Origin of the sequence: Bradyrhizobium sp. CCBAU 21365, assembly GCF_015291305.1 — a bacterium.
In the GTDB taxonomy this organism is placed as follows: Bacteria; Pseudomonadota; Alphaproteobacteria; order Rhizobiales; family Xanthobacteraceae; genus Bradyrhizobium; species Bradyrhizobium elkanii.
This window is the reverse complement of sequence record NZ_CP030036.1, coordinates 4053516-4110005: the sequence shown is the minus strand read 5'-3', so window position 1 is coordinate 4110005 and position 56490 is coordinate 4053516. Positions and strand designations below refer to the sequence as shown.

The 56490-nt window shown below is 62.8% G+C and carries 56 protein-coding genes and 2 pseudogenes (2 of these 58 running past the window's edge); 29 read left to right on the top strand and 29 right to left on the bottom strand.

The window, feature by feature from the left end; all coding sequences use genetic code 11:
• Positions 1-229 carry the 5' end (the start) of a class II 3-deoxy-7-phosphoheptulonate synthase gene (locus XI02_RS18665; RefSeq protein WP_018271072.1) on the bottom strand. 1160 nt of this gene lie to the left of the window's left edge, so the window shows 229 of its 1389 coding nt (coding positions 1-229); it begins with the start codon at positions 227-229; its stop codon lies beyond the left edge, outside the window.
• A 151-nt stretch (positions 230-380) separates the two neighbouring features.
• On the opposite strand from XI02_RS18665, the gene XI02_RS18660 reads away from it, so the two are divergent.
• Entirely contained in the window at positions 381-1307 is a 927-nt protein-coding gene (locus tag XI02_RS18660) for an alpha/beta fold hydrolase (protein ID WP_018271070.1), read from the top strand.
• A gap of 483 nt (positions 1308-1790) precedes the next feature.
• On the opposite strand, the gene XI02_RS18655 is transcribed toward XI02_RS18660, so the two are convergent.
• The 6 genes from XI02_RS18655 to XI02_RS18630 form a co-directional block, all read right to left on the bottom strand.
• Complete coding sequence (locus tag XI02_RS18655) at positions 1791-2144, bottom strand: cupin domain-containing protein (protein WP_018271069.1); 354 nt, start codon at positions 2142-2144, stop codon at positions 1791-1793.
• A 57-nt stretch (positions 2145-2201) separates the two neighbouring features.
• Positions 2202-2411: a DUF2934 domain-containing protein gene (locus XI02_RS18650; protein WP_018271068.1), complete on the bottom strand. Its 210-nt coding sequence runs from the start codon at positions 2409-2411 to the stop codon at positions 2202-2204.
• Positions 2412-2868: 457 nt separating this feature from the next.
• Complete coding sequence (gene gor, locus XI02_RS18645; protein WP_018271067.1) at positions 2869-4254, bottom strand: glutathione-disulfide reductase; 1386 nt, start codon at positions 4252-4254, stop codon at positions 2869-2871.
• A 171-nt stretch (positions 4255-4425) separates the two neighbouring features.
• Positions 4426-4959: a DUF2059 domain-containing protein gene (locus tag XI02_RS18640; RefSeq protein ID WP_016848262.1), complete on the bottom strand. Its 534-nt coding sequence runs from the start codon at positions 4957-4959 to the stop codon at positions 4426-4428.
• A 23-nt stretch (positions 4960-4982) separates the two neighbouring features.
• The gene (gene rpiA / locus XI02_RS18635; protein WP_018271065.1) at positions 4983-5675 is read right to left on the bottom strand and encodes a ribose-5-phosphate isomerase RpiA; all 693 of its coding nucleotides are present in this window, start codon (positions 5673-5675) and stop codon (positions 4983-4985) included.
• 114 nt (positions 5676-5789) lie between these two features.
• Complete coding sequence (locus XI02_RS18630) at positions 5790-6623, bottom strand: SDR family NAD(P)-dependent oxidoreductase (RefSeq protein WP_018271064.1); 834 nt, start codon at positions 6621-6623, stop codon at positions 5790-5792.
• A gap of 76 nt (positions 6624-6699) precedes the next feature.
• On the opposite strand from XI02_RS18630, the gene XI02_RS18625 reads away from it, so the two are divergent.
• From XI02_RS18625 to nhaD, 6 genes are all read left to right on the top strand, one after another.
• Entirely contained in the window at positions 6700-7380 is a 681-nt protein-coding gene (locus tag XI02_RS18625; RefSeq protein ID WP_041482638.1) for an HAD hydrolase-like protein, read from the top strand.
• Positions 7381-7541: 161 nt separating this feature from the next.
• On the top strand, positions 7542-8027 hold the full coding sequence (locus tag XI02_RS18620; RefSeq protein ID WP_018271062.1) for a PEGA domain-containing protein: 486 nt from the start codon (positions 7542-7544) through the stop codon (positions 8025-8027).
• A 255-nt stretch (positions 8028-8282) separates the two neighbouring features.
• Positions 8283-9317: a GTP 3',8-cyclase MoaA gene (moaA, locus tag XI02_RS18615; protein WP_016844402.1), complete on the top strand. Its 1035-nt coding sequence runs from the start codon at positions 8283-8285 to the stop codon at positions 9315-9317.
• Between the two features lie 176 nt (positions 9318-9493).
• The gene (locus XI02_RS18610; RefSeq protein WP_026192626.1) at positions 9494-10075 is read left to right on the top strand and encodes a TRAP transporter small permease subunit; all 582 of its coding nucleotides are present in this window, start codon (positions 9494-9496) and stop codon (positions 10073-10075) included.
• 30 nt (positions 10076-10105) lie between these two features.
• Positions 10106-11761 carry a TRAP transporter large permease subunit gene (locus XI02_RS18605; protein ID WP_026192625.1) on the top strand — a complete coding sequence of 552 codons (1656 nt, stop codon included), beginning with the start codon at positions 10106-10108 and terminating at the stop codon, positions 11759-11761.
• 69 nt (positions 11762-11830) lie between these two features.
• Positions 11831-13108 carry a sodium:proton antiporter NhaD gene (gene nhaD / locus XI02_RS18600; protein WP_026192624.1) on the top strand — a complete coding sequence of 426 codons (1278 nt, stop codon included), beginning with the start codon at positions 11831-11833 and terminating at the stop codon, positions 13106-13108.
• Between the two features lie 75 nt (positions 13109-13183).
• Here nhaD and XI02_RS18595 read toward each other — a convergent pair whose 3' ends face one another.
• The 7 genes from XI02_RS18595 to XI02_RS18565 form a co-directional block, all read right to left on the bottom strand.
• Positions 13184-14515 (bottom strand): cell wall metabolism sensor histidine kinase WalK, encoded by a 1332-nt coding sequence (locus XI02_RS18595; RefSeq protein ID WP_016844389.1) that lies wholly within the window; start codon positions 14513-14515, stop codon positions 13184-13186.
• Positions 14516-14517: 2 nt separating this feature from the next.
• Positions 14518-15192 (bottom strand): response regulator transcription factor, encoded by a 675-nt coding sequence (locus XI02_RS18590; protein WP_018271059.1) that lies wholly within the window; start codon positions 15190-15192, stop codon positions 14518-14520.
• A gap of 192 nt (positions 15193-15384) precedes the next feature.
• Complete coding sequence (locus XI02_RS18585; protein WP_026192623.1) at positions 15385-16473, bottom strand: TRAP transporter substrate-binding protein; 1089 nt, start codon at positions 16471-16473, stop codon at positions 15385-15387.
• Positions 16474-16770: 297 nt separating this feature from the next.
• Positions 16771-17859, bottom strand: a complete 1089-nt coding sequence (locus XI02_RS18580; RefSeq protein ID WP_026192622.1) for a TRAP transporter substrate-binding protein — start codon at positions 17857-17859, stop codon at positions 16771-16773.
• 308 nt (positions 17860-18167) lie between these two features.
• Positions 18168-18404, bottom strand: coding sequence for a hypothetical protein (locus XI02_RS18575; RefSeq protein ID WP_016844383.1), 237 nt, complete (start codon positions 18402-18404; stop codon positions 18168-18170).
• A 224-nt stretch (positions 18405-18628) separates the two neighbouring features.
• On the bottom strand, positions 18629-19759 hold the full coding sequence (locus tag XI02_RS18570; RefSeq protein WP_026192621.1) for an Mrp/NBP35 family ATP-binding protein: 1131 nt from the start codon (positions 19757-19759) through the stop codon (positions 18629-18631).
• 57 nt (positions 19760-19816) lie between these two features.
• Positions 19817-20254, bottom strand: coding sequence for a VOC family protein (locus XI02_RS18565; protein ID WP_016843272.1), 438 nt, complete (start codon positions 20252-20254; stop codon positions 19817-19819).
• 200 nt (positions 20255-20454) lie between these two features.
• On the opposite strand from XI02_RS18565, the gene XI02_RS18560 reads away from it, so the two are divergent.
• From XI02_RS18560 to XI02_RS18545, 4 genes are all read left to right on the top strand, one after another.
• Positions 20455-21327, top strand: a complete 873-nt coding sequence (locus tag XI02_RS18560) for an NAD(P)-dependent oxidoreductase (protein WP_026192620.1) — start codon at positions 20455-20457, stop codon at positions 21325-21327.
• 567 nt (positions 21328-21894) lie between these two features.
• Positions 21895-23502, top strand: a complete 1608-nt coding sequence (locus XI02_RS18555; protein ID WP_026192619.1) for a HAMP domain-containing sensor histidine kinase — start codon at positions 21895-21897, stop codon at positions 23500-23502.
• Between the two features lie 244 nt (positions 23503-23746).
• Positions 23747-23950, top strand: a complete 204-nt coding sequence (locus XI02_RS18550) for a DUF1289 domain-containing protein (protein WP_026192618.1) — start codon at positions 23747-23749, stop codon at positions 23948-23950.
• 25 nt (positions 23951-23975) lie between these two features.
• A complete protein-coding gene (locus XI02_RS18545) occupies positions 23976-24566 on the top strand; it encodes a TIGR02281 family clan AA aspartic protease (protein ID WP_018271055.1) in 591 nt (196 codons plus the stop codon).
• A gap of 21 nt (positions 24567-24587) precedes the next feature.
• Here XI02_RS18545 and catC read toward each other — a convergent pair whose 3' ends face one another.
• Both catC and XI02_RS18535 read right to left on the bottom strand, forming a co-directional pair.
• Positions 24588-24878 carry a muconolactone Delta-isomerase gene (gene catC / locus XI02_RS18540; RefSeq protein ID WP_026192617.1) on the bottom strand — a complete coding sequence of 97 codons (291 nt, stop codon included), beginning with the start codon at positions 24876-24878 and terminating at the stop codon, positions 24588-24590.
• Positions 24879-24976: 98 nt separating this feature from the next.
• Positions 24977-26554: a 4-hydroxyphenylacetate 3-hydroxylase N-terminal domain-containing protein gene (locus tag XI02_RS18535; protein ID WP_026192616.1), complete on the bottom strand. Its 1578-nt coding sequence runs from the start codon at positions 26552-26554 to the stop codon at positions 24977-24979.
• A 272-nt stretch (positions 26555-26826) separates the two neighbouring features.
• On the opposite strand from XI02_RS18535, the gene XI02_RS18530 reads away from it, so the two are divergent.
• The 5 genes from XI02_RS18530 to XI02_RS18510 all read left to right on the top strand — a co-directional run bounded on the left by XI02_RS18530 (position 26827) and on the right by XI02_RS18510 (position 31245).
• Positions 26827-27456, top strand: a complete 630-nt coding sequence (locus tag XI02_RS18530; RefSeq protein ID WP_125459134.1) for an FAD synthetase — start codon at positions 26827-26829, stop codon at positions 27454-27456.
• Positions 27453-27977, top strand: a complete 525-nt coding sequence (locus XI02_RS18525) for a flavin reductase family protein (RefSeq protein WP_018271051.1) — start codon at positions 27453-27455, stop codon at positions 27975-27977. The genes XI02_RS18530 and XI02_RS18525 overlap by 4 nt, the downstream gene beginning before the upstream one ends.
• A gap of 71 nt (positions 27978-28048) precedes the next feature.
• On the top strand, positions 28049-28918 hold the full coding sequence (locus XI02_RS18520) for an intradiol ring-cleavage dioxygenase (protein ID WP_026192615.1): 870 nt from the start codon (positions 28049-28051) through the stop codon (positions 28916-28918).
• A 68-nt stretch (positions 28919-28986) separates the two neighbouring features.
• Positions 28987-30165 (top strand): muconate/chloromuconate family cycloisomerase, encoded by a 1179-nt coding sequence (locus XI02_RS18515; protein WP_018271049.1) that lies wholly within the window; start codon positions 28987-28989, stop codon positions 30163-30165.
• Positions 30166-30327: 162 nt separating this feature from the next.
• A complete protein-coding gene (locus tag XI02_RS18510; protein WP_307724550.1) occupies positions 30328-31245 on the top strand; it encodes a LysR family transcriptional regulator in 918 nt (305 codons plus the stop codon).
• A gap of 71 nt (positions 31246-31316) precedes the next feature.
• On the opposite strand, the gene dusA is transcribed toward XI02_RS18510, so the two are convergent.
• The gene (gene dusA, locus XI02_RS18505) at positions 31317-32276 is read right to left on the bottom strand and encodes a tRNA dihydrouridine(20/20a) synthase DusA (protein ID WP_016840633.1); all 960 of its coding nucleotides are present in this window, start codon (positions 32274-32276) and stop codon (positions 31317-31319) included.
• A 184-nt stretch (positions 32277-32460) separates the two neighbouring features.
• Between dusA and XI02_RS45425 the strand changes: the two are divergent.
• Positions 32461-33423: pseudogene (locus XI02_RS45425) on the top strand (site-specific integrase); the annotation flags it as partial.
• A 528-nt stretch (positions 33424-33951) separates the two neighbouring features.
• On the opposite strand, the gene XI02_RS44885 reads toward XI02_RS45425, so the two are convergent.
• The 4 genes and pseudogenes from XI02_RS44885 to traG form a co-directional block, all read right to left on the bottom strand.
• Positions 33952-34167 carry a hypothetical protein gene (locus XI02_RS44885; protein ID WP_016840636.1) on the bottom strand — a complete coding sequence of 72 codons (216 nt, stop codon included), beginning with the start codon at positions 34165-34167 and terminating at the stop codon, positions 33952-33954.
• A gap of 286 nt (positions 34168-34453) precedes the next feature.
• Positions 34454-34681 carry a DUF2274 domain-containing protein gene (locus tag XI02_RS18495; RefSeq protein ID WP_016840637.1) on the bottom strand — a complete coding sequence of 76 codons (228 nt, stop codon included), beginning with the start codon at positions 34679-34681 and terminating at the stop codon, positions 34454-34456.
• A gap of 3 nt (positions 34682-34684) precedes the next feature.
• Entirely contained in the window at positions 34685-35257 is a 573-nt protein-coding gene (locus XI02_RS18490) for a TrbI/VirB10 family protein (protein WP_016840638.1), read from the bottom strand.
• Between the two features lie 101 nt (positions 35258-35358).
• A pseudogene (traG, locus tag XI02_RS18485) lies at positions 35359-36675 on the bottom strand (IncP-type conjugal transfer protein TraG); the annotation flags it as partial.
• A gap of 471 nt (positions 36676-37146) precedes the next feature.
• Between traG and XI02_RS18480 the strand changes: the two are divergent.
• Together XI02_RS18480 and XI02_RS18475 are read left to right on the top strand one after the other, a co-directional pair.
• Complete coding sequence (locus XI02_RS18480) at positions 37147-37812, top strand: hypothetical protein (protein ID WP_018271046.1); 666 nt, start codon at positions 37147-37149, stop codon at positions 37810-37812.
• Positions 37809-38399, top strand: coding sequence for an RES family NAD+ phosphorylase (locus XI02_RS18475; protein ID WP_016840641.1), 591 nt, complete (start codon positions 37809-37811; stop codon positions 38397-38399). The genes XI02_RS18480 and XI02_RS18475 overlap by 4 nt, the downstream gene beginning before the upstream one ends.
• Positions 38400-38425: 26 nt before the next feature.
• On the opposite strand, the gene XI02_RS18470 is transcribed toward XI02_RS18475, so the two are convergent.
• The 4 genes from XI02_RS18470 to XI02_RS18455 form a co-directional block, all read right to left on the bottom strand.
• Positions 38426-39439: a DUF3363 domain-containing protein gene (locus tag XI02_RS18470; RefSeq protein WP_018271045.1), complete on the bottom strand. Its 1014-nt coding sequence runs from the start codon at positions 39437-39439 to the stop codon at positions 38426-38428.
• Positions 39440-39747: 308 nt separating this feature from the next.
• Positions 39748-39930: a hypothetical protein gene (locus XI02_RS18465; protein ID WP_016840642.1), complete on the bottom strand. Its 183-nt coding sequence runs from the start codon at positions 39928-39930 to the stop codon at positions 39748-39750.
• A 188-nt stretch (positions 39931-40118) separates the two neighbouring features.
• On the bottom strand, positions 40119-40643 hold the full coding sequence (locus XI02_RS18460) for a hypothetical protein (protein ID WP_210290927.1): 525 nt from the start codon (positions 40641-40643) through the stop codon (positions 40119-40121).
• A 78-nt stretch (positions 40644-40721) separates the two neighbouring features.
• Positions 40722-40934, bottom strand: coding sequence for a hypothetical protein (locus XI02_RS18455; protein WP_018271044.1), 213 nt, complete (start codon positions 40932-40934; stop codon positions 40722-40724).
• A gap of 344 nt (positions 40935-41278) precedes the next feature.
• Between XI02_RS18455 and XI02_RS18450 the strand changes: the two genes are divergently transcribed.
• Both XI02_RS18450 and XI02_RS18445 read left to right on the top strand, forming a co-directional pair.
• Positions 41279-42169, top strand: a complete 891-nt coding sequence (locus tag XI02_RS18450) for a 3'-5' exonuclease (RefSeq protein WP_018271043.1) — start codon at positions 41279-41281, stop codon at positions 42167-42169.
• Between the two features lie 171 nt (positions 42170-42340).
• A complete protein-coding gene (locus tag XI02_RS18445; protein WP_125459135.1) occupies positions 42341-42565 on the top strand; it encodes a hypothetical protein in 225 nt (74 codons plus the stop codon).
• A gap of 29 nt (positions 42566-42594) precedes the next feature.
• Here XI02_RS18445 and XI02_RS18440 read toward each other — a convergent pair whose 3' ends face one another.
• Complete coding sequence (locus tag XI02_RS18440) at positions 42595-42927, bottom strand: hypothetical protein (protein WP_016840648.1); 333 nt, start codon at positions 42925-42927, stop codon at positions 42595-42597.
• A 225-nt stretch (positions 42928-43152) separates the two neighbouring features.
• On the opposite strand from XI02_RS18440, the gene XI02_RS18435 reads away from it, so the two are divergent.
• The gene (locus XI02_RS18435; protein ID WP_194483466.1) at positions 43153-43410 is read left to right on the top strand and encodes a hypothetical protein; all 258 of its coding nucleotides are present in this window, start codon (positions 43153-43155) and stop codon (positions 43408-43410) included.
• A gap of 675 nt (positions 43411-44085) precedes the next feature.
• Here the strand turns inward: XI02_RS18435 and XI02_RS18430 are convergent.
• Positions 44086-44991, bottom strand: coding sequence for a recombinase family protein (locus XI02_RS18430; RefSeq protein WP_080650354.1), 906 nt, complete (start codon positions 44989-44991; stop codon positions 44086-44088).
• Between the two features lie 512 nt (positions 44992-45503).
• On the opposite strand from XI02_RS18430, the gene XI02_RS18425 reads away from it, so the two are divergent.
• Positions 45504-46304: a TetR/AcrR family transcriptional regulator gene (locus tag XI02_RS18425; RefSeq protein ID WP_018271040.1), complete on the top strand. Its 801-nt coding sequence runs from the start codon at positions 45504-45506 to the stop codon at positions 46302-46304.
• Between the two features lie 7 nt (positions 46305-46311).
• Here the strand turns inward: XI02_RS18425 and XI02_RS18420 are convergent, their stop codons facing one another.
• The gene (locus XI02_RS18420; RefSeq protein ID WP_018271039.1) at positions 46312-47124 is read right to left on the bottom strand and encodes an enoyl-CoA hydratase/isomerase family protein; all 813 of its coding nucleotides are present in this window, start codon (positions 47122-47124) and stop codon (positions 46312-46314) included.
• A 69-nt stretch (positions 47125-47193) separates the two neighbouring features.
• On the opposite strand from XI02_RS18420, the gene XI02_RS18415 reads away from it, so the two are divergent.
• Complete coding sequence (locus XI02_RS18415) at positions 47194-49140, top strand: AMP-binding protein (RefSeq protein WP_018271038.1); 1947 nt, start codon at positions 47194-47196, stop codon at positions 49138-49140.
• 102 nt (positions 49141-49242) lie between these two features.
• On the opposite strand, the gene XI02_RS18410 is transcribed toward XI02_RS18415, so the two are convergent.
• On the bottom strand, positions 49243-50052 hold the full coding sequence (locus XI02_RS18410) for an enoyl-CoA hydratase/isomerase family protein (protein WP_018271037.1): 810 nt from the start codon (positions 50050-50052) through the stop codon (positions 49243-49245).
• A gap of 132 nt (positions 50053-50184) precedes the next feature.
• Between XI02_RS18410 and XI02_RS18405 the strand changes: the two genes are divergently transcribed.
• The 5 genes from XI02_RS18405 to XI02_RS18385 form a co-directional block, all read left to right on the top strand.
• Positions 50185-51726, top strand: a complete 1542-nt coding sequence (locus XI02_RS18405) for a class I adenylate-forming enzyme family protein (RefSeq protein WP_018271036.1) — start codon at positions 50185-50187, stop codon at positions 51724-51726.
• Positions 51723-52904: a hypothetical protein gene (locus XI02_RS18400; protein WP_018271035.1), complete on the top strand. Its 1182-nt coding sequence runs from the start codon at positions 51723-51725 to the stop codon at positions 52902-52904. The genes XI02_RS18405 and XI02_RS18400 overlap by 4 nt, the downstream gene beginning before the upstream one ends.
• Positions 52904-53320 carry a Zn-ribbon domain-containing OB-fold protein gene (locus XI02_RS18395; protein ID WP_016840658.1) on the top strand — a complete coding sequence of 139 codons (417 nt, stop codon included), beginning with the start codon at positions 52904-52906 and terminating at the stop codon, positions 53318-53320. The genes XI02_RS18400 and XI02_RS18395 overlap by 1 nt, the downstream gene beginning before the upstream one ends.
• 166 nt (positions 53321-53486) lie before the next feature.
• The gene (locus tag XI02_RS18390) at positions 53487-55094 is read left to right on the top strand and encodes a carboxyl transferase domain-containing protein (RefSeq protein ID WP_016840659.1); all 1608 of its coding nucleotides are present in this window, start codon (positions 53487-53489) and stop codon (positions 55092-55094) included.
• Positions 55095-55109: 15 nt separating this feature from the next.
• A protein-coding gene (locus tag XI02_RS18385; protein WP_018271034.1) for a biotin carboxylase N-terminal domain-containing protein crosses the window boundary here: on the top strand, positions 55110-56490 show its 5' portion. It continues 614 nt past the right edge of the window; only the first 1381 of its 1995 coding nucleotides appear in the window; it begins with the start codon at positions 55110-55112; its stop codon lies beyond the right edge, outside the window.

The window sequence follows — 56490 nt, the reverse complement described above, 5'->3', positions numbered from 1 at the left end:
CGTGTTCGGCAAAGCTCTCGGCGCAGTCGCCGCCCTGCAGCAGGAAGGCCTCGCCGGCGGCGACCCGCCCCAGCGCCTTCTTCAGGCTGCGCGCCTCGCCCGCGAACACCAGCGGCGGAAAGGTCGCCAGCTGGGCCTCGACATCGGCCAATGCCTTGGCATCGGGATAATCGGGCACCTGCAGCACCTTCTTGGCGCGCCAGCTATCGGGTGTCCACCGCTCGGACATGAGGTCAACTCCTGAGCAAAAACCGCAACTTAATCACGGCATGAGGAAAGCCCGGCTTATACACAGGGCCCCGCTTTCCCGCTAGAAGGATTCCTGCAATCTGGTCAAGCCCTTGCAGGGAAATCCGAATTCGCATTTGGTAGAGCATAGCATGAATGCCGTGGAAATCGCCGTGGCCTCCGCCGCGCTGGACGACGTTTTTAGCGACGACATCGTCGTGCCGGCCGCGGACGGCTATCCGCTCGCCGCGACGCTGTTCCTGCCGCGCGGCACGCGGCGCCACGCCGTCCTGATCAATTCGGCAACCGCCGTGCCCCGCAAGGTCTATCGCGGCTTTGCCGGCTACCTCGCCCGCCGCGGCGCGGCGGTGCTGACCTACGACTACCGCGGCACCGGCGACAGCCGGCCGATGGCGGCGACCGGCCTTAACAAGCCGAAATCGCTGGCCGGCTTCAAGGCCACGATGGCGGACTGGGCCGCGCTCGACGCCACCGCGGCGGTGAACTGGATGCGCGAGCGCTACCGCAACCTCCCCTTCGCCTATGTCGGACACTCCTTCGGCGGCCAGGCCCTCGGGCTGCTGGCCAACAATGCCGAGATCCCGCGCGCGCTCCTGATCGCCTCGCAGGCGGCCTATTGGAAGCTGATGGCCTCGCCCGAGCGCTACCGCGTCGTCGCCTTCATGAACGGCGTCGGCCTGCCGCTGGCGCGCACGCTCGGCTATCTGCCCGCCTGGGCCGGCCTCGGCATGGACCTGCCGAGGGGCGCGTTCGAGCAATGGCGGAGCTGGCTGATGCGGGAGCGCTATCTGCTCGATGATGCCACGCTGACGGCGCGCGAAAATTTTCCGAAGTTCAAGGGCAGGCTCCGCGCGCTTGTCATGACCGACGACATCTGGGCGACGCGGCCGGCGGTCGAGTTGCTGTGCTCCGCCTTCACGTCGATCACGCCCGAGATCATCTTGATCCGTCCCGCCGATGCCGGCGCGAAAGCGATCGGCCATTTCGGCTTCTTCCGCAGCGAACACCGCGATGCGCTGTGGCGTGGCGCCGCGGAGTGGCTCGAGGCGGAGGGATAAGCGCGGGCTCTCTCCGCCGTCGTCCTGGCGAAAGCCAGGCCCCACAACCACCGCATTTGGATTGTGAATGGGATCGCGGCCCCAACGCCGTGCCGCAATGATCACCTGGGGTAATAGGTCCTGGCCTTCGCCAGGACGACGATGAGGATGGCTTTCGCGCGATGCGATGCACCGCTGCGTAGCTCATCCCGCTGTCATCGCCCGGTTCGCACTTGCTGGCCACATCGGTGTCGTCCCGGCGAAGGCCGGGACCCATGCTCCGCGGCGCTCGTTGTTATCGGGACTCGTCGTTCCACCATCGCGCAACAAATGATCATTCGTGGTTATGGGTCCGGCTTTCGCCGGGGCGACACCGGACGTATTGCGCCGCCGGTGAGACATACTTTCGCATTGTCGCGACATGAATCGCCCGAGCCTTGCTCTTCAACTTGGATCCGCGGTCAAAATGATGGGTATCGCTTCGCTCCACCCCTCCTGCCAGTCTCACACCACCTTGCGCGGCGCCGCCGTCGCCGCATCACCTGTGTTCGGCGTCCCGGTCGGCTCGATCAGCAGCAGATGCACCTCTTCCTTTGCGACCGGCCGGTGCTCGACGCCTTTTGGCACGATGTACATCTGCCCGGGAGTTAGCGTGACGGTGCGATCGCGCAGCTCGATGTCGAGGATGCCTTTCAGGACGAGGAAGAAGTCGTCGGTGTCGTCGTGCTTGTGCCAGACGAACTCGCCCTGCACCTTCACCACCATGACGTCGCAGGCATTGAATTGCGCGACGGTGCGCGGCGACCAGTGATCGGAGAATGTCGACAGTTTCTGCGAAAGATCGATCGCGCCGCTCATGATGCCTCCGGGTCCGGGCCAGCCTGCCGGACTCGTTAGCTCAGCCGTGCGACGCACTCAATGCACGCCCCTTAATCTCTCCGGATAAGCACTCGGCTCATTGTGCCCCTTGATATCGCAAGGCGCTTCTCCGTTGGTGGCTCGCCGCGCCAGCAGTTCCTTTTCGGCCTGATACCAGAGCTGATCCATCTTGCCCGGCGGCTCGCCGGCGTCCTTCCACAATTCGTAGGCGCGGGTCCGGATCTCCTGCTCGGTTGGGCCTCTCATGCGCGGCTCCCTCAATTTGAGACATCAAACTGTTTGAGAGTGGAACGGACAGTATAGCGCAAGGTTCCAGGGTGCGCGAGACGGCCGCGCGCCGAGGGCGCGTCTGCACAAGCGCCGCTGCGCGAAACCGCGTTCGATTTGAGCGCGCGAAGCGGCCCCGGGAAAAGCCGCCGATGGATATGCATGTCAACAAGGGTGCCCTAATTCGCGGGCGCACGAAGCGCGGCCGTCGGCGCCGGTCTTGCGGAGGCGCGCTACCCCTTCTGAGGTATGAAACCTTTTGCCCGCTTCCGCAGACAAAAACTCATCAGGATTTTGTCACGACCTTCCTGGGGCTAGAGACAGCGCCGTCCGCATGTATTTTAAGCGGGCGGCGTTGGGCTGTCAGGCAGAGCTCGTTCCCCGCTCGCGATCGCCAGAGAGCACCTGGACGGCAGCGCCGGCCCGCGGGTTACCGCTACTCCGCCGCCTGGCGCACGTGGCGCGCGGTCGGCGTCCGCATCGTCACCAGCTCTTCGGAGGCGGTCGGATGCAGCGCGATGGTGGCGTCGAAATCGGCCTTGGTCGCCTTCATCTTGACGGCGATCGCGACGGCCTGGGTGATTTCGGCGGCGCCATCACCGACGATATGGCAGCCGAGCACGCGGTCGCTCGCGCCGTCGACCACGAGCTTCATCAGCACGCGGGTGTCGCGGCCGGACATCGTCGCCTTGATCGGGCGGAAATCGGTCTTGTAGATGTCGACGTGGCTGAACTGCGCCCGCGCCTCTTCCTCCGTCAGACCAACGGTGCCGACCTCCGGCTGCGAGAACACCGCGGTCGGGATTGTGGCGTGGTCGACCTGGACCGGGCGCTTGCCGAACACGGTGTCGGCGAAGGCATGGCCCTCACGGATGGCAACCGGGGTCAGATTGGTGCGGTGGGTGACGTCGCCGACCGCGTAGATGTTGTCGACCGAGGTCTTCGACCAGCCGTCGACCTGGATGCCGCCATTGGCGGGATTGATGGCGACGCCCGCGGTCTCCAGTCCGAGACCCCGGACATTGGGATGCCGGCCGATCGCGAACATCACCTGGTCGGAGGCGATGCTCGAACCATCAGACAAATGGGTGGTGAAGTCACGGCCGTGCTTGTCGATCTTCGCCACCGTGCGGCCGGTGATGATGGTGATGCCGCGCTTCTCCATCTCGGCGCGGACATGCTTGCGCACGTCCTCGTCGAAGCCGCGCAGGATGTTGTCGCCGCGATAGATCACCGTGACGTCGGAGCCGAAGCCGGCGAAGATGCCGGCGAACTCCAGCGCGATGTAGCCGCCGCCCTGGATCACGATCCGCTTCGGCAGCTCCTTGAGGTGAAACGCCTCGTTGGAGGAGATCACGTGCTCGATGCCGGGCACGATCGGCCCGTGATTGGGCGCGCCGCCGGTGGCGATCAGGATGTACTTCGCCGTCACCTTCTCGCCGGTGGCGAGTCTGATGGTGTGGGTATCCTCCAGCACCGCGCGGGTCTTCACGATCCGTGCGCCCGACTTCTCGACATTGCTGGTGTAGGCGCCCTCGAGCCGGGCGATCTCCTTGTCCTTGTTGGCGACCAGCGTCGTCCAGTCGAACGAGACCTGCCCGATGCTCCAGCCGAAGCCGACCGCGTCCTCGATCTCGTCGTGGACGTGGCTGCCGATCACGAACAGTTTCTTCGGCACGCAGCCGCGGATCACGCAGGTGCCGCCCATCCGGTACTCTTCGGCGACCATGACCTTCGCGCCGTAGCCGGCGGCGATGCGGGCGGCACGAACGCCGCCCGAACCACCACCGATGACAAACAGGTCGACGTCAAACTCGGCCATTCTTGCACCCAACCTTGGCAACCACGCCGGAAATCGGCTCTTGCAACTGGTTCCCCTGATCCTGAGGAGCCCGCGAAGCGGGCGTCTCGAAGGATGGAGGCCACAGAGGGGCCTCATGGTTCGAGACGCGCTCCGCGCTCCTCACCATGAGGGTCCAATAGCGCCGCGCGCTCAGATATCCTTGCCGCGCTTCTTCATCTCGGCCTTGAACTGGGCGTTGACGATCACGCCAAACTGCTGCGCCCACTGCTGCATATATTGCAGCGAATCGTTGATTGCCTTGGGCTCGGAGGTCAAAAGCTTCTGACCGAGCGGCGTCTTGTAGAAGATCACGAGATCCTTGAGCTCCTGCTCGGTGAACTCGGCGGCGTAGAGCTGCGCCATGCCCTCGCCGATTTCCTTCTCGCTGCCAGCCAGATTCTTGGCGACGACCAGCGCAACCTCGTTGAGATCCTTCTGGTAGTTCAGGTACTGCTGCAGCAGACCGGTCTTGGTCTTCTCGATGATTCCCGGAACGGCGCCTGCATACATCACCGCGACGTTCTTCATCGTCAGGATTTCCTTGGCGTATCCGATCGCCGCGGGGGTCGACTGCTTGACGTCCTTGGGCATGGCGGGCAACTGCGGCTGCTGCGCCATCGCCGGTGCGAGCGCCAGTCCAGCCGCCAGGGCCGCAGCCGACAAAAGTCCCGAAAAACGCTTCATTCCAAGTCTCCTTGCTTGCGGCCTCATGGCCGTTCAACAACCCGAATTCCCTGCGCGCCGGCCAGCACGGCGACGCTGCCAAGCCCAATGAACAGGCCGTGTTCGACCACGCCTGGAATCACGCTGAGCAGACCGGCAAGACGCGGCGGATCGCCGATCCGGCCGAGATGGGCATCGACGATCCAGTGGCCGCCATCGGTGACAAAAACGTGACCGTCCTTGCCCTTCCGGATCAGCATTTCGCCGGACACGCCGGCCTTAGCGAATGCCCGCGCCATCGCGGCCTGCGTTGCAGCCAGCCCGAACGGGATCACCTCGACCGGCAGCGGGAAGCGGCCGAGCACGTCGACCCATTTGCTGTCGTCGGCGATCACGATCATGCGATCACTGGCGGCCGCGACGATTTTCTCGCGCAGCAGCGCACCGCCGCCGCCCTTGATCAGGTTGAGCGCCGGGTCGATCTCGTCGGCGCCGTCGATGGTGAGGTCGAGATGGTCGATCTCGTCCAGCGTGGTCAGCGGAACGCCGCAGCGGATCGCATCCGCGCGGGTCGCTTCCGAGGTCGGCACGCCGATCACCTTCATGCCCGCACGGACCTTCTCGCCGAGCAGCTCGACGAAGTGCTTGGCGGTCGATCCGGTGCCGAGCCCGAGCTTCATGCCGTCGCGCACCTCTTCGAGCGCGCGCGCCGCCGCCTGGCGTTTCAGTGCGTCCATGTCCACGTGCCGACAACCCCTCGGTTGGTCCGTTACGGGCCGCCATCGGGTGGCCCGGCGGGCGCATATCTAGCGTCGTTTTGCAGGCAGGAATAGCGGCAAGCGGACCAGTCTTTAGGCCGAAACGGCGTCCATCGCGGCCAAAATCGCCGAAAAGCGCTCCTCGACCTCAGCCCGCATCCCGGGGTGGGTGAAAATGTACAACTGGTCGTCGCGGATCGCGGCCAGCACCTGCCCCGCAACCGACGCCGGATCGAGACCGGCCTCCAGGCGGCGCGCGATCTCGGCGACGACAGCGGCCATCGGGCTTGCCGGATCGAGCTGACGGGCCGGGCCGTACTGCTCGCCGCGGTTGCGCCCGCTCTCGCCGATCCGGGTCCGCACAAAGCTCGGACAGAGCACGCTGACGCCGATCCCGAGCGGCCTCAGCTGCATGGCGAGCCCTTCGGACAGGCTGACGACGGCGAACTTGGTCGCCGAATACGGGCTCAAGCCAAGCCCGCTTCTTATCCCGGCCATCGATGCCGTGTTGACGATATGACCGCCCTCGCCGTGCTGGCGGATGTGCGGCAGGAAGCTCCTGATGCCGTGCACGACGCCCATCAGATTGACGTCGATCACCCAGCGCCAGTCGTCGATCGAGATCGGGTCAATGCCGCCGCCGGCTGCGACGCCGGCATTGTTGCAGAGGACATGAACCCTGCCGAAGGCGCGGAACGATGCCTCTGCCGCGCGATCGACGCTCAAGGGATCGGCAACGTCGCAGACCACGCCATGGACATCCGCGCCGCCGGCGCGCAGCGCATCGACGGCCTTGTCCAGCGGACCGGTTTCGATGTCGGCGAGCATCACCTTCATGCCCTCGCGGGCGAAGGCGGTTGCCATCGCAAGTCCGATTCCGCTGGCCGCGCCGGTGACAAAAGCGGCTTTTCCAGCAAGTTCCCGCATCTCAGCCTCCCTTGTTTCATGACGTGCCCACATCTACTCTTGCATCGCAGCGCCCGGCCCGATAGCCAAAAGCATCATGTCCGCGTCCTCTCCCCCCATCGTTGTGTTCGATCTCGACGGCACGCTGGTCGACACCGCGCCAGATCTGATCAGCGCGCTGAACTACGTGCTCGACCGGGAGGGCCTGCGGCCGGTGCCGCTCGCCGCCGCCCGCAACATGATCGGCGCCGGCGCGCGCAAGCTGCTCGAACGCGGGCTCGAGGTGGAGGGCCGCGCGGTCAGCTTCGGCGACCTCGACCGCTTGACCAAGGATTTCGTCGACTATTATGCCGAGCACATCGCCGACGGCTCGCGCCCGTTCGACGGGCTCGAAGCCGCGCTCGATCGGCTGGCGGCCAAAGGCCATCTTCTTGCGGTGTGCACCAACAAGCTGGAGTGGCTGTCGAAGCTGCTGCTCGACCGGCTCGGACTGACCCCGCGCTTTGCCGCGATCTGCGGCGCCGACACCTTCGGCATCGCTAAGCCCGATCCGACGTTCCTGCGCGAGACGGTGGTCCGCGCCGGCGGCCGGCTGCCCGGCGCCATCATGGTCGGCGATGCAGGCCCCGATGTCGGGGTGGCACGGCGCGCCCAGGTCCCGGTGATCGGCGTCGATTTTGGCTATACCGACGTCCCGATGACTGAGCTGAAGCCGGACCGGCTGATCAGCCATATGCGCGATCTGCCGGACGCCGTCGGCAGCCTGAGCGCGGCATAGACTTTCCGCAACACACTGATATCGCTTGGCAATACTTAGCCATGCGATTCCGCCATTAACCATCCTTTAACGAGCAGGCCCCCCACTGTTGCGCCTCTGTTCCGACGCACCTATGGTCCGCTCCGGGGATTGTGGCTGATTGCCGCAGTAGAGTGTGGATCATGCGTCGTATCATCGTAATTGCGGCCGCCGGGCTGAGCCTGGCCGGCTGCTCCTCCTTCTCATTGGATTCGTTCAAGTCGGCGCCGCCGCCGATGCCGGTGCAGCTGGATTCGAACCCGCCGGGCGCCGACGCCGTGACCTCGCTCGGACCGGGCTGCAAGACGCCCTGCACCGTGTCGATCCCGGCGCCGGAGACCAACTTCTCCGTCACCTTCAACATGCCGAAGTTCCAGCCGGCGACCGTGCCGGTCACCGTGACCCGCGTTCCCGGCGACTTCACCACGCCGGCCACCACCACGCTGGATCCGAGTCCGGTGTTCGCCGAGTTGCAGCCGGCCGGCCCGCCGCCGCGTGCGGCGAAGAAGCCGGTGCGGAAGAAGAAGCCGAAGCCGGCTGCCGCTGCGGCGCCTGCCGCCGCTCCGGACTCCGCGTTCCCCGCCCCGAGCGCGGCTGCGCCGGCGCCGGCCGCCGCTCCGTCGCGCTAGCGCGGGCGGCTGCACCGGATTTGCACCGCACAAAAGTCCGGTCCAAAGCCGGGTTTTTGTATTTGGCCGAGACACATCCGCGATTGCGATCATGCATCGCGCGATATGCCTCGCCTATCGCTTTGCATGTTGCGGATCATCCATACGATCATCCCTTGGGACGCATTGTGACAACGCGCCAACATGCATAGATTGCGGATGCCGGAGCCGATCACGGCGCGGCAGGCAGGGAACAGATTGCAAGGCCCGAACTGAATGAACGGATCCACGCAAGCGCATTCCGACACGCTGTTTCGTCCGATGACCGATCCGTTCGGCCGGACCATCCGTTATTTGCGCGTCTCCGTCACCGACCGCTGCGACCTGCGCTGCTTCTATTGCATGTCGGAAGACATGACCTTCCTGCCGAAGGCCGATCTCCTGACGCTGGAAGAGCTCGACCGGCTCTGCTCGGCCTTCGTCGCCAAGGGCGTGCGCAAGATCCGCCTCACCGGCGGCGAGCCGCTGGTCCGCCGCAACGTGATGGGCCTGGTCCGCTCGCTGTCGCGCCATCTGACCACGGGCGCACTCGACGAATTGACGCTGACCACCAACGGCTCGCAGCTGGCGCGCTTCGCTCAGGAGCTGGCCGATTGCGGCGTGCGCCGCGTCAACGTCTCGCTCGACACGCTCGACCCCGTAAAATTCCGGGCCATCACCCGCTGGGGCGACATCGACAAGGTGTTGTCGGGCATCGAGGCGGCGCGGTCGGCGGGACTCGCGGTCAAGATCAACGCGGTCGCGCTGAAGAACATGAACGAGGACGAGATTCCCGCGCTGATGGAATGGGCGCACGGCAAGGGCATGGGCCTCACCTTGATCGAGGTGATGCCGATGGGCGATATCGGCGAAGGCCGGATCGATCAGTACGTGCCGCTGTCCTTGATGCGCGCACGGCTCGAGAAGCACTACACGCTGACCGATCTTTCCGACGACACCGGCGGCCCCGCCCGCTACGTCCGGGTCGCCGAGACCGGCGGCAAGCTCGGCTTCATCACGCCGATGACCCATAATTTCTGCGAATCCTGCAACCGGGTGCGGATCACCTGCACAGGGACGCTGCACACCTGCCTCGGCCACGAGGACGCCTCCGACCTGCGCCGGCCGCTGCGCGCCTCCGCCGACAACGACTTGCTGGCGGCGGCCATCGACCGGGCCATCGGACTGAAGCCGAAGGGGCACGATTTCATCATCGACCGCCGCCACAACCGTCCGAGCGTCAGCCGCCACATGAGCGTGACCGGCGGCTAAGCCGCCGCCCGAGCCGCAGGTGCGGCGAAATCCCCTTCAATATCAACAAACTTCCAATTGACGGCGGGATTTCCCGCTGGTTTGGTGCGTCAGCTTCATGCTAGCTCGGCTGGATAAGCCGCTGCGCCTCCCGGGCGCCGTCAAGACTGCTGGGGCCCACGTGGGGAGGACTGACGTTGCAATCGCTCTTGAAATTGAGCCGTGGAATTGACGCGTTCACGCGCTGGACAGGCAAGCGTCTGGCGTGGCTGATCCTGCTCGCCGTGATCATCTCGGCCATCAACGCGATCGTCCGCAAGACCTTCGACGTATCTTCAAATTCCTGGCTCGAGCTGCAGTGGGTGCTTTTCAGCATCGTCTTTCTGCTGTGCTCGCCGTGGACCCTGCTCGACAATGAGCACATCCGGATCGACATCGTGAACAACCTGCTGCCAAAGCGCGTGCGTGACGTGATCGATGTGATCGGACATGCATTCTTTCTGCTCCCGCTGTGCGTCGTCATGATCATCACGGGCGGGCCCTTCTTCTGGCGCTCCTATCAAATCAACGAGCAGTCGGGCAATGCCGGCGGACTGCCGCAATGGCCCGCGAAATCGCTGATCATCATCGCCTTCTCATTTCTTTTCGTTCAAGGCATTTCCGAATTGATCAAGCGCATCGCGGTCATGCGCGGACTCATATCCGATCCGCACGCGTCCCAGGTGACGGCCATCGAAGCCGAGGTCGAGCACCTCGTCGAGGCGATCGAAAAGCACTGATCGTCGGTCGCGATCGCAGGGGGAGACTGGATGACTGCGTTTCTTATTGAGAATATGGCGCCAATCATGTTCGCGTCGCTGGTGGTCATGCTGCTGCTTGGCTATCCCGCGGCGTTTTCGCTCGGCGCCGTCGGCCTGATCTATGCCATCGTCGGCATTCAGCTCGGGGAATTCCGGCCGGACTTCCTGCAAGCGCTGCCGGAACGCGTCTACGGCGTGATGAACAACGATACGCTGCTTGCGATTCCGTTCTTTACATTCATGGGCCTCGTGCTGGAGCGATCCGGCATGGCGGAGGATTTGCTCGACACGATCGGGCAATTGTTCGGAACCATCCGCGGCGGCCTCGCCTATGCGGTCGTTTTCGTTGGCGCGCTGCTGGCGGCGACCACCGGCGTGGTTGCGGCTTCCGTGATCTCGATGGGCCTGATCTCGCTCCCGATCATGCTGCGCTACGGCTACGACCGCCGTATGGCCACCGGTATCATTGCGGCGTCAGGCACGCTGGCGCAGATCATTCCGCCATCGCTGGTGCTGATCGTGATGGCCGACCAGCTCGGCAAGTCGGTCGGCGACATGTATGAGGGAGCGTTCATTCCCGGACTGGTGCTGGCCGGGCTCTATGCCGGCTATGCCTTTCTGGTCACTCTGATCTTTCCGAAGGCGGCCCCGGGGCTGCCGGCTGATGCGATCGGCTTTCGCGAGAAGAGCGGCGGCCGCGGACTTTGGTCGCTGGGCGCCCTGTTCCTTGCAAGCTGCGCGTTCGGCTGGTTCATGATGCGCAATTCCGACACGCACGGCGCCGATTTCGTCGTACTCAGCATGTTCTTCGGCATCCTGTTTGCGTTCTTCGTCGCGGTCGTGAACTGGATCATCGACAGACTCACCGGCTTCCGCTTCCTGTCCGCGATGGCGCAGCAGACCACCTTCGTGATGGTGCCCCCGCTGTTCCTGATCTTCCTCGTGCTCGGCACGATCTTCATCGGCATCGCCACCCCGACCGAGGGCGGCGCGATGGGTGCAGCAGGTGCGCTGATCCTCGGTGCATTCAAGCGCCGGCTGAGCTGGGATTTGGTCCGCCAGGCCGTGGAATCGACCGCGAAACTTTCGGCTTTCGTCGTCTTCATCCTGGTCGGCGCACGCGTCTTCTCGCTGACCTTCTATGGCGTGAACGGCCATGTCTGGGTCGAGCATCTCCTGACCTCGCTGCCCGGCGGACAAGTCGGCTTCCTGATCTTCGTCAACGTCTTCGTGTTCGTGCTGGCCTTCTTCCTCGATTTCTTCGAGCTGGCCTTCATCGTGATCCCGCTGCTCGGGCCGGCTGCGGAAAAGCTCGGCATCGATCTGATATGGTTCGGCGTCATCCTCGGCGTCAACATGCAGACCTCCTTCATGCACCCGCCGTTCGGTTTCGCGCTATTCTATCTTCGCTCGGTGGCGCCAAAGGATTCCTACCTCGATCGCGTGACCGGCAAGCGCATGGAGCCGGTCACGACCGGCCAGATCTATTGGGGCGCAGTGCCGTTTGTCGTGATCCAGGTCATCATGGTCCTGCTTGTCATCCTGTTCCCCGCGATGGTCATGCACTACAAGGGCGCCGCATCCACCATTGATCCGAACTCGGTCAAGATCGAGGTGCCGCAGATCGACCTGCCGCCGCTGGACTTTGGACAGCCGAAGAACTGAGCGGTCGAGCCCGGCCGGTTCTTGACGAGAAACCGGCCGGGCCAACCGCAAGTCCAGGGGAGCTCGATGCTGGTCGCTGCAATCGTCGCAATTTTCGTGATCGCCTACGCCGCGATTGCCCTCGAACATCCGATCGGGATCAACAAGTCGGCGTCGGCACTGCTCGGCGCAGGGCTGATGTGGACTGCTTATGCGGTCTGGAGCGGCGACACTGCCTTGATCGATAGGCAGCTCAGCGAGTCGGTCTCCTCCACCGCGCAGATCGTCTTCTTCCTGATTGGCGCCATGACGATCGTCGAGGTCATCGATGCCCATAATGGGTTCGAGGTCATCACGTCGCTGATCAACACGAGGAAGCAGGCCACCCTGATGTGGCTGGTCGGTTTCGTGACATTCTTTCTCAGCTCCGTGCTGGATAATCTGACGACCACGATCGTCATGATCTCGCTGATGCGGAAGCTGCTCGATCGCCAGGGCGACCGCCTGTTCTTCGCTGCAATGATCGTCATCGCCGCCAATGCGGGCGGAGCCTGGTCGGCAATCGGCGACGTCACGACCACGATGCTGTGGATTGGTGGTCAGATCACCCCGATTGCGATCGTAAAGGGTGTGTTCCTCGCCTCCCTTATCAACCTTGTTGTGCCGCTGCTTGTCGTCAGCGCGTGGCTACGAGGGAAAATCGTGGAGGCACCGCAGAGACAAACCCGGGCCGTCTCAACCAGCGTGTTCGAGCGCAATGTGACCTTCTTTCTCGGCCTCGGCATCCTGATCGCCGTCCCGGCGTTCAAGGCGGTCACCCATCTGCCCCCCTTCATGGGAATCCTGTTTGGTCTCGGCGTGCTCTGGACGGTCGGTGAACTGATCCATCGCCGCAAGGAAGAGGACGAAAAGAAGCGCCTGACGCTGGTTCACGCCCTGACCAGGATCGACATGAGCTCGATCGTCTTCTTTATCGGGATTTTGCTGGCGGTGGCCGCGCTCGAGCACACGCATGTTCTGGAAATGCTGGCTAAATGGCTGGACGCCACCTTCGGCCGTCTCGACGTGATCGTGGTGCTGCTCGGCCTACTCAGTGCAGTCATCGACAACGTTCCGCTGGTGGCCGCTTCGATGGGCATGTACAGCCTGAACCAGTATCCTCCCGACAGCTTCCTGTGGGAGTTCGTTGCCTACTGCGCCGGCACCGGCGGCTCGATTCTGATCATCGGTTCGGCCTCCGGCGTCGCCGCGATGGGCCTCGAGAAGATCGAGTTCTTCTGGTACGTCCGCCGCGTCAGCGGGCTCGCGCTTTTGGGATATTTCGGCGGCGTCGCCGCCTACATTGTTCAATATTGGCTGCTTCACTGATTGGGTCGAGTTTCTCGGCAAAAACCGGGGAACTCCGAAGCGGTAACGGCACGCAAGGCTGCGCGGCCCTGCTCGTCACGCGGACGCCGCCGGCTCTTGCCTCGCGAGGCGGAAGCTCAGCGTGAACTGGGCGCCGCCGGACGGCAGGTTCTCCACCCTCACCGTCGCATCGTGATCCTCGACGACGCCGCGCACGATCGAAAGCCCGAGCCCCGCGCCATCGGTGCGCTGGCGATCGCTGCGCCAGAAGCGCTGGAAGATCAGGCCCTGCTCGGCGGGCGCAATCCCCGGCCCGCAGTCGCGCACCTGCACCGAACCGTTGTCGTGCACCTCGACATCGACCGAGGTCCTCTCGGCGGTGTACTTGATGGCGTTCTCCGCCAGATTGAAGATCGCCCGCTGCAGCATCTCGGCATTGCCCCTGACATACACCGGACGGTCGGTGCCGCGCAGCGCGATATCCTTCTGCTGGGCCAGCGCGTAGGGCGCGATCGAGCCGACCACCTCGGCGCACACCGCGCGCAAATCCGCGGTCTCGCCGGGATCCAGCACCAGCGTGTCGAGCTCGGCGATCTCGAGCAGCTGGCTGACGATGCGGCTCATGCTTTCGATGTCGGCATGCAGCTCCCTGGTCCCCTTGGCCGCATCGAGCGTCTCGATCCGGGTCCTGAGGATCGCAAGCGGCGTGCGCAGCTGATGCGCGGCATCGGCCGTGAACTGGCGCTGTACGTGAAAGCCTTCCTCAAGGCGATCGAACGCCTGGTTGACGGCCGTCACCAGCGGCAGGATCTCGCTCGGAATCCCCTCCGTCGGAAGGCGGATATCGGTCCTTGCCGGCCCGATGCTCCTCGCCTCCTCCGAGGCCCGCAACAGCGGAATCACCGCGCGGCGGAAGATCAGGATGTCGGTGGCAAGCAGGATCAGAAGGATCGGGATGGTAATCCAGCCGACCCGCCGGAAGAAATTGGAGACGATGTCGTCGATGATGACGTCGCGATGCGACAGGTCCTCGGCGACCAGGATGCGCAGCGTCTGGCCGCCGAGCAGCCTGGTGACGCTGGCACCGGAGATCCGGTTGGCCAAGGCCGGCAGTCGCGGCGCCTCGCGATGCGACGAGAACAGCAGATGATCGTCGGCATCGTAGATGTCGTAGCGGTAGCGGCCATAGGCGTCGGAATAGAGTCCCCTCAGGCTGTCCGGCAGGTTGAGCTGCACCTTGCCCGCGGCATCGACCGAGAGGTTCTGGCCGAGATCGGCGGCCTGGTCGCGCATCGCTTCGCGATGCAGCTGATTGATCTCCGAATTCAACAGCCACAGCAGCAGCAGCGGCAGGAAGATCGCCGCGACCGCGACCGCCACGATGTGCAGGAACACGATCCGCGACGTCAGCGACTTGAAGCGGAACACGCCTACTTCTCCTCCGCCATCAGATAACCGACGCCCCGAATGGTGTGGATGATGACCTTGGCGCGGTGCTCGGCGAGCAGCTTGCGCAGCCGCGACACGTAGACCTCGACCGCGTTCGAGGCGACCTCGCCGGACAGGCCGAAGATGTGGTCTTCGACATTCTTCTTCGGCACCACCCGCCCCTGCCGCCGCAGCAGGATCTCCAGCACCGACGTTTCGCGCGCGGAGAACACGTGCGGAGCGCCGTCGACGAACACCTGCTTGCTCTCGGTATCGTAGACCAGATTGGCGAGCTTCAGCGAGGAGCCGAGCAGCTGGCCGGGCCGGCGCAGGATGGCTTCGAGCCGCGCCACCAGTTCTTCCAGCGCGAACGGCTTAGCCAGATAGTCGTCCGCGCCGCTGCGCAGGCCGCTGACCCGATCCTGCACGCCGCCCCGCGCGGTCAGCACCAGAACCGGCAGCGGATCGGTCTTGCGGCGAAGCTCCGACAACACCGACAGGCCATCGCCGTCGGGCAGACCGAGATCGAGGATCATGGCGGCATAGCTGACGCTGCGCAGCGCATCGCGCGCCTCGGCAACACTGTGGACGACATCGGACTCATATCCTGCCGCCATCAGCCCGCTGGCGAGCAGCCGCGAGAGCTCGACATTGTCCTCGACGATCAGAAGGCGCATCGCAGCAATCCTGTCTTTGTTCAATGGTCTTCCGTTTGCACACCCGTCGCGACGTACCAGGCGCGAGGCGCAATCGTGCGGCCGATGCGCCGTGCAAACGATACACAGATCGCTACGAAAACGTGATCACGATATGCAAAAGCCCCGGGATTCGGTCCCGGAGCTTTGCATCTCGAGAGCGGGCTGCGGCGCTCAGATCTGCGCGTGGCGTGCCATGAAATTGTCGTAGCCGACTTCCGCGACCTGGAACCACTGATAGCCGTTGCTGGCGAAGCTGTTGAGCGACTCGTAGACCTTCTTGAAGTCCGCGTTGGTCGCGGAGACCTCGTTGTGCAGTTCCTTTGCCGCCTTGAACGACGCCTCCATCACTGGAGCCGGGAAGGCATGCAGCTTGGCACCTGCTGCAAGCAGCCGCTTGAGAGCCGGCGGATTCGTCTGGTCGTACTTCGCCATCATCCAGTTGTTGGCGTAGTGACCGGCCTGTTCGAGAACGGACTGATAATACTTCGGCAGCGCATTCCATTTGTCGAGATTGACGAACGACAGCAGCATGGGACCGCCCTCCCACCAACCCGGATAGTAATAGTGCGGAGCGACCTTGACGAATCCCAGCCGTTCATCGTCGTAGGGTCCGACCCATTCCGCCGCATCGATGGTGCCCTTCTCGAGCGCCGGATAGATGTCGCCGCCGGCGATCTGCTGCGGCACCGCGCCCAGTTTCTGCATCACGCGCCCGGCAAAGCCGCCAATGCGGAATTTGAGACCCTTCAGGTCGTCGACGCTGGCGATCTCCTTGCGGAACCAGCCGCCCATCTGACACCCGGTGTTGCCTGCAAGCAGAGAAACCACATTGTACTTTTTGTAGAATGTATTGAGCATGTCTCTGCCGCCGCCAAGCATGTACCAGGCTTGGTTGATGCGCATGTTCGGGCCGAACGGCACCGCCGAGCCGAAGGTGAATGTCGGGTCCTTGCCGAAGTAGTAGTACGATGCCGTGTGTCCGATCTCGACGGTGCCGTTCTGTACGGCATCAAGCACTTGTAGTCCGGGGACGATCTCGCCCGCGGCGAAGGTCTGGATCTGGAATTTGTTGTCGGTGGCCTCGCCGACCATCTTGGCCATCACCTCAGCGCCGCCGTACAGCGTATCGAGCGATTTCGGCCAACTCGTGGGCATTCGCCATTTGAGCTCCGGCATCGACTGCGCGATCGCCGGCGCCGCAATCGTCGCCGCGCCGGCGACCCCCAAACCCGTGACTTTGATAAAATCTCTTCGCTTCATTTTTGATTCCTACCCTCTTGTGGTTGTGTTCACCCGAGCGGCGACGTTGTGATCGTCTTTATGCTCCACCTTCTTGCCACGACCCGGTCGTGGATCTTGCCTTCGTTGCGAGGCTTGGTGCGAGCATGGAACATCCGCTTCCCGAACACCAGACGCAAAAAGCCCGGCCTTCTGGCGAAGACCGGGCGACTTAAGTCGAAGCTTTCGGAGGGCTTCGGTCTCAAAACCGAAGCCCTCGATGCTCATGATCAAGCGTTCTCTTCACGCGAACGCTCGCCTGAAGACGTCATGTCTTGATCAGCCGCGGGTGCGCGAGCGGATCATAAAGCTGTCGAAGGTATATTCGGCAACCTGCCACCACAGATATTGGTCGGAGCGATAGGCCTGCATGGCCTCGACGGATTTCTTGAAATCGGCATTCTTGGCCGAGATTTCGCCCCACAGCTCGTTGGTCGCCTTGAGGCAGGCCTCGAGCACTTCGTTGGTGAACGGACGCAGCTGCGTGCCGCCCGCAACCAGCCGCTTCAGAGCCGTCGGGTTCTGCATGTCGTAGCGCGCCTGCATCCAGCTATTGGCGTTGGCACATGCATTGGTCAGGATGGCCTGGTAGCCTTTGGGGAGCGCATTCCACTTCTCGAGATTGGCGAAAGCGTGGACCGTGGGGCCGCCTTCCCAGAAGCCCGGATAGTAATAGTACTTCGCGACCTTGGCGAAGCCGAGCTTCTCGTCGTCATACGGGCCGACCCACTCGGCGGCATCAATAGTGCCCTTCTCGAGCGCCGGATAGATGTCGCCGCCGGCGAGCTGCTGCGGCACCACGCCGACCTTCTGCAGCACCTGGCCGGCAATGCCGCCGATGCGCATCTTCAGGCCCGACATGTCGGCGACGGTCTTGATCTCCTTGCGGAACCAGCCGCCCATCTGGGTGCCGGTGTTGCCGGTCGGGAAACCGATCACGCCGAACTTCTTGAAGAACTCGTTGCCGAGTTCCTGGCCGCCGCCCTGGTACCACCAGGAGTTCTGCATGCGGGCGTTGAGCCCGAACGGCACCGACGCATAGATCGCGAAGGTCGGATCCTTGCCGACATAGTAGTACGAGACCGTGTGGCACATCTCGACAGTACCGTTCGACGTCGCGTCCAAGGCCTGCAAGCCAGGCGCGAGTTCGCCAGCCGCGAACACCTGGATCTGGAACTTGTTGTCGGTCATTTCGGCGACGTACTTCGACACCTGCTCGGCGCCGCCATAGATGGTGTCCAGCGACTTCGGGAAGCTCGAGGTCAGGCGCCACTTGATTTCAGGCGAGGACTGCGCGATCGCCGGCGCAGCAACCGCCGTCGCGGCAGCACCGGCCGCAGAAACTTTCAAAAAATCACGACGCTTCATCGTAAGACTTCTCCTTCAGGGGCGTTTCCCAGTGACCGCAAGCAGTTCTCCGGCAGGCGCGTGAAGGCCTGCCGAGGCGCTCTGGGTCGGCCCTTTAACACGGAAGGCGGCGTCACGGAAACGCGACAATGGCATGACCGCGCCAATTAAACGAAAGTCTGATGAGCCTGGAAATCAGCCGGAAAATGCACCTTCAGGCAGCGACGATGACGCCTGGCAGGTGGCCGCGGAGCCTGCCGCCAACCGCGCGGTAAATCGCCGCGTGCAGGCCGTCCGGTCCGCTCTCGACCACCGGGTTACAGGAACAATCAGCGCCGCGTCGTGTCCCGCGCCTTCTTGGCTTGATCAGCCAAATACCGCCCGCGCCGGATCCAGCTTTGCGCGGTTGTCTTGCTGACGCCGTACGTCTTGGCGATCACCTCGGCAGCCTCGCCGATCGAGTCGGACTTCTTGGCCATGTTGAATGCCAACCGGGAGGCCTCTGCGCGCTTCTCCCGCGTCAGATGTTTGCGGTGCTGCTTGTTTGCTTCGCGTGATGCTGCCATGTCGATGGTCGCCTCACGGCCCCTTCCCGCAGTTTTGGCTTCACCCGTGGCCGCCTTCCACTGATCGAAGGGTGGTACGATTCGGCCACTCCTGCATAAACATACAGGCCGGAACCGATTCAGCAATCGTCCAAAGGCACCAAAGGCCACTGGCCTGTGAAGAAGGCTCGCCGGGCTTCCCGACGCTTCGAGGCCAATCGAGCCAGCGAGACAGCAGCGCAGGCTCAGGCTGCCGCGATGACGCCTTGCAGCTGCTCGCGGACCTTGCCGCCGATCGCGCGGTAGATCGCCGCGTGCGGGCCGTCCGGTTCGCTCTCGACCACCGGGTTGCCGGAATCGGAGGCGGTGCGGATCGCGATGTGCAGGGGGATTTCGCCGAGGAACGGCACCCCCAGCTTCTCGGCCTCGTGGCGGGCGCCGCCATGGCCGAAGATATCCGAGCGGGTGCCGCAATGCGGGCACTGGAAATAGCTCATGTTCTCGACGATGCCGAGCACCGGCACATTGACCTTCTTGAACATCGCAAGCCCGCGCCGGGCGTCGATCAGCGAGAGGTCCTGCGGGGTCGAGATGATGACGGCGCCCTTGAGCGGGACGTTCTGCGCCAGCGTGAGCTGGGCATCGCCGGTGCCGGGCGGCATGTCGACCACGAGCACGTCGAGCGTGCCCCAGGCGACGTCGCGCAGCATCTGGGTGATCGCCGACATCACCATCGGCCCGCGCCAGATCATCGCGGTGTCCTCCTCGACCAGGAAGCCGATCGACATGATCGACAGGCCGAAGCGCTGCAGCGGGACCATCTTCTTGTCGTCATTGAGCTGCGGCTTCTCGCGGATGCCGGTCAGCCGCGGCACCGACGGGCCGTAGATGTCGGCGTCGAGCAGCCCGACGCGCAGGCCGAGGTCGCGCAGGCCGAGCGCGAGGTTGAGCGCCGTGGTCGACTTGCCGACGCCGCCCTTGCCGGACGCAACGGCGATGACGGCGGAGATGCCGGGGATTTCGGCCTGCCGGGCCATCGGCGATTGCCCGCCGGGCGGATGCGCATGGCGATGGGCGGACGCCGGCGGGACGCCGCCGGCCGGCCGTGGCGCCGGCGCCGCACCGCCCGCCTTGCGCTCGGCGGTCAGTGCGATCATCGCGACGCTGACGCCGGGAATGGCGCGCACGGCGTTCTCGGCCTGCGCACGCACGCTCTCCCACGCGCGGGCCTCCGCGGCATCGACGTTGATCGAGAAGAACACCTTGCCGTCGGTGACCGTGATCGCCGACAGCACATTGGCGTTGGTCAAGGCCGTGCCGCGTGGCGACATCACCCTGGCGAGGCAATCGAGAACCTGTTGCTGCGTCACGCTCACCGCGCATCTCCTGGAAAGTTCAAGAGACCGACCCATAGAGCGTTGCAGCGCAAAAGGCTACCTCGCTCCGACGTCGTCCCGCCGCTCGGCCGGCGCAGCCGAGCCGCCTTCCTTGGCGGCCTCGTAGTTCAGCTCGATCATGACCCCGTTGGGGTCGTTGACGAAGATCTGCCAGAGATCGCCGCCGGGAACCTGGCGCGAGTCGAATTCCATGCCCTTGGACTGAAGCCGCTGCCTCATCCCATCGAAGCCCTGGCTGGCAAAGGCGACGTGATGGACGACGCCTGAGTCAGGCTTTTGTGCCTCGTCGGTCGCCGAAATATCGACCAGATGCACGACCGCCTTGCCCTCGCTGTACATCCACGCACCGGGGAACGCGAAGTTCGGCCGCGCGCCCTTTTCCAGGCCCAGAATGTCCTCATAGAACCGCACCGTGGCGGAGAGATTCCGGGTCCGGATATTGAAATGATCGAGCACACCGACGCTCATGCCCATGTGAGACACTCCCTTTTTTGTGAAGTTCGTTGGTGGGCAGATCCTAGCACAAAACCGCCTTCTGCCATCCCACCAAGGCCGTTGCCCTCCGCTGCACAGGGGGTATGGTGCGGCTCCTTCCATGGACGGAATGCCCTGCCCGCCGCGAATTTGCCGGCAGGCGAAGGGCGGTCACCACGGCAAATCACAAGGTAACAGATATGGCTAAAGTCGCTTTTCTCGGTCTCGGCGTGATGGGTTTCCCGATGGCGGGGCACCTCGTGAAAAAAGGCGGCCATGAGGTCACCGTTTACAACCGGACCGCGGCGAAGGCGAAGGAATGGGCCGACAAGTTCGGCGGCAAGACGGCGCCGACCCCGAAGGCCGCCGCCGAGGGCCAGGACTTCGTGATGTGCTGCGTCGGCAATGACAACGACCTGCGTTCGGTCACGATCGGCCCCGACGGCGCCTTCGCCGGGGTCAGGAAGGGCGCGACCTTCGTCGACCACACCACCGCCTCCGCCGAGGTCGCCCGCGAGCTCGATGCTGCCGCGACCAAGGCCGGCTTCAAGTTCGTCGACGGGCCGGTGTCGGGCGGCCAGGCCGGCGCCGAGAACGGCGTGCTGACGGTGATGTGCGGCGGCAGCGAAGACGCCTATGCCGGCGCCGAGCCGATCATCACCGGCGCCTATGCGCGGATGTGCAAATTGCTCGGACCGGCAGGCGCCGGCCAGCTCACCAAGATGGTCAACCAGATCTGCATCGCCGGTCTCGTGCAGGGCCTCTCCGAAGGCATTCACTTCGCCAAGAAGAGCGGCCTCGACGTCGCCGCCGTGATCGAGACCATCTCCAAGGGCGCGGCGCAGTCCTGGCAGATGGAAAACCGCTACAAGACCATGAACGAGGGCAAGTACGATTTCGGCTTCGCGGTCGAATGGATGCGCAAGGACCTCTCGATCGCGCTGGCGGAAGCCCGCCGCAACGGCGCCACCCTGCCCGCCACCGCGCTGGTCGATCAGTTCTATGCCGAGGTCGAGAAGATGGGCGGCAAGCGCTGGGATACGTCGAGCCTGCTGGCCCGTCTGCAGCGCTAACGCTTGCTCGCCTACGGCCATGGTGACCCGCGCCCGCGGGTCACCTGCCATGCAGCGTCGCCTCGCAAAGGAGAATCCCCCTTTGAAGGTCGCGCTGCCAAAATATCAAAAACAACCCCATGCAAAGGAGCTGGCCGGCCGCCGGCATTCGATTTGTCAACTTGACATGTCGGGCAAATCAGGGGCACACTTCCATTATTCCGAAATTGTGTGGACGCCCTCAATTGCGGCGACAGTGCACGCCACTCAAGAGATTCAGTTCTTCAGTTTGTTCATCAGATCGAGCCCTCGATATCTGAAGAATTAGCTGCGTGTCGTCTGGCGCTCTGGCGTTGAAATCTGTCTCCACCCTTAACCTTGTCTCTCCTGGTTACCTCGGAGCCGGAAATGGATTCGGTCGTCGCCGTGGCTCTCCTCGGGCCGACCGCGCAGCGCCCCGCGCAAAAGTTAATTTAACCCCCCGTTAACGCCTTTCTTTAGCTCTTTAAGGTAACGCTTAATGAATTAGCGTCACAGATAGACAATGCAAAAAGCCCGCGCGGTTCGCGGGCAGGATTTGTGTTGTTGATGAGTAATCCCGCAGAAAAGCCTGAAGTTGTAGCGCTTCCGGCAGGACCTCAGGTGACGGTGCCGGTGAACAGCCGGCGCGTCGCCGCGCAGCGGGTGCGCGAGGCGCGGGATCGGTTAACGTCAACCAGTGGAACCCGCCCGGCGTTCGACGCCGAACTGCTCCGCCAATACGCCCAGACCCGGATGTCGGCGTCCTACGTCGTGATGTTGCTCGTGGTGGCAACCGGCGTGCTGTTTGGCCTCTGGATGAAGCCGATCGTGGCCGGCGCCTGGACGGTCGGCATCCTCTGCGTCCATCTCGCCATCATCCGCAGTTGTTCCCGCTTCCTCGCCGAACCCACCTCGGTCGCGGTCACCCGCAAATGGCGGACGCGCTTCGTGCTGCTCGACCTGCTGTACGGCCTGTGCTGGACCGCAATCCTGATCCACCCCGCCGGGCGCGATCTCGCCTCCAACACGCTGATGATGTTCCTGATGCTGCTGGTGATCGCGGTCTCCAGCATGCTGGCCGCGAGCCTGCCGATCGCAGCCCTTGCGGCGACAGTTCCGGTGACGGTCGGGATCGCGCTCGACCTCGTGCTCAACGGCGCATTCGACAATTACGTGCTGGCGCTGCTCGCGCTGGCCGCCGAAGGTTATTTCGCTCTGCTCGCGCACCGCCTGCATTCGACCACGCTGGCGACGCTGGAGGCGCGCGCCGAAAAGGACGCGCTGATCGGCGAACTGGAGCAGGCCAAGGCGATCTCCGACGAGGCGCGCCACCGTGCCGAATCCGCCAACGTCGCCAAGTCGCGCTTCCTGGCCCAGATGAGCCACGAGCTGCGCACGCCGCTCAACGCCATCCTCGGCTTCTCCGAGGTGATGAAGAGCGAGATCTTCGGCGCGCATACCGTGCCGGTCTACAAGGAATATTCCGCCGACATCCATAATTCCGGCGTGCACCTGCTCAATCTCATCAACGAGATCCTCGATCTGTCGCGGATCGAGGCCGGCCGCTACGAGCTGAACGAAGAGGCCGTGGCGCTGGTGCATGTCGTCGCCGATTGCCACCATCTGTTGAAGCTGCGCGCCTCCAGCCGCGGCATCACCATCCACGAGGTGTTCGAGCACGGCATGCCCAGGATCTGGGGCGACGAGCGCGCCATCCGCCAGGTCGTGCTCAACCTGCTCTCCAACGCGATCAAGTTCACCCCGCAGGGCGGCGAGATCTGGCTGAAGGTCGGCTGGACCGCGTCGGGCGGGCAATATCTGAGCGTCAAGGACACCGGCAGCGGCATCGCCGAGGACGAGATCCCGGTCGTGCTGGCCTCCTTCGGCCAGGGCTCCAACTCGATCAAGTCGGCGGAACAGGGCGCGGGCCTTGGCCTGCCGATCGCGAAAAGCCTGATCGACATGCATGGCGGCACCTTCACACTGAAATCGAAGCTGCGCATCGGCACCGAGGTGATCGTCACCTTGCCGCCGGAACGGGTGATGAGCGCGCTGGCGCCGATGACTGAAGAAGCGCCGCCGATGCAGCCGCCGGAGCCCGTCGAGCCCGCGATGGGCGCTGACCGGAAACGCGTGCGCCGCAAATCGATCATGAGTGCCGGCACCGGATTGTAGAGCATGTCGCGGAAGATCGTGACGCGGTTATCGCCAGAGCCCCTTCCGTTCCGATGGATTCGGAACGGGGCTCCAGACTTTGGTTCTTTACGCGAACCGGTCTCCACTTCGCTCGAAAACGCTTTGGCAATAAACCCAAGGCGTTCGCGCCAGGACCATGCTCGCGACAAAAAGCCGAGGCGTGATGCAGCATCCCACGTCAGCCGGCTTGCACCGGCCGCCGAAACCGTTCAACACTTGAACAATGAGCTCAGAGACGCCGTGTATCGCAGTCTGCATGATGGACCCCAGGACGAAGCTCTGCTTCGGCTGTGGCCGCACGCTTCCGGAGATCGCGCGCTGGCACAAGATGGACCGCACGGAGCGGCTGTCGGTGATGGCGACGCTGCCGGCGCGCATGGCCGAGGCCGGGCTCGAGCGCATGGAGCCGCGTCCGAAGCGCGCGTGATCGGCGTTGCGGCGGGAGTTGCGCCGTGACCCGTATCCTCCTCGTCATCGTGCTGCTGATGGCAACCGCCGGCGCCGTCGTCGCCTATGGCGACCCCGAGCAGATCGCCCGCGCCAGGGAAAATCTCACCCAGATCTTCGGCCGCAGCATCACCGCCTCAGCCTCCACCCCCAGCTCCGCCCCTGCGGTGCAGATTGCGCGCGGCCAGGGCGGCGAGTTCGCGTTCCGCGCCAAGATCAACGGCGTCAGCGCCCCGATGGTGATCGACACCGGCGCGACCTCGGTCGTGCTGACCTGGGAAACCGCGAAAGCGATCGGGCTGCCGATCGATATGCTCGAATACAATGTCGACCTCGAGACCGCCGGCGGTCACACCAAGGCGGCGCGGCTGACGCTCGATCGGCTCGCGGTCGGCAAGCTGGTCGAGAAATCGGTGCCGGCGCTGGTGGTGCAGCGCGGGCAGATGAAGACCAACCTGCTCGGCATGAGCTTCCTCGACCGGCTCGAGAGCTGGGGCGTCCGCGCCGACACGCTGAGCCTGACCGGCTACCCCGACGTCACCGGCAGTATCAACACCTCGAGCCGCCATCGGCGTCCGCGCACGGCGGTCGATTAGCGCGACGGCCCCCACCCACCGCTATCGGTCGTCGTCGTGGATCGACGACGGGTGCCGGCACAGCGGCGTGACCTGGATCTCCATGAACGGAAACAGCGGCAGGCTGGACAGGATGTCGTGCAATTCCTGCGCGCCAGACACGTCGAAGATGCTGACATTGGCGTAGCGCCCCGCCACCCGCCACAGGTGGCGCCAGGCCCCCGTGCGCTGCAGCTCCATGGCGCGGACCCGTTCCGCCGCCTTCAGCGCGTCGACCTTCTCGACCGGGAGATCGTGCGGAATCCGCACATCCATTTCGACGTGGAACAGCATGATGACGAACTCTCTCAGCAATGGGGTGAAACGGCGTGGAGCCGCCGCAAGATCGCGGCGGCTCCATTGATCGGTCTATCAGATGCTCAGCCTTGTCGTCAGCCTTGCACCAGACCGCGGCTGACGAGGTTGATGTCGTCGGGGTTGACGAGGTCCTTCGCCGTCCAACCGGAGACGTCGTAGTCGCTCATGCAATTGCGGACGAAATCCTGCATGGCACCGAGGTCGCCGGTGGCGCTCGCGGCCATCAGCGTCTCGACGCGCAGGTTCTCGTAATTGCCCGCATAGTTGCGCTCGTAGAGCTCATGCCGGCCGCCGAACTCCGAGCCGACCGCGTCCCACAGCAGCTTCAGCAGCTTGATCCGGTCGATCGCGGCATAACCGTTGGAGCCGCGCACGAAGCGGTCGAGATAGGGCCGGATGGCCTCGCTTTCCAGATCGGCCGAACTCGACGGCAGATAGATCAGGCCGCTCGCGACATGACGCTCGATCAATTCCTTGATCCGCGGATAGGCCATCGGCGCGAACACGCGATAGGCCAGCCCGTAGTTCAGGTTCGGCAGGTTGTAGCCATCGGTCCCCTGCCAGGCGATCGGCGACTTCACCATCGCGTCGGCAATGCCGTGGAACAGATTGCGCCAGGCAATCACCTCGCCCACCGCCGTCTGCACGCCGCGAAAATCCTTCGACCCGGTCGCCTCGACCGCCATCGAGAACAGGCCGGCGATGAAGTCGAGCTTGACGGCAAGCCGCGTCACGCCGTGCAGCGTGAACCGCGGGATGAAGCCCGACGCCGGAAAGAACTGGTTGATCTTGTCGACGTCGCCATAGATGAAGACGTTCTCCCAGGGCACCAGCACCTTGTCGAACACGAGAATCGAGTCGTTCTCATCGAAGCGGCTGGACAGCGGATAGTCGAACGGCGAGCCGGTCGCGGCCGCGGTGAATTCGTAGGACGAGCGGGCAATCAGCTTGATGCCCTTGGCATCCATCGGCGCCGTGAAGATCAGCGCGAACGACTTGTCCTTGATCGGGATACCGTAATGCGCGATGAAGTTGTAATGCGTCAGCGCCGAGCCGGTTGCGACCACCTTCGCGCCGGACACGATCAGGCCGGCGTCGGTTTCCTTCTCGACATGCATGAAGACGTCGCGCACCTCCTCGATGGCGCGGTCGCGATCGATCGGCGGATTGACGATGGCATGATTCCAGAAGTCCAGACGCTCCTGGGTCCGGGCATACCACTTTTTCGCATTGCCGGCGTAGTCGCCATAGAAGCTCGAATTCGCCCCCAGCGTGCCGAGGAACGACGCCTTGTAGTCCGGCGAGCGGCCCATCCAGCCGAAAGAAACCTTCTGCAATTCGGCGATCGCATCGCGGCCCTTGACGAGGTCGTCGGCCGTTTTCGAGCCGAGGAAGAACGGATGGGTCAGCTGTCCAGAGCCGGTGTCGGTCAGGACGCCGATCTGATCCTTCTTCTCGTGGAAGCGGTCGTACCAGCGCGCCACCATCCGCGCCGAATTGCGAAAGGCGGGATGCTGGGTGACGTTCTTGACGCGCTCGCCGTAGATGTAGATTTCCCGGCCGTCCTGGATGCTGTCCAGGAATTCCGCACCGGTATAGACGCTGGTGGTTGACGCAGGCATGTCGGCCCGCAGGGCTGCCGCAGTAGTCATGGGTTTCTCCTCCGCTGGTGTCGTGGACCGGTGGCGTTGCCACACCGGCCCTAAGACCATCTCGTCACGCTCTTGGACGGCGTGACATCGGAGGAAACGCTACGCGCTCACCCGGAGCGGGCGAAAGGTATCACACCATACCGCGCGGACCGGCCCGGCTCGGGCTATGACTCGATGGCACGGACCGGACGGCAAGGATCGTCCGGCCGACGCGACGCCGCAGCTGACGCAGCCATGCGCAGCACGGCAAGGGAGCGAAACCGGAGCGAGCCATGGCCACGGGTTCAGGCACGGGTTTTGACAGCAGCGCTGTCGCTTTTCATCGCGATGGGGAATTGGCCCTCGACGCCTGCGTCGTGACCATCGGCGCATTTGACGGCGTCCACCGCGGCCATCAGGAACTGCTGCGGCAGACCATCGCGGCAGCGCGGCGCCGCGGCATTCCAGCCCTGGTCTACACCTTCGATCCGCCGCCAAAGGTGTATTTCGGCCAGGCCGAGCCGCTGATTTCGCTTCGCGAAAAGCTCGAGCGCATCGCAACATTCGCGCCCGACCACGTCGTCGTCGCCGATTTCAACCAGATCTACGTCCGGCGCACCGCGCTCGATTTCCTCGCCGAGTTGCATAAGCTGCAACCGCGCGAGGTGATCGTCGGCGAGGATTTCCGCTTCGGGTCTTGCAAGGGCGGCACCGCCCTGCTGCTGCGGCAGCACTTCAACACGCGCATCCTGCCGCCGGTGCGCTGTGGCAATGGCGAGATCGTCTCCAGCAGCCGGATCCGCACCTTGCGGCGATCCGGCCTTGCCGCCGCCGCGGCGACGCTGGAAAACTGGCGGGATATCGTGACCGCGCCACCGGCCGACCGATCCGGTTTGGCCCAACTCGAGGTCGCAAGCCGATGACCGCCATCGATCCGCGAGAGTTGCGCAATGCCTGTGGCCAGTTCGGCACCGGCGTCACCATCATCACGACGCATTGCGAGGGCCGCGATCACGGCATGACGGCCAACGCCTTCATGTCGGTCTCGCTCGATCCGCCGCTGGTCGCGATCTCGATCGCGAAAAGCGCGAAGATGCTCGGCAACATCCAGCAGACCGGCCGCTTTGCGGTCAGTATCCTCGCCGAGGGCATGGAGGATTTCGCCTGGCATTTCGCCGGCAAGCCAAGGCTCGACCTCTGCGACGTCTTCGAACGCCGCAACGACCTGCCTGTGATCGCCGACGCGGCGGCATATTTCGTGACCGATCTCGCCGATGAGATCGTCGCCGGAGACCACACGATCTTTCTCGGCCACGTCCGCGAGATGTCGCTGGAGCCCAGCAAGAAGCCGCTGCTGTTCTTCCGCGGCCGCTTCGGTGGCCTTGCCGACCCGCACCCTGCGCCCACGACGCTGGAGAATGCCGCTTACGAATTTGTCTGGTGAGACCAGCGACCGAGATTCCCGAAAACGGGGATGCAAGTTTGAGCAAACTGCAAGAAAAGGAGGAAACGACCATGCTGAACGTCAACAAGGACACCATCACCGACCACGTGATCGCCGCGCTCTCGAAGGACATTCCGGATCGCAACCGGCAGATCATGACGAGCCTGATCCGCCACATGCACGACTTCTGCAAGGAGGTCGACCTGACCTTCGCCGAGTGGTTCGCCGCGTGCGAATTCCTGCGCCGCGCCGGCGACATCTCGGACGAGAAGCGCAACGAGTTCATCCTGATCGCCGACATTCTCGGCGTCGAGGTGCTGGTCGACATGCTCGACCACCGCGTCACCGACGGCGAGAGCGAGTCGACCGTGCTCGGACCGTTCTATCGGGAGAACCCGCCGGTGCTGCCCAAGGGCGCCTCCATCATCAAGAAGACGTTCGACAACGCGCAGACCGTCAAGGTCAGCGGGCGCATCAGCGACACGGCGGGGCGGCCGATCGAGGGCGTCACCATCGACGTCTGGGAAGACGCGCCGAACGGCCTCTACGACCTGCAGGATCCGGAACAGCCGGCCTACAATCTGCGCGGACGCTTCACGACCGACGCCAACGGCGAATATGCCTTCGTGGCGCTCCGCCCCGAACCCTACCCGATCCCCTATGACGGCGCCGGCGGCGAGCTGCTGAAGTACATGGGCCACCATCCCTGGCGTCCGGGCCACATCCATTTCATGCTTTCGAAGGACGGCTATCAATCGCTGATCTCGCAGATCTACGATTCCGAGACCAAGTATCTCGACAACGACTCGGTGTTCGCCGTGAAGCAGAGCCTGATCGGCAAATTCGCCAAGGCCCCCGCCGGCGCCGACACCGACCTGGTTCTCAACTTCGACTTCAAGCTCAAGAAGGCAGCCGTCGAACGGCTCGTCGCCGCCGAGTAATACCCGTTGCGTCCTGCCAGGCTCCACCAGCCTGGCAGGGCTCATTCAGAACTGACCCGCGAGGACATATGAGTCGTGCCGTGATCGAAATCGCCGAGCCCGTGGAGCGAGTGCAGGCTCACGCAAAGGACACTGCGATCCGCAGCATCCGCGCCACCATCGTGGAGGCGCCGACCCGCCGCCGGCACAAGCTCTCGAACACCGAAGTCACGCATCAGGGTTACGTGCTGGTGCGCGTCCTGCTCGATAACGGCGTGACGGGCATCGGCGAAGCCTCGACGCTCGGCGGGCCGCGCTGGGCCGAGGAGAGCGTGGAGTCGATCAAGGCCGCGGTCACGAATTATCTGGCGCCGGCGCTGCTCGGACAGCCTGCCCTCGCCTTCGAAGCCAATGCCTTGCGCATGAGCAAGGCCGCCACCCGCAATTTCGCCGCCAAGGGCGCGATCGAGTCCGCCCTGCTCGACGCCGCCGGCAAGACGCTGGGCCTGCCCGCCAGCGCGCTGCTCGGCGGCGCGGTGCGCGAGCGCATGGAAGTGATCTGGGCGCTGGCCTCAGGCGACAGCGGCCAGGAGGTGGAAGAAGCGAAAGAGAAGCTGCGGCGCCGCGAGCACCGCCAGTTCAAGATCAAGTTCGGCTTCAACCGGCCGCAGGCCGATCTGAAGCGGCTGCAAGCATTGCGCGCCGGCCTCGGCGACGACGTGCGCCTGATCGTCGATGTCAACCAGGGCTGGACCGAGGCCGAATGCATCCGTTTCATGCCCGCGCTCGAGGAGCTGGATGTTGCCCTGATCGAACAACCGGTGTCGGCGCTGCAACTGGAAGCGATGGCGCGTGTCGCGGCCCGCACCTCGATTCCGTTGCTGGTGGACGAAGCGGCTTTCACCAAGGAGGACATCGCGCGCGCAGGCGCGATGGGTTGCGGCAGCGTCTACTCGCTGAAGCTCGTGAAGAGCGGCGGCCTGTTCGAAATGAAGCGCGCCGCTGCGGTCGCGGCCGCGCACGGGTTCGAGCTCTATGGCGGCTGCCTGTTGGAGAGCAGCATCGGCGCGGCGGCGCATCTCGCCGCCTTCGCCACCCTGCCCAGGCTCGAATGGGGCACCGAACATTTCGGTCCGCGAATCCTCGTGGAGGATCTGGTCGTCAACCCGATCAGATTCGACGAGTTCGAGATCTGCGCCCCTGATGGCCCCGGTCTCGGCGTAGAGGTCGACGAGGACAAGATCCGCGCCTTCGCCCGGAAGGACTAGCCGGATGACGCCGTTCCCGCGGACAATTGACAATCCGGGGACCCACGCCCAGTCTTCGCGCTGGAACCATCTCGATCATGCGCTGATGACCACGCGATATCGAACCCGGCAGGATTTTTCCACGGCTTCCCCGGAAGCGCGCGAGCAGGCGTTCGGCTAGCCGTGACCGATCGTGACGATGTCATGGATCTCAGGCGACTGGTCTATTTCGTCGCCGTCGCCGAGGAATTGCATTTCGGCCGTGCCGCATCGCGGCTTGCGATCGCGCAGCCGCCGCTCAGCCGGCAGATCGCGCAACTCGAGAGCGATCTCGGCGTCATGCTGATCGACCGGAGCCGCAGCCAGATCCGGCTGACCCAGGCCGGCAGCGTTCTGCTGGAGCGGGCGCGCGACGTGCTGGAGCGGCTCGACCGGACGCACCGCGAGATCAAGCGGATCGGCGAAGGCTTTTCCGGTCACCTGCGCGTCGCCTTCGTCGGATCGGCGACCTATGGCGTGCTGCCGAGCGTGATCCAGGCGTTTCGTTCGGCCTATCCCGACGTCGAGCTCGCGCTGTCGGCGATGAACAATGCCGAGCAGAAACGCGCTGTGATCCAGCGCGAGATCGATATCGCCATCGCCCGGCCCTCGCTCGACGACGAGGAGCTGAAGTCGGAGCCGCTGCTGCACGAGCCGCTGATCCTCGCGCTGTCAGACACTTCGTCCCTGCTCGAGCAGCAGGTCCCGCGACTGGCGGCGCTGAAGGCCGAGACGTTCATCCTCTACCCGCGCAAGCCGCGCCCGAGCTTCGCCGACCACATCCTCAACATCTGCCTCGAAGAGGGTTTCATTCCGAAATCGCAGGTGCTGGCCCAGGACTACCAGACCGCGATCAGCCTGGTGTCGGTCGGCGTCGGCATCGCGCTGGTGCCGAAATCGGTCTCGGAGGCGGAGCGGCCCGGCGTCGCCTATCGCGCCTATGAGGGACACAATCCGGGCACTGCGCTGTCGCTGAACTATCGGCGCGACAACCGGATGCCGCATCTGTTCAATTTCCTGAAGGTCGCACAGGACGTCACGCGGCGTCAGCGCAAACCGTAGAGCGTTTTCGAGCGAAGTGGATACCGGTTCGCGTGAAGAAAACGCGTTAAAATAAAGAATCTAGAGCGCGCTCAGGCCGCGACCGCCGCCGGCGCGCGATCGTCAACGCGTGCGATCGCCTCGCGCAGCACGTCGATGTCAGCCCCCGGCCGAACGCCGTTCTCCGCGAGATACCTGCGGAACGCACGCGCGCCGGGGACGCCATGGAAGGCGCCGACGAAATGCCGCGTGATCGAATGCAGCCGGGTGCCCTCGGCAAGCTGCCGCTCGATATAGGGCAGCATCGCCGCGAACACGTCCTTCATCGTGGCGTGCGGCGGAGTCTCGCCGAACAGCTCGGAATCGACGGTAAGCAGCCGCCATGGCTCCTGATAGGCCGCCCGCCCCAGCATCACGCCATCGACATGCGCCAGATGCCGTTTCGCCTCGGCAAGACCGGTGATGCCGCCGTTGATGATGATGGGCACGTCCGGCAATGCCGCCTTGAGGCGATAGACCCGATCGTAGTCGAGCGGCGGGATGTCGCGGTTCTCCTTCGGCGACAATCCGTTGAGCCAGGCCTTGCGCGCGTGCACGACCAGCGCATCCGCGCCCGCGGCAATCACACTGCGGGCCAGCGTGTCGAGCGCGACTTCCGGATCCTGGTCGTCGATGCCGATCCGGCATTTCACCGTCACGGGAATCCGCACCGCACGCTTCATCGCCGCAACGCCTTCGGCGACCAGCGCGGGCTCCGCCATCAGGCAGGCGCCGAAGCGGCCATCCTTCACCCGATCGGAGGGACATCCGACATTGAGGTTGATCTCGTCGTAGCCGAAATCCTCGCCGATCTGCGCGGCGGTCGCGAGATCGCGCGGATCGGAGCCGCCGAGCTGCAGCGCCACCGGATGCTCGCTGACGTCGAAGCCGAGCAGCCGCGCCCGATCGCCATGGATGATGGCGCCGGTCGTCAGCATCTCCGTATAAAGCCGCGCTCGCCGCGACATCAGCCGATGGAAGACCCGGCAATGCCGGTCGGTCCAGTCCATCATGGGCGCCACAGAAAAGCGATAGTCTTGATATTTCAACAACTTATCCTATTGTTTCAACGGACTAGACCGGGAACAAGTGCACTCGTGTGCACTCCAAACTAGCCAAAATTGCACACGCTTGTACCGCATTTGATCTCGCGGTGCACACGTAGCGCACACGAAATCGCAGTGGAGTGCACACGCCATGCCGACCTTTACAAAGCTGAAATCGGGAAGCTGGCGCGTTCAGGTCAGAAGGAAAAATGAGTACGTCGCGAACACCTTCATCCGGCGGCGTGACGCCGAAGAGTGGGCCATTGACGTTGAGCGTTCAATCGATCGGGGCACTCCAATTCGACGCTCCCGGTCCCACGAGCAACCACGCATCTTTTTCGATTTGATCGCGTTGCATCTCGATGATCTTGCCCAGGTCGGTAAGCCAGTCAGACGCTCGAAGTTCATGGTGTTGAAAGCACTCAAGACTTCTCTCGGGCGAGTGAACATCAAGGACATTACTCGCGAGAAGCTGATCGACTTTGGAAAGAAACGAGCTGCGCAGGGCGCCGGGCCAGCAACCCTTGCGATCGATTTTTCGTTCATCCGAGCCGTGCTCCTGCACGCCGCCGCAGTTCACGGCATTACTGTATCCGTCGAAAACGTTCAGTTGGCCCGTGCGGCGCTTAAACACCTCGATCTCGTTGGAAAGTCTAACGAGCGCGACCGTCGCCCCACTCAAGACGAACTCAATCGACTGATCGAATACACTGAATCCAACCCGCTACAATTTATCCCGCTCGGTAGAATTATTCGCTTCGCGGTAGCGACCGCAATGCGCCAGGCGGAGATTTGCCGAATAGAATGGTCTGATGTCGACATGACGAAACGAACGGTCACCATACGCGATCGCAAGGACCCCCGGCGGAAAGATGGAAATCATCAAATAGTCCCCCTCCTAAATTCGACGGGCTATGACGCATGGCAACTGGTTTTGGAGCAACGGGTCGTCACGCGCGGAATTGGGCGGGTGTTTCCCCATCATTCGAAATCGATCGGAGCTACGTTCCGCAGATCGTGCAAGAACATCGATCTCGACGATCTATGTTTTCACGATTTGCGACATGAAGGCACGAGTCGCCTGTTCGAAGCAGGCTATTCGATCCAACAAGTTGCGATGGTAACGGGCCACAAGGATTGGCGAATGCTGCGGCGGTATACAAACCTGAAACCCGAGGATCTGCACAAGGTGCAAGAAGGCCGAGCAACCGTCCGTGGAGCAATTCATGGCAATGCTCGCCGTGCGCTAGAATGTATACTGATTAATCCTGAGCACGACGCGTCCGCCACTGAAAGCAGACAGCGGCCAAAAAGTCGGTATGTCCGCTATGGGCTATGTCGTGCTGTGGTGGTCGCCCACCCATCTAGGCCTTTTTTGGCGAAGAGCGCGCTATGCAACCCTAGGCTTTTCGGCTCTAGTGAAGCTGAGCGCAGGGGGTGTACCGCGCCTTGGGCTCATCAGCGGCCTCAGCAGCCTGAGCTAGGGCCGCACCTCATTTCGATGAGCCGGGGCCCGACAAGCCACCCGTATTCATCTGGAATGAAGTTCGCCTCGAACCGCAGCATATGCGCAGCGTTCATCGTGTTCTTATTGCGTCTCGCCCGACCGTCTCTAAGGGCGGCCGGGCTTTGCGAGCGGGCGTCACGCCCGTTGATCGGCTGTGCAGTTCTTCTTGAAATCGCTCAACTTGCGCACGTAGTAGCCTTCGCTTTGGACCGCCTGCCTGATCTCGTCGCTTATCCTAACGACCCTCTTCTTACTCTTGCGCCATTTGCCCTGAGCGCTAATAGCCGGCACCGGAAATCCCTTTCTCACGACGAGCAAATCGCGCCTGACGTTCAAATATACCTCGACCATGTCGTCTCCAAAAATGCTTGAAAATACTGTTCAAGAACAGAACGAGGCTCACAGAAATGCAACCGCGTCTTTGAAAGCTGCTGGTGAACATCGGGGAAAAGGCCCTGTTCGGGTGCCAATCGCCGACTCCGGCGGTGTGCTAATGCCACAGTCCCGGACGGTGACCGGCACTATGGCCGTCCCCCCTTCCGTCGTCCCGAAATGAAGCTGCAAGAGAAGCGGCAAAGGAGACCGCCAGCGCTGAGCTGCTTTGAACGAAAGCCGCAACGAGCTGAGAGGTAGACATCTAGGATGCGGTGGCACCCAAAGACGCCGCCCTTCTCGCCTTACGAAAATCTGCATCGCTGTCGAGAAATGCCTCCAGCATGAACGGTATCAGTTCGGTCACCTCTTCCTTGTCGCCATAGGTTTCTGCGTAGAAGACAGCGTATTCGCGCAGCCGCTGCAGGAGGCTCGGGGAGAGCACGATGGTCATCTTGACCGGCGTACGCTCCGGTAGCTTTGCCAGCTTCATCCCTCACCTGCTCTTCGCTACGACTTGAGCGTCCTGGTACGGCTTCAGCACCAGATCCTTCGAAACGATCACCCGCAGTGGCCATCCCGGCCGCACGGCGATCGTCGGTTGCACGTCGAGCTCACGCTCCACCAGGCGCTGGCCCGCACGATTGGTTGTCAGCTGCGTGCTTTCCCGCAGCGCCTTCACGAGATCGCTTTCGTCATTGCCGATTGACAGCTGGGTCCCTACACCGATCAGGGTCGCCAAGGCCACACCCTTGAGCAACTGCCAGGTATGGAAGTCCACCTCATCCTCTAGCCCGGCGTAACCCGCAACATCAGTAGCTGGAAGGTTCTCGATCACGATGGAATTGCCATTCGGTAGGATGAGACGCGTCCAGACGACAAGCGCACGCTTCTGGCCAAAAGCTACCACGCTGTCGTACTTGCCCAGCAGCCGAGTTCCCTGCGGGACAAGCAGATGTTCACCTGACACCGTATCGAAAATGTTCTCTGTAACCTGAGCGATCGTGGCACCGGGCAAATCCGAATTCAGCCCCGTAACCAAGCTCGCCGGAATAATCGTCCCTGCCATAACAGCATAGCTGGAAGGGGGCGGCGTCAACGCGTGCGGGTTGGTAGTCTCAGTGTCCGCTTTCGCTCCCACAAAGGCGAGCTTTCGCGCCTGCGACGAGGGTAGGCGCGGATGCCGTAGCCGGCCATGAAGGCGAGCGCGCTCTCAAAGAAATCAAGCCGGCCGAGCGCAGGAAATTCATCCAGCATCAGGAGCAGCTGGCGATGCTTTGCATCGCCAGCCCTGACGTTCAAGGACTCGGTCAATCGGCGGCCGATCTGGTTGAGGATCAGCCGGATCAACGGCTTGGTGCGGCTGATGTCTGACGGCGGGACGACCAGGTAGAGCGTGACCGGCCTGTCCGCACCGACGAGGTCCGCGATGCGCCAATCGCAGCTCTCGGTATTCCGGCTGACGACCGGATCGCGATAGAGGCCAAGGAAACTCACGGCGGTGGACAGCACGCCGGAACGTTCATTTTCAGACTTGTTTAGCAACTCCCGCGCGGTCGCGGCGACGACGGGATGGACCTTCGGCTCGGCTTCTGTTCCGAGATGGTTGGTAGCCAGCATGATCCGCAGCGTCTTCTCGAAGGACTGCGCCGGGTCAGCCAGGATCTCGGTGACCCGTGTCAGCGTCTTCTGTTGCTCTGCATAGAGGACGTGGAGGATGACGCCGACGAGCAGCGAGTGGCTGGTCTTCTCCCAGTGGCTTCGACGCTCCAATGCCCCTTCCGGGTCAACCAGGATGTCGGCAATGTTCTGAACATCGCGAACTTCGGCCGCGCCCTTGCGGACCTCGAGCAGCGGATTGTAGCGCGCGCTTGCTGAATCGGTCGGATTGAACAGCAGACAATGCGAGAAGGTCGAGCGCCAGCCGGACGTCAGCTCCCAGTTCTCGCCCTTGATGTCATGCACGACCGCCGATGAAGTCCAGGACAGCAGTGTCGGAAGCACCAGCCCCACGCCCTTGCCCGACCGCGTCGGTGCAAAACACATGACGTGCTCGGGTCCATCGTGACGCAGGTAGTAATTTTCAAATCGCCCGAGGAACACACCCCTGCCCGCGAGCAGGCCGGCAGCGCGGATCTCCTTCACATTGGCCCAACGCGCGGAGCCGTAGGTCGTGACCAGCTGGTTTTGCCGCGCCCGCCACACCGAATTGACGATTGCAAACAGCGCGCCCGCAATGCCGCCAGCCGCAGCGATAGCCCCGCCCTCCTCAAATATCTCGGGCGCATAGGGCTCATAGGCGAACCACCATTCGAACAATCGCCAGGGCAGATAGACCGGATAGCCGCTAACGGCGAACCACGGCGCGCCAAGCCGCCCCTGAAATCCGAGCGCCGCCGCCGTCCATTGCGTCGCTCCCCATGTCGACGCGATGACGATGCCGAAGACAACCGTGATCTGACCGACGTAGATTTTTGCCGGAAACATTGTCCGCCCCACTCGACGCTCGCAACGAGCGCGGCGAGATGAAAAGCGGGATGACGGCTCGCATTCAACCTGAATAAAAATCGTCGTCGGCAACGAGATCCGGCTCGATCAAACTCATCGAAGCAAGATCATTGTCGCGGCAGTCTCGGCGTGGGTGAGGAAGCTCCTCAATTGAAGGTGAATGGCATGATCAAACTGGAACACTGGTTCGACCTTGCCCAGGATTGGTGATCGCGCATGCGCACACCCAGCGAATGAACGAATCGAACGAAGGCCGCTTGTGCCTTCAACGTCGATGGTCGCATCGACCGTCAGCCTGAAAAAGGGCGCACGGGGACGAAAGCACTATCGCCGCGCGACGGCATCGATCCCTTACATGGAATCAATTATACTACCATAATACCTCTGTTGTGATTTGTCAAAGTTGACAAAGTTGCATTCGATACCGATATTGAAAGCGGAGTTCAGCTCATGTCCAAGGCACAGTCAAAGCCCTCCGGTACCGAGGATCTGTCCGTCCACGAGGACGGTGTGATGATGGTACTTAAGCAGAAACCCGCGGCCCTGAAGAGCCTCGCGCTCCCTGCCGACGCGCAGGTCGCCATCGTTTCCAAAAGCGTGACCGCACTGCAGAAGGTGCGTGAGCAGAACAAGCAACTAACGGGGCAAGCCTTCCGGTTCTTCTCCGAGGCGGCGAAGAAAACCGCTGTCGTCAACAAGGACGCATTCGCGCCCGATGCCCGCGCGCTCGCCGTCCTTGAGGGCGTCCGCATTGCGCAGGAGGATCTTCGGCGATCCGGCGGCGCGTATGATCTGGACCAGGTCAGAACGCTCCTGCGGGGAATCTCCCGACAGGCCGTCGACAAGCGCGTGCAGGAAGGCAGCCTCCTTGCGGTACCGGGTCCCAGCAACCACCGAAGCTTTCCGACGCTTCAGTTCAACGTCGACGGCGCCGTCGTCGAAGGTCTCAAGTCCGTCCAGGAGGCGCTGCCGACCAACAACCCCTGGACGGTTTTGAACTTCCTCGCCCAGCCTGACGACCGGTTGGGTGGCCGCAAGCCGATCGACCTGCTGAGGGAAGGCAAGGTTGAACTTGTGGTCGAGGCCGCCCGGCGCATGGCTCAGCAAGGCGCGTGACCGCTCCGCTGCCGCCGGACGATCTCGATCGCCGCCGTCCCCGCCAGGTCCGGCTGCGGGCGGGTACGATCATTCACCGGTTCTACACCGCCGGGTACGATCCGATCTTCTTCGACACTTCGCGTCTCGGCCGGCTGAATGCGCCCGACGGGAGCTATGGCGTGCTCTATGCCGCGCGGGAGCCTTTTGGCGCCTTCGCAGAGACGTTCCTCCGCGTGCCGGGACGGACGCTGCTCGATCCCAGCCTGCTCCGTCGCAAGGCCTATGCTCGCCTCAAGATCACGGCAGATCTTTCGCTGGTCAGACTGGCCGGCCCCTCCCTCGCCATTCTCGGCGCGACCGCCGAGGTGGTGCATGGCGGACTGCCTTACGACGTGCCGCAGGCCTGGTCGAAGGCGCTTTTCAGCCATCCGCTCAATCCCGACGGCATCGCCTATTACGCCCGCCACGACGACGAAGGTCTTTGTTATGCGCTGTTCGATCGCGCACGCAGCTCGGTCAGAGAAATCGATCGACAGGCCAACCTCGATCAGGACTGGTTCTGGCGTCTTGCGCAGCGGTACAGGGTCGGGCTTGCACCCGGCTAGCCCCGTCGAAGTCGGGAGGCTCTGAACTAGCGTCCGATGCCGCGCCTCATTCCGATCGACCAGGAAATGCCCTCTCCGCCGACGCTGCCGCTGACGAGTTGGCCACGCGCGCGCTCCAGAACCGGCCGCCAGGGCACCAGGACGAATTCGCGCGACTGCTCGATCAGCGCATACCGCCCGCTGCTGAGCGTCAGCATCCGCTTGTAGATGCCACTGAGGCTGTCGCCTGCCCTGACGTTGCGATATTCGAGCCCGGTGCGAGCGGAAATGTCCGCCGCCGTTTTCGCCAGCTCGCGCTCTTCAAGGATATGCAGCGTGTTCCGCGCATAGCGCGCCCGCCCTCCTTCTTCTCGCGCCAGCCCCTGTTCGATCAGCCACTGCCGTCTCGCCCGCAATGCCGTCTCGACCTCCGCGCCGAAACCGGTTGGCGCGAGCCCATCGGATTCCCTTGCGAGGAGCTTCCGGTCGAGCCAGGTCGCACCGACTGCCTGCGGCAGCTCTTCGAGCCTTTGCCAAGACAACACCGCAACGCGCAACGGATTGCGCGAGCGCTCGAGTTCCTCATACCGAAAAGCCCGATCGAGATAGTCCTGGCCGACCTTCCAGCCGCCATCGGCAAGGCGACTGACCGTCCCTTGCCGACGCATCGCCTCCAGTCGCCGGACATGGGTTCCGATATATTCGGCCGATGCTTGCGGATCCAACTCCCGGTGCAGGCGCTCGCTGTAAAAGCCGTCATTGGCCGCGGCCACTTCGGCAATCGTTCGATCCACCGGGCGCAGCTGCGCCGAACGCGGCCTAAGCTCCAGAATCGTGTTCCGCGCGGGCAGCTCTTCGTTGGCGCCGAGAGCACCGACCTCGGCATAGTGCGCCAGCCCGTCGACCCCATCGATCACCACATAGCGGCGCTCCGTCAGCTCATCCACAAACCCTTCGCCAACGACCCGCCCGATCAGGCGCCGGCCCTCGCTCCGCGGATCGAAGATCGCATAGCTGGCTGCCGCCCGCGAGATGCCCGCTGCACGCAATTCGCGATGCATGGTCTTGATGATGTCGCCGCGCTCGCCCAGGCGGCACGCCGATCGCGGGCTTCGATCCCGCTTCGATCAGCAAGGGTATCAGCGTTTTTGCCAGCCTGAGTTACCGGCTCTGGAGTCCGGATGCGCCGATCAGTCCGAAGCCGATGCTGCACAAATAGCTCAATGCCGGCGCGAGCCGTCGTTGCTGGAGTGGAATCAATCGACGCCGCCGGACCGTGCCGCAAAACGGCACGACTCACGAGAGCGGCTTGCGGCACGAGCACGCCACAGGCAAGAGCGGGAGTTCATATCCGCTCGGGATCAATCTGCTAGGCAAACTCCTCGGCCCGCTTCGCTTCGGCGTCATATAGTCGGATCTGCAGGACCGGAAAGCGCCTCTTCAGATCCCTGGCACCAGCCACGGCACCCTCCCTCGTGGTGAACTCCGTCTTCACCTGGCCATCGACAATCAATGCGTAGCCATTGTTCGGCAGCCCGTTCGACCGTTTCATCAGCAAGTCCCCAGCAAGATGCAGTCGATCCGAGTTACGGTGAGTCTGCGTGCCAGGGCAAGAGTGCGGGGTTCTGCGCAAAAAGAGATGGCAGGCACGTTCCGGATTTCCGTGCCTGGCTATCGGGCGCGACGCCACAACCGGCTACCGCACCTGCCGGATACTTCGAGACTACCGCTCACACGGTGCTATGCGTGCCACGCCGCCGACATGGTACTCTGCAGACTAGCATCATTCGGCACGGTGTGGACGCTTGCGCTGGTCGGATCGAAGCCAGGATTATTGGCCGCATAGGTTGCCATCGCCTGGACCAGTTGCGAGACTTGGCTGTCGAGCTTCAGGCCGCCGGCGGTGATCTCCTGCAGCTGCGAACCGGCACCGGAAAACCACCCGTTGACCGTGGCGCTGGTGTTGGTGCCAAGCAGGTCGATGAGCAACTTGTCGCCTGAACGCTCGAACCAGAGCTGGTCGCTGCTGATCGCGCCCACGAAATCGAGCTCGTTGCTGAAGCCTGTCGCGGTCGGAAGGTTGATTGCGGCCTGCCCGGTGCCAGACGACACCTGAAAGGAATTGCTCCTTGCCTCTCCGTTTGCCACCTCCGAGCCGGCGCCAAACTGGACGACTTTGGTGCCATAGGCATAGCGGCGTGGCGAAGCCACTTCCGCTGTCCCCGCCAACCAACTCGGCCACGTCGTAAATATTTCCGTTGCCATTCTTGAACGCAACGCAGCGTACCTGTGTATCGCGGTAGCGACTGCCTGGTTCCGAAGGAAACTCCCCGATATCTCTTGCTAGCCGCCGCTCGCCCGGCTCTTGAGCCATATGGCCGCTGCGCCAATCAGAGCCGTCGACACCCCGCTCCACCAGATCGAGCGCGGCCGCGCCGCGCTGATCGAACTGAGGTACAGCAATGCTCCGAGCACCACACCATAGTGCTTGCGAAACTCACCGCTTCTGCGAGCGATTTCAACGAGGTCCGAAGACCTGACTTGCGGATCTGCCATCACGACCACCTAACCGTCCGAAGACACCATCATAAAAGTGAATTGGGTATTTCGTCGAGTCATATTTCGTCTTTTCCGAATTTTGTGATCGAGGCGCGCCCGGTTGCTGCGCGAGGGATCGAGGCAGCGAGGCCGTGACGCGAAGCGGCACGGTCACGAGAGCCCGCCCGCATCCGCCGGCGCTCAAAACTGCTCCATCACCAGGCCAATTTCACGCAAGGCCTTCTCTTTGTCGGGTGCCGGCAGTGAGCCAGGACCTATCCACAGGCGCAACGATGCCGGTTCCGGCTTGATCGGGTAAGCTTGCCCGCCGCCACAAGGCCCCACCCCGATCACGCTCGATAATGACCGTTCAACCGACCCTCCCTGAGATCGCCGCCATGCTGGAACAGTCGCCCGACTACCGGGTACTGCGACGGCTGGTTCCCCGCGCCGAATTCACGCCACACGAACAGCCAGAGAAGATCGCGATCCTGCTCGACGTCGAAACCACCGGCCTCGATACCGCCATGGATGAGATCATCGAGCTCGGGATGGTCAAGTTCAGCTATCTTGCCGACGGCAGGATCGGCCGGGTCATCGACACCTTCAGCAGCTTCAACCAGCCGTCGATCGCAATTCCCGCCGAGATCACCGCGCTGACCGGCATCACCGATGAGATGGTTGCTGGTCACAGTCTCGATGAGGACCGCATCAACGCGTTCGCTTCCGAGGCGGTCGTCGTCATCGCGCACAACGCCGGTTTCGATCGCAGGTTCATGGAACGTTACGCGTATTTGTTCGTGCACAAGGCCTGGGCCTGCTCGGTCAGCGAGATCGAATGGCGCAGCCACGGCTTTGAGGGATCGCGCCTGTCCTATCTTTTGATGAAAGCCGGGCTGTTTCATGAGGCGCACCGGGCGGTCGACGATTGCCAGGCACTGCTCGAGATCCTGGCGATGGCCCTGCCCGAGCTCAATCGCACCGTGCTCTCGGTGCTGCTCGAGCGCGCCCGCCGCAAGACGATCAGGATCTGGGCCGAGCAGTCGCCCTTCGAGCTCAAGGACGAGCTCAAGCGACGCGGATACCGCTGGAGCGATGGCGCCGATGGCCGGCCGCGGTCCTGGTACATCGACGTCGATGATGGCAATCAGGCTGCCGAAATCGAGTATCTGCAGGAAACGGTCTACCAAAGAGACGTCGAGATCCGGATCCAGACACTCACAGCGTTCGACCGATTTTCCACAAGGGTTTAAGAACCAACTGTAGCTTTCACTGGATTCCAATGTGCGGCCGACGAATGCTTCTGCCGGCCACCTTCGGAATTGCCCGCTGGCCTCGATCTTGCCGCTAATCATTCATGAACGATTAGGCCAACATTACCGGACGCAAGGAGACAATCGCTCGCACCCCTGTTGGCTATGAACATGCAAAATCCTTGTCGTGCTCTTTGTCTGCTGACGGTTTTCAACGCCCCAGCGGCAGCATCTGCCCTCGCCTTGGAAAATATCAAGGCAAGGCTTGAAGCAGCCGGCTATTCGCAAATCCGCGAAGTGCCATCTGGCAAGATCAAGACGTTTAAGGCCACACGGGATGGGAAGGAACGGTCCATTCTCGTCGACAGCACCGGCCATATCCAGGAATTGCAATAGAGTCCTTGAGGCCCGAACCGCAATGGGGATCACCCGCGCAGCTGCAACGAGATCTCGGTGCTCGTGAACGTCCTCTCGGGTGTCAGCACCACTATGTCTACGACGGTCATCGAGCCCGGGTGGCTGTACACATATCTGACGTGCCAAAGCGGCCCGACGTCGGGCGAGATAACAAAATCTCCGGATTCGAGCGCGCGGGCGATCGTTCTGACTGCCACACTATTCTTTATCGGGACGGAGAAAACTGCGTCGACAAGCGCCGCAAGGGTTACCCCATCAGCAAGGAAGGCGCGAGCAACGTTGTCCCCGTGAGCCTCCCGGAGGGCCGACACGGTTGCGGCGACGGCTTCCGGGTTGTTCACTCTGCGCGCCTTGCTGAACCATGAGACGGTCAAGGTAACCGGGCTTCACCGGTGACCTCATCCTCATATAGGCCAGGAGCCCTTCCGTTGGTAACTCAAAGCGGACCGCCTTCACCCAGTCCAGAGCTCGCCCTTCGGCTCGATTCTGAAAAAACGCCCTTGCCACCAGCAGGAGGCGTAAACATCTAACATGTCGAGCAACGCAATATCCCTAACGGTAACAAGATGGACCTGACCGAAATCCAGAACTACGCGATACAGGCGAGAATGGCGTTCATCGTTGGCGCGGGAACGTTTGACCGCGTGTTCGCCGGCATCCGCTTTGCGGAGATCGACGGGTATCTTCTGTATGTCTACGCAAGAGACGAATCGAGCGCAGCCGAAATCGAGTACAATTTCGCCCTGCCCATCGCAATCGTTGCGTCGCAGATCGTCGGCCGGGAAATCGATGTCGTTGTCGTGCTACCGAAGGTCCTCCAGTGAGGGTCCCGCCAAGCGCCTGTTAGGCTTCTGCCGCGGCGGCTGCAGCTGTCGGATCGCCGCATACTGCACTTGTCCCAGCCACGTCTCGTTCGACGGCCAGAACACCGTATTGATCCGGATTTCGGCAGAGGCAGGACGGCCGTAATACAATCCCTGCCGATGTTGTCGTAACTTGCAGAGCATTTTTCACCTTTCGAGTTTTTACAGGCCCATTGCAGCCGGCCGGAAAGGACCGCCCCTTGGACGGTCCTTTTCGATTCCACGGTCCGTTTCAGCGGTCATTGCGGGGATTCACCTTTGAAGGAGCAACTCGCTCGAGACGCGGCAGACATCTTCCGACTGCTACGGGCATTCCGCGCGATTAAGGATCGAGCCGCACGGCGAAACGTTGTCGAGGCTTCGAGGCAATGGCCGAAAGTCGCGTAGCCGACAAGGCCCTCGACGACAAAGGCGGAAAGCCTCATGCTTGAGCGATGTGCTGCGGGCTAACTTAAGCCGGAGAACCGCTCCCTAGTGCCGTTCAATAGCTACGGTGTGCTCCGGAGGGAGTGCTGTAACGACCTTTGCGGGACGAAAAGCTTTGCGACTGTGAACCAAGGGACGGAGCGAGAACCCGGCTACGTCATGAGCCTTGCTGTTGGCAAGCGCTCCGGAAGCGGCGCCAGCTATTTGACCTTACGAGTTCCCGTTCGTCCAAGCGAAAGCTTTCGATTTATCCCCATCGACAGGGTATGCGGCGACTTGCGAGACTCGATTGTAAAGAAGGTTTCCGATAAAGGCTTCGTTTTTGAGAATGCGATAGATGAGCGCAGGATTCCAAGGGTGCCCCGTGGATGTCTCCACATTGCGGCGGTTCAGCTCTCTCGCGATCCATGCATCGCATTTTCCCTTGAGACATTGCGCGAAAATCCATTTGACGATGGCGACCTGATCCGGAGGCCCCGGCCGGATCTTCACGCGGTCGGATTGCAAAAATTTGGCCTCGCCCTTCTCCAGAAACATCTTCGGCCGCTGCTTCTGGTCAACCAGCTCGCGTCTGAGACCGTAAGTCTTCGGAGCGCCTACCGAGAACCCTTGCCGGATAACCCGCGAGTGGGAGGCATGCACTCTGGCCGATAGATCGCGACTGAAGTCGGCGGCCTGCGTTCGCTTGAGATACTTTCCCAAGGTGGAGGCCAAACTGAAGTCATTGTTGAATCCCTCGGCGCAATATTCGACCTCGACCCCGGCTTGCCGGCAGAGAAACTCGTAGTGAGCACCTTCGTCTAGATCTTGAAACCGCCCCCACCGGCTCACGTCGTATACGAGAAGCTGACCATAATCGGCTGCGCCTGTTGTGACATCGCTTATCAACCGTCGAAGGCCTGCTCGGTTCTTGATCTGAAGGCCGCTCTTGCCTTCGTCCGCATAGGTCTTGACGATCGCCAGACGGTGCGCGCTGGCGTAAGCCGCAATCACTGCCATCTGGTTTGCAATTGAGTAGATTTGCTTTTCGGTAGACATGCGAACGTACTGCGCCGCTCGCCGTTCCATGTCACCTTTTGGAAGGTGATCCTTCCTTATCGTAAGTGCATTTGCCATGGGCACTCCGACGGGGCCAGCTTACTCCATCTTTGCCATGCCCCAAAACCAACTTTGAAAATATTCTCTTTGCCGTCGGGCAAATCATCGATCCAATCACACACCCGATCAGTTTGCCGGCAGGCGCGGATCTTCTTGCCATATCGGTTCTATTTCCCGTACCGATCGGGGGCCTCGCCGAAGCGTGACGCCGGCACGCCCAAAGATGCATGAAAGCGATAGCCGCCCCCGAGCCGGCCACTCCATGCGCTGTCATCAGGAACTGGTCACCACCGCGGGATGGTGAAAAGCCGATCTTAAGTGAGTGACAACGTTGAACTTAGCTGAACGCGAAAGAGGCGGCGACAGAAACACCGCTTAGCCAGGAATGACTTCTCAACTCCCGCGGCATCGGAGGTTGTGCCGAATGTCGCCTGCCGCCTGCCAGGCGAGCCGCCACAGCCGCGCGGCTTGCGGGCCCTGTGTTTTGATGCCGTCAGGTACCATCGGGCTGTTACCTGCCGGATATTGCCATGCTCCGCGGAATCTGCTTCGACAACGATCATTGGTTGCACGAGCCGGCAGCCTGGTATGTCGACACGGAGCTTGCGGGAGGTATGAGAACGGTGCGGTCATCCTTGCGTTCCGGTGACCGGTCTGGCCCGAGGCCGGCGGGACGTCGGCCGAAAGCCCTCCCCCCAAGCCGCGGGCGCAAGACCGAGCCCGACAAAGGCCCTGCGGCCGCAACTCCCAAGTCCGAGCGGTCGCGAGACCTCATCCTGCATTCCGCGGCCCAGCTGTTCCGCCGCCAGGGATTTTCGGCCACGACCCTGCGCCAGATCGCAGCAAGGGCCAAGATCAAGGCCGGTAGCATCTACTACCATTTCGACTCCAAGGAGCAGATTCTCGACGAGGTGCTGGACCGCGGCCTCCGCCACGTGTTCGAGACGGTGAAGAACTCGGTCGAGCGAGCAGGAAAAGTATCGCACCGGCGCAAGATTGGTCTTGCGATCGAGGCCCATCTCGTCGCGCTCCTCGAGACGAGCGACTTCACTTCAGCCAACATTCGAATCTACGGACAATTGCCGGAGCAACTGAAGAAGCCGCACCGGCCGCTGCGGCGCGCATACGCAGAATATTGGGACCAGCTCTTCATCGATGCCCGGCGCGCTGGCGAGATCCGCGCCGATATGGAGGTGGTGCCATTGCGTATGTTCGTGATCGGGGCTCTCAACTGGACAATCGAATGGTTCAGGCTGGAAAACAGGGATGCCGTGCTCGAATTGGCCCGTCGCACAGAGACGCTGATCTTCGAAGGCGTCAATAAGCCCTGATCCCAATCTATCTGCCCTGCCAGACTGGCTTGCGCTTCTCTGCGAACGCTTTCGGCCCTTCGATCGCATCGAGACTGGCATAGGTCTCCTCATGCAGGCGCTCGGCCGCGACGAGGCCCTGCGCAAGCCCCAGGTCCATCGCGGCTAGCACACTCGCTTTGGCCGCCTTGACCGACAATGGCGCGCCCTCGACGATTTTCCGCGCCAGCTCAAGAGCGCGTTCGCGCACGGCCTTTGGTGTATCCTCAAGCGAGTTCACGAAACCATGCTCCGCGAGCCGTTCGATCGCGATCGTCTCGCCCGTCAGAACCATCTCCATCAGTAGGGGTTGCGGCACCATCCAAAGCATCGGCACCGCCCACGGGGACCCGCGCCCCATCTTGACCTCGCTTATTCCCGCACGGGTGCCGCGCAGCCCGATCCTCAAGTCGCACCTCAGCGCAAGCATCATCCCGCCGGCCATCAAAGATCCCGTCATGGCAGCAACGATGGGCTTGGAGACCTTCCGCATCGCGTGCTGCATGGGATCGCGCATCAGCGTCAGGATATCCACCCCGTCCCTCGCCCGGATTTCCGCGGCCTGCTTCAGATCCAGCCCTGCGCAAAATACCCCGCAATCCGCTGAGGTCAGGATGATCGCGCGGACCGAGGCGTCGGTTTCGACCCTGTCCCAGGCGTCGGTCAGGCCGTTCATCGCCTCGACCGAGAGCGCGTTCTTGCGTTCGGGACGGTCGATGGTCACCGTCGCGACGCCGTCTTCGACGGAATAGCGGACTTGCTCTTTTTCAGCCACGATATCTTCTTCCTTGAATTCTAACATTTGTTAGAATACATCGCCGCACGCCAGATGCAAGAACATGGCGCAGCTCTTGAGGCAGGAGGAAGCAAGATGGCGTATCTCTGGACGCCCCCCGCGGAACTGGTGGAGAAAAGCAACCTGAGCGCGTTTCTTCGCGCCACGGGGCAGCCGGACTACGACACGCTGGCGGCCAAGGCCGACATCGATCCAGCCTGGCTCGCGCAGGAAGTGTTTGGGTTCTGTGACGTTCGCTTCTATCGCAAGCCCGAGAAGATCCTTGATCTAGCACGGGGCGAACCGTGGGCGCGCTGGTGCGTTGGCGGGACCACGAACATCGTCCTCAATTGCATCGACAAGCACCGCGGAACTGAAGTCTGGGACAAGACATTCCTGCTCTGGGAAGGCGAAGACAGGCGCGAGCAGCGGCGACTGAGCTACGCCGAGTTCGCATTCGCTGTCGAACGGCTAGCATCGGGCCTGCGCAAGCTCGGCATCGGCAAGGGCGACGTCGTCGCGATCTACATGCCCAACCTGCCCGAAACCTTTATAGCTTTCTTTGCAATCCTGAAGATCGGGGCGATCGTGATGCCCCTGTTCTCCGGCTTCGGTCCCGACCCGATCAGGGCGCGGCTCAACCATGGTGAAGCGAAGGCCGTCATCACCGCGAACGGTACCTGGCGTCGAGGCGCGCCGGCTCCGCTGAAATCGGTTCTCGACGAGGCCCTGGAGACCGCACCAACCGTCCAGCACGTTATCGTGGCAAACCGCGGCGGGCTCGGCATCGACACCCCCATCCAGGCGGGACGCGACCACTGGTGGGATGAGATCGCCAAGGAGGAGGCAAACCTTCCGACCGTCGAGATGGACGCGGAAGATCCCGCCATCCTTCTCTACACGTCGGGTACGACCGGCGAACCAAAGGGCTGCGTGTGGACGCATATCAGCTTCATTGGCTCAATGGTGACGCGGGATATGATCATCTGCGGCGACTTCAAGCCAACGGACCTGTTTTTCTTCTTCAGCGACATGGGATGGATGGTGGGCGCGATGTGCGCCTGCATTCCAAGCTTTGCTGGCGGCAGACTCCTCGTGGCCGAGGGGACGCCCGATTATCCCGATACGGGACGCTTCTGGCGCCTGATCGCCGATCACAAGGTCACCTATCTCGGTGTTTCACCGACCATCGTGCGCGGCATGATGCGCCATGGCGATGAGGTCGAGCGATACGACCTCTCGAGCCTGCGAATGACTGCTTCGGGCGGCGAGGCCTGGACCGAGACACCGTGGCGATGGTTCTTCGAACACGTCTGCAAATCAAAGATCCCAATCATCAATATTTCTGGCGGAACGGAAGTCGGCGGCTGCATCTTCACCGGGACCCCCAACCATCCAATGAACCCATGTTCGTTCTCCCGGCCGGCCCTCGGAGTCGGCGCGGATATCGTCGACATGGCGGGTAACCCTGTCCCCGACGGCGAGGTCGGCGAGCTGGTGCTGCGTCATGCATCGATCGGGCTCACCAAGAGCCTGTGGAAGGGCGACCAGCGCTATCTCGAGAGCTACTGGAATACGATTCCGGGAATCTGGGTGCATGGCGACTTTGCCATGCGCGGCAAGGACGGTCTCTATTACATTCTTGGCCGCTCGGACGACACCCTCAAGATTTCGGGCAAGCGCGTCGGTCCGGCAGAGCTCGAGGGCGTGCTGACCGCAACCGGCAAGGTCGCGGAAGCTGCCGTCTTCAGCGTCCCGCATCCGGTCAAAGGCTCCGCTATCGTGTGTGCTTGCGTGCCGAGCCCCGGTGCGAAAGACCCCCGCGCGCTGTCGGAAGAGCTTGCCCAGGCCCTGGTGCAGGGAATGGGCACCTCGTACCGCCCGGAAAGGGTATTGCTGGTCGATGACCTGCCGAAGACGCGCAACATGAAGATCATGCGCCGCGTGCTTCGCGCAGTCTTCGAAGACAAGGACCCCGGCGATCTGTCGGCGCTCGCCAACCCCGAGGCGATCGACCATATCCGTCAGAAGCTCAAGGGATAGCTGTCGGCCCGGATTGGCCCGGACCAGGCGACGTCGCATGGCGTGAAGCCAGACATCAAGGCAACCACTCAGGTCGGTTGCCTTGACGGGGATCAGACGATCCTAGATCGGGCAATCCTTGGGGAAAGCTGGCTTGCGCTTCTCAAGGTGCGAGGCCAGGCCTTCGCGGGCTTCATTGCCGGCAAAGCCGAGGATTTCGAGGGCGGTTGACGTGTCGAACAGCGGCCCGTTGACGCGAAGCCAGTTGTTCAACGCATATTTGGTCCAACGGATCGCACTCTGTGCGCCGGTGGCGAGATCCTGCGCCGTTTCCAATGCGATGCTTTGCAGCTCCGCATCTTCGACGCACAGCGAAACCAGGCCGATCCGCTCGGCTTCCTCACCCGACAGCGGCTTGCACGTGAGCAGATAGTACTTTGCCTTCGCCAGTCCGCAGAGCAGCGGCCAGATGATACAGGCGACGTCGCCAGCGGCGACACCGAGCCGGGTGTGGCCGTCCACGATCCGCGCCGATTTGCCACAGATCGACACGTCGGCAAGGATCCCGACGACGAGGCCGGCGCCCACGGCGACGCCGTTGATCGCCGAGATGATTGGCTTGTTGCAGTTGATGACGTTGTAGACGAGATCCTTGGCCTCTTTCCAGGTCGCCATCCGCGCGGCCGGATTGTCGAGCAGCGACTTGATCAGCTCGAAATCGCCGCCGGCCGAGAATGCCTTGCCCGCTCCCGTGACAATCACGGCGCTGATGTCGGGATCGCTGTCGATGTCTCTCCAGATGTGAGTGAGCTGTGTATGGGTCTCGGCGTCGACGGAGTTATAGGTCTCCGGTCGGTCGAAGGTGATCCGAAGGATCCGTTCAGCCGGATAGTCGAGCTTCAACCTCGTGTAGGCCGCGTACCGATTGGACATATTGATCTTCCCGCTTTTGGCGCTTAAGAAGCGCTACCAATTATTTCTAACAGATGTTAGAATTTGTAGTCGGCCGGCGCAAGCACTGGCTCGAAACAAGAATGTCGAAAGACAGCGCTCGAGGAAACGTTGATGGAAACCGGGCTCAGTATCCAGACAGGGGGCGGATCCGGCATCGGAACCGTCGGTGCGTTGTTCGAGGCCTGTGCAGAGCTTCATGCCAACAGGCCTGCGATCGAATACCGCGGCCGGCGCGTGACTTATGGGGAGTTGCGCGACCGGGTCCGTCGGTTGACCGTCCTGCTTGCCGCGCGGGGCCTGCAACGTGGCGACCGGCTTGGCCTGCTGTCGCGCAACCGTCCCGAATATCTCGAGATCGAGTTGGCGGCCGCCAATCTCGGGATCATCACGGCTTGCCTTAACTGGCGGTTGTCGGAGCGCGAACTCTCCTATTGCATCGAACTGGTGTCGCCCAAGCTGCTGCTGGTCGAGGCCGACCTCGCAGCAAGCCTCCCGCCGGCCGCAAAGGCGAATCCAATCCTGGAGATCGGATCTCAATACGAAAGCGAGCTTACGCGAGCAGACGGGCGGGCATCCCCGTCTGTCGCCGAACCGGAAGATGGGCTCGTCATTCTCTACACCAGCGGAACGACCGGCCTGCCGAAAGGCGCCGTGATTTCGCACCGCGCGATGGTCATGCGGGCGTTGGTGTTCTCCTCCGAACTCGGTATCGCTCCGCACGACACATTCGTCGCATGGGCCCCCCTGTTCCACATGGCCTCGACCGATCATGCTCTCGCCACCCTGCTGCGCGGCGGAACTGTCGTTGTGATCGACGGCTTCCAGCTGGAACCGCTGCTGACGGCCGTTTCCCAACACGACATCGGCTGGCTGGTCCTCATTCCCGGCATGGTGGAGGCGCTTATCGATGGTCTGAAAGCGCAACGCACCAAGGTGAAGGGAGTGCGGGTGTGCGGAGCCATGGCGGATCTGGTCGCCCCGCACGCCATTGCCGAGGTCACCGAAATGCTCGGCGCCCCCTATCTCAACAGCTTCGGCTCGACCGAGACCGGCCTGCCGCCGGCGACGCGGGCGCTGATTGCGCCAGGCGATGTGCCGGCCAGCCTGTCCAAGCGGCAAAATGCGTTCTGCCAGATCAAGCTGGTGGACACCTCCGACAACGAGGTCGCGCCCGGTGAGCCCGGCGAGTTGGCCATCCGCAGCCCGACACTATTCTCCGGCTATTGGCGCGCGGACGAGACCAACGCGCGCGACTTCCGCGGCGGCTGGTTTCACATGGGCGACGTGTTCAGGCGCAACGCCGACGGATCGCTCGATTTCGTCGACCGCGCCAAATACCTGATCAAGTCGGGCGGCGAGAATATCTATCCCGCCGAAATCGAACGCGTCCTGCTAGGCGACGATCGGATCGCGGAAGTCGCAGTCGTCCGCGCTGCCGACCCAAGGTGGGGAGAGGCCCCCGTCGCCTTTGTCGCGTGCCGCGAAGGGGCTGCAATGACGGTAGCCGAGCTCACCGAACTGTGCCGACGCGAGCTGGCGAGCTACAAGCGGCCGCGCGAATTCCGTTTCATTACCTTCGGTGAATTCCCTCGCTCGACAAGTGGCAAGGTCCAGCGCCACGAACTCGAGCGCCTGTTGAAAGTTTCCACATGAGCGACACCAGCCTGAGAGGAAAGGTTGCCGTCATCGGCATCGGATTGTCGGCGGTCGGCAAGGTGCCAGGCCGCAGTCCGCTCTCGCTTGCGGCAGAGGCCGCAGCGAACGCACTCGCCGACGCCGGCCTCGCCAAGAGCCAGGTGGACGGCGTGCTGTCGAGCCATGCCTTCGCCTCCCCGTTCCATCGCTTCAGCGTTGCCTTCAGCGAGTATTTTGGAATCCGTCCGACCTTCTCGAACACGTTGCAGGTGTCCGGCGCCACGGCGGCGACGATGTTCAGCATTGGTGCGGCCGCCATTCACGGCGGCCTCGCCAAGGTGGTGCTGCTAGTCGCGGCCGACAGCCTGATGACGGGGCTGACGCCGGATCTGGCGCTGCGTTCGCTCACCGAAAGCCGGGATCAGCAATACGAGATGCCGTTCGGCATTCCGGTTGCCAACACCTTCGCAATGACCGCGCACCGGCATATGAGGGAGTTCGGCACCACGCCCGAGCAGTTGGCGGAGGTCGCCGTCGTGCACAGGCGTCACGCGGCGCGGACCCCCGGCGCGCAGCAGACGACACCGATCACCGCAGCGGACGTGCTCAGTTCGCCCATGGTCACCACGCCCTATCACAAGCTCGACTGTTCGCTGATCTCGGACGGCGGCGCGGCATTTGTCCTCACGTCGGCCGAGCATGCGAAGGCACTTGGGATCGGCAGGTCGATCTACATCCTCGGTTGCGGAGAATGCTACACCCACGAGCATATCTTCCTGATGCCGTCCCTGACCACGACCGGTGCCGTCGAATCCAGCCGGCGGGCCTATGCAATGGCCGGCTACCAGCCGCGCGATATGGATGTCGCCGGCATCTATGATTGCTTCACAGGCACCGTGGTGATGATGCTTGAGGACCTCGGCTTCTGCCGCAAGGGTGAAGGCGGCCCGTTCGTCGCCGACGGACAAATGAGCTACGGCGGCCAAATACCCTCCAACACCCATGGCGGCCTGCTGTCATTCGCGCATTCCGGAATGCCTGGCGCCCTGTTCCACTTCCATGAGGTGATCGCGCAGCTGCGTGGGCAATGCGGCGAGCGGCAGGTCGACCGCGCCGCGCTCGGGCTGGTGCACAGCCTCGGTGCGGGATTCGCCACCAATGCCACGGCCATTCTGGGCACGGAGGAAACGCTGTGATGGCATCCGAGGATTCCACTCGAAAGCCCCTGCCCGCGCCGGATTCCGATACGAGCGCATTCTGGCTTGGCTTGCGACAAGGCAAGCTCCTGCTGCAGCACTGCCGCCGATGCCGCAACGTGCAGTACTACCAGCAAACCACATGCCGCGAATGCGGCGGCGATGAGCTCGTGCACAGGCCCGCGACCGGCCGCGGCAAGGTGCACTCCTTCAGCGTGGTCTATCGCGCTCCCGGCCCCGCATTCAAGGCGGATGTCCCCTATGCCGTGCTGCTCGTCGAACTCGACGAAGGGCCGCGCATGATCAGCGCCCTGACGGGGAGCGATCCGGCGGATGTCACCTTCGACATGGAGGTCGAGCTCGCATTCGACCAGGTCTCTGACGACATAACTCTGCCGCGCTTCCGGAAAGCCTGAAGGACCCGCATGAGTTCTGCTTGCATCTGCGCGCGATCGATTCTAACAATCGTTAGAATTTCGCAATGCCTCGATTTTGTAGCGCTCACATCGCCAACCCACCGGTCGATTACACCAGCGGCAAGCCACCCATCGGCTTGCCGCGCAGCCGCCAGGACCACCCGCAATGGCAATCATGAAATCGGATGTCGTCACCTCGACCGAGGACTACGCCCGCAACCGCAGCGCCTACACTGAGCGCGTTGCGGATCTCAGGCGGCGCCGGGCCATGGCAGCACTGGGCGGTCCGGAACGGGCACGCAAGCTTCACAAGGAACGCGATCAGCTGCTGCCGCGCGAGCGGATCGCGGCGCTGATCGATCCCGGATCACCGTTCCTCGAATTCTGTCAGCTGGCCGGCGACGGCCTGTACGAAGGCGTACCGCCCGGCGGCAGCATCATTACCGGCGTTGGAATGATCTCCGATCGTCCCTGCATGATCATCGCCAACGAGCCCACCGTAAAGGGCGGCACCTATTACGGTATCACCTGCAAGAAGCATGTTCGTGCGCAGCGCTTCGCCTGGCAGCACCGCCTGCCCTGCGTGACCCTGGTCCAATCCGGCGGCGCCAACCTGCCCGACCAGCCCAATATCTTCCCTGACGATGGCCAGTTTGGCTCGATCTTCTACAACCAGGTCAGGATGTCGGCTGAAGGCATCCCGCAAATTGCGGTGGTGCACGGTCCCTCTACCGCAGGCGGCGCCTACATTCCCGCGTTGAGCGATGAGACCGTCATCATCAGAAACCAGGGCGCCATGTTCCTAGGCGGGCCGCAGCTGGTCTATGCGGCGACCCGCGAAGAGGTCGGCATCGAGGCACTCGGCGGCGGCGAGATGCATAGCCGAGTGAGCGGTGTCACTGACCATCTCGCCGAGAACGACGCCCATGCAATTGCCATCACCCGCGAGATCGTCGCCAGTCTCGGCGAGATCCCCCGGCAAACCCGGACCGTCGCCCCGGCGCGCGAGCCACACTTCGACCCCAACGAAATCTACGGCCTGATCAGTTCGGATCCGCGCATTCCCACCAATAATCGCGATGTCCTTGCGCGTCTCGTCGACGGCAGTGAATTCCATGAGTTCAAGCCGCTCTATGGCGATACGCTGGTGACCGGCTTTGCGCGAATCATGGGATTTGAGATCGGCATTCTCTGCAACAACGGCGTGCTGTTCTCCGAAAGCGCGCTGAAAGCGACGCACTTTATCGAGCTGTGCTGCAAGCGTGACATCCCGCTGCTGTTCATGGCGGATGTAACGGGCTTCATGGTTGGCCGTGAAGCCGAGGAAGGCGGCATCACCAAGAACGGCGCAAAAATGATCACGGCAATGGCAAGCGCCAATGTCCCGAAATACACGCTCATCATGGGTAATGCCTACGGCGCGGGATACCTCGCGATGTGCGGCCGGGCGTTCCGGCCAAATGCCATGATGATGTGGCCAAATGCCCGTTCCGCCATCATGGGTCCCGACCAGGCCGCGACCACGCTCGCGATGGTTCGCGACGAGGTGCACAAACGCGAGGGCACGAGTTGGACGGACGCCGAGCGCGAGGCCTACATGGCGCCGACCCGGCGAACGTTCGAGGATTTCGCCAATGCCTACAATTTCGCCCGCAACACCTGGTGCGACATGGTGATCGATCCGCTCGAAACCCGCAGCGTGATGGCGCTGTTGCTTGACCTCGCCGGGCGCGTCCCGCGTCAGCACACCGATTTCGGCGTGTTCCGGATGTAGACGAAGGGGGCCGCCATGTTCAGGAAAATTCTGATTGCCAATCGAGGCGAAATCGCCTGCCGCATCGCCCGCACCTGCCAACGGCTCGGCGTTGCGGTTTCCACCGTGCACTCCACCGCAGATGCCGACGCCTTGCACGTCAGGGTTATCGGTGAATCCATCGGGATCGGCGGCGCGCCGGCATCGGAAAGCTATCTGCGGATCGATGCCATCATCGCCGCCGCGAAAACGACCGGCGCGGAGGCGATCCATCCTGGTTTCGGCTTCCTGGCCGAAAACACCGACTTTGCCCGCGCGGTCGAAGCAGCCGGACTGGTATTCATCGGACCGACGCCGGATACCATCGAGCGGCTGGGCGACAAGGCATCCGCGAAGCGGGAAGCCGTCGCCGCCGGTGTCCCCACGGTACCCGGAAGCGAAGCTCCGAGCGAGGATCGCATCGAAGTCGAACGCAGCGTCCGCCGGCTCGCACTGCCGGTCATGCTCAAGGCCGCGGCCGGCGGCGGTGGCAAGGGAATGCGGGCGATCTCGACCTATGACGGACTTGCCGACGAAATCGAGTCCGCGATGCGTGAGGCAAGGAATGCTTTCGGCGACGCAAGGCTGATCGTAGAGAAACTGATCCTGCAAGGCAGGCACATCGAGGTGCAAATCGCGGGTGACGGCGACGGCAACGTGATCCACCTGTTCGAACGTGAATGCACGCTGCAGCGTCGCCACCAGAAGCTCATCGAGGAAGCGCCAGCTGCCAACCTGGCTCCCGCCTTACGCCAGCGTATCCTCGACGACGCTGTCCGGCTCGGACGCAGGCTCAGATATCGTGGCGTCGGCACGGTCGAATTCATCGTCACCGGCACCGACCATTATTTCCTGGAGGTCAATCCCCGGCTCCAGGTCGAGCATCCCGTAACCGAGATGGTTACCGACATCGACATCGTCGAGGCTATGCTCCGCATTGCCGCTGGCGAAGGCCTGCCGGTGAAGCAGGGCGAAGTGTTGTGCCAGGGCCACGCGATCGAGGCGCGGATCTGCGCCGAAGATCCGAATGACAGCTTCATGCCATCCACTGGAGAGCTCGCCCATGTCAGGTTCCCGTCCAGCGGCATTCGCGTCGAGACCGGCGTCGAAAGTGGGTCAATCGTCACGCCCTATTACGACTCGATGCTCGCCAAGCTGATTGCTCATGCCGCCTCCCGCGATCAGACGCTCGACCAACTCGATCGTGCGCTCGGTGAAACCTCGATCTTCGGTGTCATCACCAACCGGGATTTTCTCCGTCGATTGATCGCCTTGCCCGCGACCCGCGCCGCGACTTTTCATACCCGTCTGATCGACGAACAGATCGATGCGCTCGCGGCCACCGCTGGCGACATTGACCCGGAAGCGCTGGCGGTTG

Excerpts from the sequence above, each read along its gene's own strand:
- XI02_RS18660 (WP_018271070.1), top strand. The coding sequence starts at position 381 with ATGAATGCCGTGGAAATCGCCGTGGCCTCCGCCGCGCTGGACGACGTT.
- XI02_RS18655 (WP_018271069.1), bottom strand. The coding sequence starts at position 2,144 with ATGAGCGGCGCGATCGATCTTTCGCAGAAACTGTCGACATTCTCCGAT.
- XI02_RS18650 (WP_018271068.1), bottom strand. The coding sequence starts at position 2,411 with ATGAGAGGCCCAACCGAGCAGGAGATCCGGACCCGCGCCTACGAATTG.
- gor (WP_018271067.1), bottom strand. The coding sequence starts at position 4,254 with ATGGCCGAGTTTGACGTCGACCTGTTTGTCATCGGTGGTGGTTCGGGC.
- XI02_RS18640 (WP_016848262.1), bottom strand. The coding sequence starts at position 4,959 with ATGAAGCGTTTTTCGGGACTTTTGTCGGCTGCGGCCCTGGCGGCTGGA.
- rpiA (WP_018271065.1), bottom strand. The coding sequence starts at position 5,675 with ATGGACGCACTGAAACGCCAGGCGGCGGCGCGCGCGCTCGAAGAGGTG.
- XI02_RS18630 (WP_018271064.1), bottom strand. The coding sequence starts at position 6,623 with ATGCGGGAACTTGCTGGAAAAGCCGCTTTTGTCACCGGCGCGGCCAGC.
- XI02_RS18625 (WP_041482638.1), top strand. The coding sequence starts at position 6,700 with ATGTCCGCGTCCTCTCCCCCCATCGTTGTGTTCGATCTCGACGGCACG.
- XI02_RS18620 (WP_018271062.1), top strand. The coding sequence starts at position 7,542 with ATGCGTCGTATCATCGTAATTGCGGCCGCCGGGCTGAGCCTGGCCGGC.
- moaA (WP_016844402.1), top strand. The coding sequence starts at position 8,283 with ATGAACGGATCCACGCAAGCGCATTCCGACACGCTGTTTCGTCCGATG.
- XI02_RS18605 (WP_026192625.1), top strand. The coding sequence starts at position 10,106 with ATGACTGCGTTTCTTATTGAGAATATGGCGCCAATCATGTTCGCGTCG.
- XI02_RS18590 (WP_018271059.1), bottom strand. The coding sequence starts at position 15,192 with ATGCGCCTTCTGATCGTCGAGGACAATGTCGAGCTCTCGCGGCTGCTC.
- XI02_RS18585 (WP_026192623.1), bottom strand. The coding sequence starts at position 16,473 with ATGAAGCGAAGAGATTTTATCAAAGTCACGGGTTTGGGGGTCGCCGGC.
- XI02_RS18580 (WP_026192622.1), bottom strand. The coding sequence starts at position 17,859 with ATGAAGCGTCGTGATTTTTTGAAAGTTTCTGCGGCCGGTGCTGCCGCG.
- XI02_RS18575 (WP_016844383.1), bottom strand. The coding sequence starts at position 18,404 with ATGGCAGCATCACGCGAAGCAAACAAGCAGCACCGCAAACATCTGACG.
- XI02_RS18565 (WP_016843272.1), bottom strand. The coding sequence starts at position 20,254 with ATGGGCATGAGCGTCGGTGTGCTCGATCATTTCAATATCCGGACCCGG.
- XI02_RS18560 (WP_026192620.1), top strand. The coding sequence starts at position 20,455 with ATGGCTAAAGTCGCTTTTCTCGGTCTCGGCGTGATGGGTTTCCCGATG.
- XI02_RS18555 (WP_026192619.1), top strand. The coding sequence starts at position 21,895 with ATGAGTAATCCCGCAGAAAAGCCTGAAGTTGTAGCGCTTCCGGCAGGA.
- XI02_RS18550 (WP_026192618.1), top strand. The coding sequence starts at position 23,747 with ATGAGCTCAGAGACGCCGTGTATCGCAGTCTGCATGATGGACCCCAGG.
- catC (WP_026192617.1), bottom strand. The coding sequence starts at position 24,878 with ATGCTGTTCCACGTCGAAATGGATGTGCGGATTCCGCACGATCTCCCG.
- XI02_RS18535 (WP_026192616.1), bottom strand. The coding sequence starts at position 26,554 with ATGACTACTGCGGCAGCCCTGCGGGCCGACATGCCTGCGTCAACCACC.
- XI02_RS18530 (WP_125459134.1), top strand. The coding sequence starts at position 26,827 with ATGGCCACGGGTTCAGGCACGGGTTTTGACAGCAGCGCTGTCGCTTTT.
- XI02_RS18525 (WP_018271051.1), top strand. The coding sequence starts at position 27,453 with ATGACCGCCATCGATCCGCGAGAGTTGCGCAATGCCTGTGGCCAGTTC.
- XI02_RS18520 (WP_026192615.1), top strand. The coding sequence starts at position 28,049 with ATGCTGAACGTCAACAAGGACACCATCACCGACCACGTGATCGCCGCG.
- XI02_RS18515 (WP_018271049.1), top strand. The coding sequence starts at position 28,987 with ATGAGTCGTGCCGTGATCGAAATCGCCGAGCCCGTGGAGCGAGTGCAG.
- dusA (WP_016840633.1), bottom strand. The coding sequence starts at position 32,276 with ATGATGGACTGGACCGACCGGCATTGCCGGGTCTTCCATCGGCTGATG.
- XI02_RS44885 (WP_016840636.1), bottom strand. The coding sequence starts at position 34,167 with ATGGTCGAGGTATATTTGAACGTCAGGCGCGATTTGCTCGTCGTGAGA.
- XI02_RS18495 (WP_016840637.1), bottom strand. The coding sequence starts at position 34,681 with ATGAAGCTGGCAAAGCTACCGGAGCGTACGCCGGTCAAGATGACCATC.
- XI02_RS18490 (WP_016840638.1), bottom strand. The coding sequence starts at position 35,257 with ATGGCAGGGACGATTATTCCGGCGAGCTTGGTTACGGGGCTGAATTCG.
- XI02_RS18480 (WP_018271046.1), top strand. The coding sequence starts at position 37,147 with ATGTCCAAGGCACAGTCAAAGCCCTCCGGTACCGAGGATCTGTCCGTC.
- XI02_RS18470 (WP_018271045.1), bottom strand. The coding sequence starts at position 39,439 with ATGCATCGCGAATTGCGTGCAGCGGGCATCTCGCGGGCGGCAGCCAGC.
- XI02_RS18465 (WP_016840642.1), bottom strand. The coding sequence starts at position 39,930 with ATGAAACGGTCGAACGGGCTGCCGAACAATGGCTACGCATTGATTGTC.
- XI02_RS18460 (WP_210290927.1), bottom strand. The coding sequence starts at position 40,643 with ATGGCAACGGAAATATTTACGACGTGGCCGAGTTGGTTGGCGGGGACA.
- XI02_RS18455 (WP_018271044.1), bottom strand. The coding sequence starts at position 40,934 with ATGGCAGATCCGCAAGTCAGGTCTTCGGACCTCGTTGAAATCGCTCGC.
- XI02_RS18450 (WP_018271043.1), top strand. The coding sequence starts at position 41,279 with ATGACCGTTCAACCGACCCTCCCTGAGATCGCCGCCATGCTGGAACAG.
- XI02_RS18445 (WP_125459135.1), top strand. The coding sequence starts at position 42,341 with ATGCAAAATCCTTGTCGTGCTCTTTGTCTGCTGACGGTTTTCAACGCC.
- XI02_RS18435 (WP_194483466.1), top strand. The coding sequence starts at position 43,153 with ATGGACCTGACCGAAATCCAGAACTACGCGATACAGGCGAGAATGGCG.
- XI02_RS18430 (WP_080650354.1), bottom strand. The coding sequence starts at position 44,991 with ATGGCAAATGCACTTACGATAAGGAAGGATCACCTTCCAAAAGGTGAC.
- XI02_RS18425 (WP_018271040.1), top strand. The coding sequence starts at position 45,504 with ATGCTCCGCGGAATCTGCTTCGACAACGATCATTGGTTGCACGAGCCG.
- XI02_RS18420 (WP_018271039.1), bottom strand. The coding sequence starts at position 47,124 with ATGTTAGAATTCAAGGAAGAAGATATCGTGGCTGAAAAAGAGCAAGTC.
- XI02_RS18415 (WP_018271038.1), top strand. The coding sequence starts at position 47,194 with ATGGCGTATCTCTGGACGCCCCCCGCGGAACTGGTGGAGAAAAGCAAC.
- XI02_RS18410 (WP_018271037.1), bottom strand. The coding sequence starts at position 50,052 with ATGTCCAATCGGTACGCGGCCTACACGAGGTTGAAGCTCGACTATCCG.
- XI02_RS18405 (WP_018271036.1), top strand. The coding sequence starts at position 50,185 with ATGGAAACCGGGCTCAGTATCCAGACAGGGGGCGGATCCGGCATCGGA.
- XI02_RS18400 (WP_018271035.1), top strand. The coding sequence starts at position 51,723 with ATGAGCGACACCAGCCTGAGAGGAAAGGTTGCCGTCATCGGCATCGGA.
- XI02_RS18395 (WP_016840658.1), top strand. The coding sequence starts at position 52,904 with ATGGCATCCGAGGATTCCACTCGAAAGCCCCTGCCCGCGCCGGATTCC.
- XI02_RS18390 (WP_016840659.1), top strand. The coding sequence starts at position 53,487 with ATGGCAATCATGAAATCGGATGTCGTCACCTCGACCGAGGACTACGCC.